The organism is Hymenobacter rubripertinctus (assembly GCF_003583925.1).
Taxonomy (GTDB): Bacteria; Bacteroidota; Bacteroidia; order Cytophagales; family Hymenobacteraceae; genus Hymenobacter; species Hymenobacter rubripertinctus.
In genome coordinates, this window is sequence record NZ_QYCN01000041.1 from 1 (window position 1) to 41,461 (window position 41,461).

At 63.9% G+C, this 41,461-nt stretch carries 32 protein-coding genes; 24 read left to right on the forward strand and 8 right to left on the reverse strand.

Features of this window, described 5'->3' with window-relative positions; translation table 11 throughout:
• Window positions 1–6 precede the first annotated feature (6 nt).
• From D0T11_RS18825 to D0T11_RS18835, 3 genes are all read right to left on the reverse strand, one after another.
• Window positions 7–438 (reverse strand): transposase family protein, encoded by a 432-nt coding sequence (locus tag D0T11_RS18825; protein WP_119657358.1) that lies wholly within the window; start codon window positions 436–438, stop codon window positions 7–9.
• A 5-nt stretch (window positions 439–443) separates the two neighbouring features.
• Window positions 444–947: a helix-turn-helix domain-containing protein gene (locus D0T11_RS18830; RefSeq protein ID WP_119657359.1), complete on the reverse strand. Its 504-nt coding sequence runs from the start codon at window positions 945–947 to the stop codon at window positions 444–446.
• A gap of 332 nt (window positions 948–1,279) precedes the next feature.
• A complete protein-coding gene (locus D0T11_RS18835; RefSeq protein WP_119657360.1) occupies window positions 1,280–1,471 on the reverse strand; it encodes an SMI1/KNR4 family protein in 192 nt (63 codons plus the stop codon).
• An 829-nt stretch (window positions 1,472–2,300) separates the two neighbouring features.
• Here D0T11_RS18835 and D0T11_RS18840 point away from each other — a divergent pair.
• From D0T11_RS18840 to D0T11_RS18930, 20 genes are all read left to right on the forward strand, one after another.
• Complete coding sequence (locus D0T11_RS18840; RefSeq protein ID WP_119657361.1) at window positions 2,301–2,525, forward strand: helix-turn-helix transcriptional regulator; 225 nt, start codon at window positions 2,301–2,303, stop codon at window positions 2,523–2,525.
• Entirely contained in the window at window positions 2,522–2,857 is a 336-nt protein-coding gene (locus tag D0T11_RS18845) for a HipA N-terminal domain-containing protein (RefSeq protein WP_119657362.1), read from the forward strand. The genes D0T11_RS18840 and D0T11_RS18845 overlap by 4 nt, the downstream gene beginning before the upstream one ends.
• Window positions 2,854–3,810, forward strand: coding sequence for a HipA domain-containing protein (locus D0T11_RS18850; RefSeq protein WP_119657363.1), 957 nt, complete (start codon window positions 2,854–2,856; stop codon window positions 3,808–3,810). Before D0T11_RS18845 ends, D0T11_RS18850 begins: the two co-directional genes overlap by 4 nt.
• Window positions 3,811–4,258: 448 nt before the next feature.
• Window positions 4,259–5,596 (forward strand): L,D-transpeptidase family protein, encoded by a 1,338-nt coding sequence (locus D0T11_RS18855; protein WP_119657364.1) that lies wholly within the window; start codon window positions 4,259–4,261, stop codon window positions 5,594–5,596.
• 259 nt (window positions 5,597–5,855) lie between these two features.
• Complete coding sequence (locus D0T11_RS18860) at window positions 5,856–7,367, forward strand: BON domain-containing protein (RefSeq protein ID WP_182888492.1); 1,512 nt, start codon at window positions 5,856–5,858, stop codon at window positions 7,365–7,367.
• A 52-nt stretch (window positions 7,368–7,419) separates the two neighbouring features.
• Complete coding sequence (locus D0T11_RS22680) at window positions 7,420–7,557, forward strand: hypothetical protein (RefSeq protein WP_182888493.1); 138 nt, start codon at window positions 7,420–7,422, stop codon at window positions 7,555–7,557.
• 99 nt (window positions 7,558–7,656) lie between these two features.
• Window positions 7,657–8,475, forward strand: a complete 819-nt coding sequence (locus D0T11_RS18865; RefSeq protein WP_119657366.1) for a universal stress protein — start codon at window positions 7,657–7,659, stop codon at window positions 8,473–8,475.
• Window positions 8,476–8,764: 289 nt separating this feature from the next.
• Window positions 8,765–9,679, forward strand: a complete 915-nt coding sequence (locus tag D0T11_RS18870) for a universal stress protein (protein WP_119657367.1) — start codon at window positions 8,765–8,767, stop codon at window positions 9,677–9,679.
• A gap of 151 nt (window positions 9,680–9,830) precedes the next feature.
• Window positions 9,831–10,958 carry an Acg family FMN-binding oxidoreductase gene (locus D0T11_RS18875; protein ID WP_119657368.1) on the forward strand — a complete coding sequence of 376 codons (1,128 nt, stop codon included), beginning with the start codon at window positions 9,831–9,833 and terminating at the stop codon, window positions 10,956–10,958.
• Window positions 10,959–11,032: 74 nt separating this feature from the next.
• Window positions 11,033–11,347 carry a phosphoribosylpyrophosphate synthetase gene (locus D0T11_RS18880; protein WP_245991028.1) on the forward strand — a complete coding sequence of 105 codons (315 nt, stop codon included), beginning with the start codon at window positions 11,033–11,035 and terminating at the stop codon, window positions 11,345–11,347.
• A 16-nt stretch (window positions 11,348–11,363) separates the two neighbouring features.
• Window positions 11,364–13,859 (forward strand): cation-translocating P-type ATPase, encoded by a 2,496-nt coding sequence (locus D0T11_RS18885; protein WP_119657369.1) that lies wholly within the window; start codon window positions 11,364–11,366, stop codon window positions 13,857–13,859.
• A gap of 359 nt (window positions 13,860–14,218) precedes the next feature.
• Window positions 14,219–14,578 (forward strand): CoA-binding protein, encoded by a 360-nt coding sequence (locus D0T11_RS18890; RefSeq protein ID WP_119657370.1) that lies wholly within the window; start codon window positions 14,219–14,221, stop codon window positions 14,576–14,578.
• Window positions 14,579–14,652: 74 nt separating this feature from the next.
• Window positions 14,653–15,330 carry a response regulator transcription factor gene (locus tag D0T11_RS18895; RefSeq protein ID WP_119657371.1) on the forward strand — a complete coding sequence of 226 codons (678 nt, stop codon included), beginning with the start codon at window positions 14,653–14,655 and terminating at the stop codon, window positions 15,328–15,330.
• Window positions 15,327–16,580, forward strand: coding sequence for a sensor histidine kinase (locus tag D0T11_RS18900; protein WP_119657372.1), 1,254 nt, complete (start codon window positions 15,327–15,329; stop codon window positions 16,578–16,580). The genes D0T11_RS18895 and D0T11_RS18900 overlap by 4 nt, the downstream gene beginning before the upstream one ends.
• A 312-nt stretch (window positions 16,581–16,892) precedes the next feature.
• On the forward strand, window positions 16,893–18,254 hold the full coding sequence (locus D0T11_RS18905) for a TolC family protein (RefSeq protein ID WP_182888494.1): 1,362 nt from the start codon (window positions 16,893–16,895) through the stop codon (window positions 18,252–18,254).
• A 183-nt stretch (window positions 18,255–18,437) separates the two neighbouring features.
• On the forward strand, window positions 18,438–19,592 hold the full coding sequence (locus tag D0T11_RS18910; protein ID WP_182888495.1) for an efflux RND transporter periplasmic adaptor subunit: 1,155 nt from the start codon (window positions 18,438–18,440) through the stop codon (window positions 19,590–19,592).
• Between the two features lie 198 nt (window positions 19,593–19,790).
• On the forward strand, window positions 19,791–22,883 hold the full coding sequence (locus D0T11_RS18915; protein ID WP_119657375.1) for an efflux RND transporter permease subunit: 3,093 nt from the start codon (window positions 19,791–19,793) through the stop codon (window positions 22,881–22,883).
• Between the two features lie 228 nt (window positions 22,884–23,111).
• On the forward strand, window positions 23,112–23,702 hold the full coding sequence (locus D0T11_RS18920) for an RNA polymerase sigma factor (RefSeq protein WP_119657376.1): 591 nt from the start codon (window positions 23,112–23,114) through the stop codon (window positions 23,700–23,702).
• Entirely contained in the window at window positions 23,683–24,552 is an 870-nt protein-coding gene (locus tag D0T11_RS18925) for a hypothetical protein (RefSeq protein ID WP_119657377.1), read from the forward strand. The genes D0T11_RS18920 and D0T11_RS18925 overlap by 20 nt, the downstream gene beginning before the upstream one ends.
• Before the next feature lie 97 nt (window positions 24,553–24,649).
• Window positions 24,650–25,819 (forward strand): outer membrane beta-barrel protein, encoded by a 1,170-nt coding sequence (locus D0T11_RS18930; protein WP_119657378.1) that lies wholly within the window; start codon window positions 24,650–24,652, stop codon window positions 25,817–25,819.
• A gap of 135 nt (window positions 25,820–25,954) precedes the next feature.
• On the opposite strand, the gene D0T11_RS18935 is transcribed toward D0T11_RS18930, so the two are convergent.
• Window positions 25,955–26,704, reverse strand: a complete 750-nt coding sequence (locus tag D0T11_RS18935) for a TrmH family RNA methyltransferase (RefSeq protein WP_119657379.1) — start codon at window positions 26,702–26,704, stop codon at window positions 25,955–25,957.
• On the opposite strand from D0T11_RS18935, the gene tamL reads away from it, so the two are divergent.
• Window positions 26,695–29,337 (forward strand): translocation and assembly module lipoprotein TamL, encoded by a 2,643-nt coding sequence (tamL, locus tag D0T11_RS18940; protein ID WP_147374730.1) that lies wholly within the window; start codon window positions 26,695–26,697, stop codon window positions 29,335–29,337. The two genes, D0T11_RS18935 and tamL, sit on opposite strands and share 10 nt — an antisense overlap.
• A 458-nt stretch (window positions 29,338–29,795) precedes the next feature.
• Window positions 29,796–33,134, forward strand: coding sequence for a T9SS type A sorting domain-containing protein (locus D0T11_RS18945; RefSeq protein ID WP_119657381.1), 3,339 nt, complete (start codon window positions 29,796–29,798; stop codon window positions 33,132–33,134).
• Between the two features lie 385 nt (window positions 33,135–33,519).
• Here D0T11_RS18945 and D0T11_RS18950 read toward each other — a convergent pair whose 3' ends face one another.
• Window positions 33,520–35,697 carry an alpha-ketoacid dehydrogenase subunit alpha/beta gene (locus D0T11_RS18950; protein WP_119657382.1) on the reverse strand — a complete coding sequence of 726 codons (2,178 nt, stop codon included), beginning with the start codon at window positions 35,695–35,697 and terminating at the stop codon, window positions 33,520–33,522.
• Between the two features lie 201 nt (window positions 35,698–35,898).
• On the opposite strand from D0T11_RS18950, the gene D0T11_RS18955 reads away from it, so the two are divergent.
• Complete coding sequence (locus D0T11_RS18955) at window positions 35,899–36,435, forward strand: GNAT family N-acetyltransferase (protein WP_119657383.1); 537 nt, start codon at window positions 35,899–35,901, stop codon at window positions 36,433–36,435.
• A gap of 50 nt (window positions 36,436–36,485) precedes the next feature.
• Here the strand turns inward: D0T11_RS18955 and D0T11_RS18960 are convergent, their stop codons facing one another.
• Together D0T11_RS18960 and D0T11_RS18965 are read right to left on the reverse strand one after the other, a co-directional pair.
• Window positions 36,486–37,070, reverse strand: a complete 585-nt coding sequence (locus D0T11_RS18960; protein ID WP_119657384.1) for a hypothetical protein — start codon at window positions 37,068–37,070, stop codon at window positions 36,486–36,488.
• Between the two features lie 102 nt (window positions 37,071–37,172).
• Window positions 37,173–38,297: an MBL fold metallo-hydrolase gene (locus D0T11_RS18965; protein ID WP_119657385.1), complete on the reverse strand. Its 1,125-nt coding sequence runs from the start codon at window positions 38,295–38,297 to the stop codon at window positions 37,173–37,175.
• 215 nt (window positions 38,298–38,512) lie between these two features.
• Here D0T11_RS18965 and katG point away from each other — a divergent pair, with 215 nt between their 5' ends.
• On the forward strand, window positions 38,513–40,810 hold the full coding sequence (gene katG, locus D0T11_RS18970) for a catalase/peroxidase HPI (protein WP_119657386.1): 2,298 nt from the start codon (window positions 38,513–38,515) through the stop codon (window positions 40,808–40,810).
• A gap of 228 nt (window positions 40,811–41,038) precedes the next feature.
• Here the strand turns inward: katG and D0T11_RS18975 are convergent, their stop codons facing one another.
• Window positions 41,039–41,338 (reverse strand): outer membrane beta-barrel protein, encoded by a 300-nt coding sequence (locus tag D0T11_RS18975; RefSeq protein ID WP_119657387.1) that lies wholly within the window; start codon window positions 41,336–41,338, stop codon window positions 41,039–41,041.
• Window positions 41,339–41,461 lie beyond the last annotated feature (123 nt).

The window sequence follows — 41,461 nt, forward strand, 5'->3', positions numbered from 1 at the left end:
TAGACTTTATTCGACTTGGTTGGGGAGTTTATCGGGCGCGTAAGCACGCAAGGCGCTACGTACGCGCAGGTTGTGGAGCCCGCAGGCCACGGCCATGACGGTGTCACGCCGCCATTCGCCGCGTAGGCGTAGCGTGTCCTGCACCATGCGCAGGCGCTTGATGCCACTGTGGGCATGCTCAATGACCACGCGCAACGGGCTCAGCAACTGGTTGTAGAGCTGCTGGGCAAAGGATAATTCCTGTTTCGGGAGCTTTTTGTGGGGCATCTCCACCACTACCCCCGCCGGCGCGTGGCCCAGTAGGCCCAGGTCCTGCCGCAAGACGCTTCCCAGCGGCAAACAGAGCCTATATTCGTCCGCTAAGCGCTTGTCGTGGCAGCGCCCGCCTTCTGTGGGCGAGAGGTAGTGCACGTACTGCGTCGCATCGCACAAGGTCATGTTTTTTAGGCGGTGGGCTTTTTTTTTCCGCTGTATTCTTCCGCCTGGGCTTCGCCGTCTTGGTTACGCGGTACGCCCCGCTCGACCCCATCGTAGGCGAAAACCGGCTCTGGATGGGGGGCCAGACGCTGGGCCAACTCGCCTCCGTCGCGCACGGGCAGCAGCCCGCGGCGGGCCAGCACCTGGTTCAACACAGCGAGCAACACTGTGCTCAACTGACTCACGCGGGCCTGGGAGATGCCGAAGCTGGCGGCCTGGTGCTGTTGTAAACTGTTGTTTTTGAGGTAGGTCAACAGAAAAAACAACTTGACTTCGCTGCCTGCCAGCACGGCATTGGGCCGCTCGCGATGCGCCACAAACGCGCGGCGCTTGCCTTCGAGCGTGTGCCAGCGATGGTAGCGTTCCCAGGCCGGAGCGAAGTCGGTGAGCAAGTCATCAAATTCAGGCACCTGCAAACTGGTCAGGGCCAGAAACGGGCGGGGTTTTTCGCGCAGGGCAACATAATCCATCGCCAAAGTTACAACTGTCGCGCACGAGTTAACTTAGCAACCTTTTCCGAATCAAGTCTACTCTGTAAAACTTTTCGCTATCGGCTGATACTTGCCCCCACAGAGCACGAATACAGGATTATTCGAGGCAGCAAAGTTGTCCAACCGGATGGCGTAGGCAGAGAGGTGAGTTATGTAATCGGCAAACACATAAAACTGCTGGTGCTCAGGCCACGTGTGGAGTAATTCGCTGTACCTGGGGACCCCGTCCTAGGGACCCCGTGGTAGTCGTGAAACTTCGCCGGCACCGACTGTACCTCCGCCAGATTGTAAAAGCAAAAAAAGGGCTCGTCTTACTCTCCTCCAGTTCCATTAACGAGAGCAAAGTAGCGGACCAAATCGGCGGGCAGACGGACCTGATGTGCCTCGGCAAAACGAGCCAAATCTGCTTCGGAAGCAGTTTGCAGGGCAATGGTCCCGTCCCGTCCCGTCCCGGCCTGTTGCCATTGCTGCTTGGCCCATAACAGGTCGTCTTGCTGGTCCATTGATGAGAGGATCCTATTTATGTAGCGTTGCTACCGGGGCGTTTGTAACCCTTTCAAGCTTAGCAGCTTGTGCCTGGCAGGTCTTGGCGAATTCTTTTGCCTCTTGCATCGTAGCGGGATACTTCATGTATTGACCTCCCCACGAATGCTCGTAAATGTGCTGGTAATAAAAGCCCTGGTTCGCTAAGTATTTAGCCCCCTCCCATTTGGCTGTTTCACGCTTTTTAGGCGGTCGGAACCGATGTGCCATTATTACAATGGTGCCTCCACAGGTCGGGCACTTTGTTGGGCCTATTACTTCATAAAAAGCATTAAAAGCTTGACAGCAAGTGAAGCAAACATGCTTAGCTCCCATACAAATAGCGCTTAAATGGTCCGAAGGTAGAAAGGCTGTTTAGCAAAATGGTAGGGAAGCCAATCAAGCATCAATTAGCTTTGAGAGCATCCATTCGCCTTCTCTTGTTGCTCTGGTAGCAGCTACTCCCATCGGGAGGTCGGCTACCTCCATTACAGTTCCATCCAACGCCACTACCTCTGCTATAGCAGTTTCCAAGTCAGTGTACACATTTAGTCGGCTGGCTCCCCCTCTCCATTTCATTCCGCGCATCAAGCGGCGTAGGGGGCCGGGGGGGCGAGGTGAACGCGAGTACGGGAAGAGTACACTGACTCGGGAACCGCTGTTATGACCGCCAATACGCTCAGGGTAGGTATCCACGAAATTCCACCTATACCCGTTCAGGTACACTTCGCTATCCTATCGCTATCTTTATACCCGAAGGGGTGCTTATTTTCTTGCTTTCTAGGTAACTTACCCGAACGGGTATTCACTATGCCATCTGCTCTCGCCTTGTTTGTCAAACAGCGCCGCAAGCTGCTGCGCTTGTCTCAACCCGAGCTGGCCGCTAAAGCCGGCGTTGGCCTGCGTTTTGTGCGCGAGCTAGAGCAGGGCAAACCCACGCTTCGACTCGACAAAGTCAACCAGGTGCTGCGCCTCTTCGGCCACGAAATGGCGCCGGCGCCGCTGGACCGGGTGCTGCTCACCCACACCGCATGAGAAACGCCGAAGTATATGTGCATCATCAACTGGCCGGGCATCTCACCCAGGATGAGCATGGCTACACCTTTGCCTATCTGTCCGACTATCTACTGCAAGGCGAGGCAGAATCCGTCAGCCTGACGCTACCGTTGCGAGCGGCCCCCTACATCGAACGGGTGCTATTTCCGTTTTTTGATGGGCTCATTCCAGAGGGCTGGCTACTGGAAGTGGCCGAACGCAACTGGAAGCTCAATACGCGTGACCGGATGGGCCTGCTGCTGGCCTGCTGCCAGGATTGCATCGGCCATGTGAGCATCTATCCGATGCTCTCCAACGACGACAACGCATGAGCCGCTGCCTGTTCTGCTACCAGCCCCTACCCGGGGACGAGGGCGTCCCCGCTTACCATCCGGCCTGTAGCCGCAAGCTGTTCGGCAAGGTCCGCCCGCCGGCCTTTCCCTACTCCCAGGCCCAACTGCTGGAGTTGGCCGAGGCCGTCGTGCGCCAGCACATCACCGTGACCGGGGTCCAGCCCAAGCTCTCCTTGTCGGTGGCCCCGGCCGACGCGCAGCGGCCGGGCGGACGCTTCACCATCGTGGGGGCGCTGGCGGGCGAGTACATTCTCAAACCCCCGACAGCCCGCTACCCCCATCTGCCCGAGGTGGAAGACCTGACCATGCACCTAGCGGCACTGGCCGGCCTGGCCACTGTTCCCCACGGCCTGCTTCGACTCGAAGGGGAGGCCCTGGCCTACGTCACGCGCCGCGTTGACCGGGTGAAAGGCCGCAAGCGGGCCATGGAAGACATGTGTCAGCTCACCGGGCGGCTGACGGAAAACAAGTACGATGGCTCGCATGAACAGGTCGCCAAAGCCCTGCTACAGCACTCGGCCAATCCGGGCTTGGACGTGGTTAATTTCTATGAAGTGGTGCTCTTCAGCTTCCTGACCGGCAACGCCGACATGCACCTGAAGAACTTCTCGCTGCTGCATACGCCCGGTCTGGGTTACGGACTGGCGCCGGCCTATGATCTGGTGGCTACGGCCTTGATAAACCCGGCCGATACGGAGGAACTGGCTCTGACGCTCAACGGCAGAAAGAGACGCCTGCGCCAAAGCGACTTTCGCCAAGCTGCCGGGCGGGGCGGGGTTGACGAGAAGGTAGTGACGAGTATGTTTGCGCGCTTTGCAAAGGCGAAGCCAATCTGGCACGAATTCATCGATCAGAGCTTTTTGCCAGCGGCGTTGCAACAGCAGTTTCATCTGTTGCTCGACCAACGCTTTGCCCAATGGCAACTGGCATAAACGGTGAGGTCAAGTCCGAGCCACAACAGAATTCATGATTCAGAAAATCGACCGGATTTTCTTACCAAGGGGGACATCACCACAGCCGTGCGACCAGCCTGTGCGAATAGCCCGAGCCGACGGCCTCTACTGCGGACCTGGACGACAGTAAGGCCACTGTAGGTCCACCTCCTGATCAATTCCCGCCCGAGCTTATCATCTCCGGAGCTTGATTTTTATCATGGGGCGGGCACGGTGAGCGGCTAACCTTTGTCCCGTTGCGCTTTCGGGCTGGTCAGGCATCGTAAGCGGGCCTGCTTGTCCTCCCTCTTTGCTATTCAGCCGCCCATTGTTCCAGCTCCCGGCCGTTTGCCTTCTCCTCTATTCCGGTAGTCTGCTGCTGGTAGTGCCGCGGTGCGGTTCCGCGCCGCCGTACGAACCGCCAGTGGTGACTGACTTAGCGCCACCGATGCCAGTAGATCCTCTTATCCGGCAGCTGCTGGATTCGACCCGAACCGATAACACCCAACAGGCACCAAGCGGACCAACCGACGGGGAACTGCGCACTTTTTATGGCCCTGAGTGCGCTCCGGCCTGGACCGACTCGGTCGGGCAGGTGAGTGCTGATGCCCTGGCTACGCTGACACTGCTGGCCCGTGCCGCCGAACATGGCCTGCGCCCGGCCGACTACGGCGTGGCCGTCCTCCAGGCGCTGCACGATTCGCTGGGCCAGCCGGCTCCGCCCCTCCAACGGGGCTGGCAGCAAGCCCGGCTGGATGTGGCCCTGAGCCGGGCGGCGCTCCGCTTCGGCAGCGATTTGGGGCGCGGCCGGCTGCATCCGTATACCCCAACGACGAAGGAAACAGCGGCGGGTACGGCTGGGCAGCCATCGGCCCGGCTGCGGGCGGCCCTGGCCCGCCACGCGGTGCCCGCGGCGCTGCTGGCCAATGCCCCGGCTAACCGCGAATATCAGCAGCTGCAACGGGCCCTGGTACAGTGGCTGGCCGGCCGGGTGGGGCCGGATTCGGTGGGGCGGCGGCGGCAGTACGAGCAGGCGGCCGTGAACCTGGAGCGCTGGCGCTGGGAGCCGCTGGCTGATTCCAGCTACGTGCTGATAAACGTACCGGCCTACGAGTTGCTGGTGGTGGAACAGGACTCGGTCGTGCGCCGCCACCGGGTGGTAGTGGGTGCCCCGCGCACCCGCACGCCCACGCTCAGCAGCCGCCTCACGCACTTCACGCTGGCCCCCGACTGGCACGTGCCCCGCTCCATTGCCACGAAGGAAATGCTGCCTCGCATCAAGCAGGATGTGGGCTACCTCGCCCGCCACAATTATGCTCTCTACGACGGCCGGGGGCAGCTGGTGAACCCGGCTAGCGTGGCCTGGGCCACAGTTACGGCCCAGAACTTTGCCTATACCATCCGGCAATCGGCGGGCTGCGATAATTCTCTGGGCAACATCGTATTCCGCTTTGCCAATCCCTATTCGGTGTACGTGCATGACACGCCCCTGCGCCAGTATTTTGCCCGTCCGGCCCGCGCCCTCAGCCACGGCTGCGTGCGGCTGGAAAACCCGATGCAGCTGGCTACTTACCTGCTGCGCCGGGAGGGTAGCGCCGTGCAGCTGCCCTCCAACGAGGAGTGCGCCCGCCAGCCCCGCCCGCACGATGTGCGCCTGCGCCAGCCCATTGCGCTTTACATTCGCTACGCTACCTGCACCGTCGAAAACGGCCGCCTGCGCTTTCTGCCCGACATCTACGGCCGTGACGCGTTCATCCGCCGCGGATTGTTTGGCCTGGCGCAGTAATGCCAGTGGGGCGTTCGGGGCCGCGCGGCAGTAGGGGGCCTCGATGGCAGGTGGAGACTACCGCGCCATGCGGGCCGACGACCAGCTGCTGGCTGGACTGGGCGGGGTTGCTGGGCCGGGAGCTGGGCGAGTAGCCGTCCGTAATGCAGCCCTTGACGGATGTCATTGGATGCGGCAATTCTTGTCATGGGACGGGCGACGGCCCAGGCGGACCTTTATAGCAATCCACTTTCTGATTGCCATAAAAGCCCGCCTGCTCATGTCTATTCCTAACCTACTGCCTGCCCCCGTCGCCGCCGAAATTATGGCTGACGCTGACATTACCACGGCCATCGAACGGCTCTTCACCACCCAAAAAGGGATGAACGAGCATCTGCTGGACGTGACCACGCACGAGGGTCTGGTCACGCTAGCTGGCTTCACCGACAACCTGCTGGCCCGGCAGCGGGCCGAGGAAATTGCCCTGGCCGTGCGCGGGGTGCGCGACGTGACCAACGCGGTAATCGTACAAGTTCCTGACCTATCCGACGCGGACTTGCAGCGCGATGTATGCGCCGCCCTGGCCGACGACCCGGCCACCGCCGACTACAACGTGCAGGCCACCGCCGCCGATGGGGTAGTCACGCTCTCGGGCATGGTACAGTCGTGGGCTGAGAAGCAGCTGGTGCTGCGCGTGCTGCAAGGTGTGCGGGGCGTAACCACTTTCATAACGGAGCACCTGACTATCCAAAAGGGCACAATTGTAAATTCCGACGAGGAAATTACCACCCAAATCCAGGAGCTGCTCGACTGGGATATTCGGGTGAACAGCGCCCTGGTGGAAGTACGCACCAATGAGCACGTGGTGCACCTGGCGGGTACGGTGGGTACGGCCACAGAAAAAGACCACATCATAGCTATAGCCTACCAGACGGGGGCCACCCGCGTGGATGCCCGCGACTTGTTTGTGGCCTACTGGGCACTGAGCAGCGAGCTGCGGCGCGGCAAGTTCGCGCCCCGCGCCGATGAGGCCATCGCCGCGGCCGTGCACGGGGCCCTGCACCGCAACCCGCGCGTGCGCTGCTCCGAAATGCTGGTGCAGGTTCACGAGGGCATCGTAACGCTGGCCGGCACGGTGAGCAACCTCCGCGCCCACGGGGAAGCCGAGCGCGCCGTCCGCCACGTGGTGGGCGTATACGATGTGCATAACCTGCTGAAAATAAGAATCAAGCGCCTGGTGCCCGATGCCGACATCCGCCAGACCATCCTGGGCGCGCTGGTCCGCGACCCCTACGTGGGGCACTTTTTTTTTACCGTGACCGTGCGCCACGGCCAGGCTACCGTGCATGGGCAGGTGGGCAACTCGATGGAGCGCGAGCGGGCGGGCGAGGTGGCCGCCGGGGTCAGCGGCGTGCTGGCGGTGGTCAACCTGGTGCAGCAGCTGGACGGGACCCAGGCTGACGAGTTTCCGGCCAGCCAGCCGGGAGCCGCGGAGCCCCGTCCCGTGGGTCCCGACCCCGACCACGCCCTGGCCGGCCGCATCCGGCAGCGCTATTTCTGGTCGGCCAGCCTGCACGACCAGGCTATTGAAGTGCAAGTGCGCCACAGCCGGGCCACCCTCACCGGCACCGTGGATACCTGGCCCGAGCGCCAGCAGGCCGCCCTCGACGCCTACGGGGCCGGGGCCCGCGACGTGAACAACCACCTGCGCGTGCTGGCCCCGGCAGCAACGGCCACCCCCGCGCCACCACCCCCCCAAAACCCCAAACCCCTCGTCCATGCACTCCACTAGCAACACTCCCCGCAACGGCCGGCCCCGGGACCGGACAGGGCCATTCCTCCCCATGGACCCGTCCAGCCAGCAGATAGAGCGCGACGCCGACGCGGCCATGACCATTCATGGGTCGCACGAGTACCGCGGCCATACGCTTACTACCCCAGTTCCGACGGCCCGCCGTGAAGCCGTGCTCCCACCGCAGTAACCCAATGGCTTAGCGGGGCCCACGCGCTGGTCCGCGCCGCGCCGCCCGCTGGTTCGGCGGCCGTTTACCGTCGTTTCTTCCCCTTTTATCTCCCGATTTATGGTTTCTCCCCTCGTCGTGCTGACCGATTCTCATGCCGTTAGCAACCTCGCGCTGGCTTACGCCGCCGGACTGGCAGTGCCCCTGAAGGCGGAACTCGTGCTGCTCCATGCCCGCTACGATGCGCTGCTGGCCCCGGTCAGCGACGCTGCCTACGTGCCCGTCAGCAACCAGACCACCGACCAGGCCCTGCAACAGTTGGCCGCTGAGCAGCCCGTACCTACCCAAGTGGACGTGTCGGAGCGGGAGTTGCCCGAAGCCGTGCGTGCCGCCATCCGCCGCCACGGCCCCCTGCTGCTGGTGCTGGGCCGGCCCGCCGGGTCCGATGCACCAAAGGAGCTTATGGCTAGCACGGCCGAAACGCTGCTCAGCACCGTGCCCTACCCGCTGCTGCTGGTGCCGGCCGCCGGTTGCGAGGCCTTGCCGCCCCGCCGCCTGCTGCTGGCCGTGGACGGCGAGCCATTCGTGCTGCATCCTTACCAAGATGTGCTTCGGCAACTGCTGGACATAACGGGTGGCACGCTGGCCGTTGTGCGGGTAGCCGACAGCAACCACGCCCGCCTGGGAGCAGAAACAGTCCTGCGCACCGTGGCCACCAACCACCTCACGGCTGCGCTAAACCCCGACCATATCGCCGAGGTGGCCGACCCCACGGTAGTCGGTGGGGTGCTGGCCGAAGCTGACCGGCTGCGGGCCGACCTATTGGTGGTAGTGGCCCGCCGCCACAGTCTGTTGGGCCGCCTGTTTCACCGCAGCGTTACGGCTCAGCTCATTGAGCAAAGTCCCATTCCGCTGCTGGTACTGCCCGCCGAAGGCTAGCCCACTGGTGTCTATTCACTTGCGATGAAGCCCTGTTTGGTTATCCTCACTGCCTTTTTTGCCGGCTGCCCGCAGACGCTGGTCTAGACCACGCCCCCGGCCACGACTGGGTAACTAAGCTGTTCGGTGGGAGTGTAATTGATGAAGTGCTGCGGCATACCACGGTGCCGGTGCTACTGCTGGCAGCCCAGGAGAACGGACTGGAATAGGCGGCCGGGCAGTCCATCAGGAGCCGCCCTAAGGTCGCGCCGCCAACCAGCGAAACCCACTTACCCAAACCCGCTTCCACATGGCTCTTTCTCTCATCGTTTTCGCGAGTTTCTACCCGCCCGCCCGCCGCACCATTCAGTACGCCGACATACTGGCGCAGGCCGTGGCCGGCCGTCTGGTGCTGCTGCACGTCAACCGCGCCTCGCTGTCGGACCCTTATTCGGAAGCTCAGGAGGGCTACCACCAGCAGGAGCTGACGCGCCAGACCGACACGGCGGCCATTCTCTACCAGCAGGCCGAAGGCTTGCAAACCACCGCCAAAATAGAAGTAGTAACCGACCTGCTGCCCGAGGTGGCCCAGGATTTGGCCCACCGCTACCGGCCGGCCCTGTTCGTGCTCAGCCAGGCCGATGACGACGACCGCCCCGCCGCCCTGCTCACTGCGTGCGTGGAAATTCTGCGGGCCGGCAGCTACCCGCTGCTGGTGGTATCTACCATGCCCCCAGCCCAGCACCCGCCCCGCCGCATCCTCATTGCCGCCGACCGCGAATCGTTTGCGCTGGCCCCAGAGGTCCAGGCCCTGCGGCCACTACTGGCTTTGCCCGGCGTGGAAGTCATCGTGGCCCACATTACGAGTGGCGGGGAGGATGATGAGGGCTGCGCCCTGGCGTTGCGGGCGGTGCAGGCCAGTGGGCTGGTGGAAGGGCTGCCCACGCCGGAGCTGCGGGGCTATCAGCACGAAAGCCCCGCGCAAGGGGTACTGGCCGCCATGCTCGATACGCGGGCCGATTTGGTGGTGGTGCTGGCCCGTCAGCGCAGCTATTTGGGCGACTTGTTCCACCGGAGCATTACGGCCCAGCTGCTGGAAAACTGCCCGGTGCCCGTGCTGGTGCTGCCCACCACCGTACCGGAGCCCGCCCCCGAAACGCCCGCCCTGGCCACGGCCGCCGACTACGCTAACACCGTCCTTACTGGCTTGCTGCCGGCTTTCTGAGGCGGATGGGGTCCTGCTCCATCCAGTCACTTATCAAGTGCCTGTTCAAAACTAAACAGGCATAAGTTCGGTCGTAACCAGCTGTCCGTTAGAACAAGTGCTATTAGCTATCAGCTGAAAGCTAATAGCTAAACACCTAGCCCGCTGCCTCATGAAACGTCGTCATTTTCTGCCCCTGGCCGCCACAGCCACCCTGGGTACCGCCGCCGTGGGCTACTACGCCTGGGACCAGGCGCTGCTGCATGATGCCCGGCGCCGGGGCGACCAGGTGCGGCAGCCGTTGCCCGCTGGCCAGCTGCCGGCTGAGGCCCGCCAGATATTGCACCTGGCGGCGCTGGCTCCCAGCGGCCACAACACCCAGCCCTGGACCGTGCGCCTGCTCGGACCCTACCACTGGGTTATCGGCAACGACCCGCGCGGCTGGCTGCCCGTCGTAGACCCCACCCAGCGCGAAACGATGCTCTCGCTGGGCGCTTTCGCGCAAAACCTGGAGTACGCCGCCGCGCACTTCGCCTACCAGTGCCGCTGGACCTTGCTGGCCACCAGTCGGCAAGCGGCCGAGGTGCTGGAAGTGGAGCTGACGCGCGGACCTGGCCCGGCCTATCCCGACCTGACGGCCCTGCTGGGGCGGCGCACCCTACGAACGGGCTTCGCCAACGTGGTCATCCAGCCCGCCGACATCGAGCGGCTAACCGATGCGGACGGCACGCATTGCCACTTTTTTGCGCCTGATTCGGCCAACGGCCGCTACCTCACCGCCACGACTCTGGCAGCCAACCGGCAGCAGACGGCCCACGACCCGGCTCAGCAGGAACTGGCCCACTGGACGCGCTGGGGCCGCGCCGACGTGCAGCAGTACCGCGACGGCCTGACGGCCGCCGGCATGAGCATTAACGGGGTGGCTGGCTGGGCCGTGCGCCACTTCTACGACTCTGCCAGCGTGCTGAAGCCCGATTTCCGGCAGCGCGGGCTGGACCGGGCCGCCGACCAAATGGCTACCCACGGGGGCTGGCTGGTGATTACCAGTCCTGATGAGTCGGTGGCGGCCCTGCTGGCTGCGGGCCGGTGTCTGGAGCGCTGCTGGCTGCGCGCCCGCGACCTGAACGTGGCCGTGCATCCGATGTCGCAGCTGCTGGAAGAAACGCCCGGTACGCTGGGGGCCGCCCGCCGCCTGGGCCTGCCGGGGCCCGTGCAGTTCGTGCTGCGGCTGGGCTACGTAACGCACTACCCCGTGCCGGTGAGCCTGCGCCGCCCCGTTGAGTGGTTCGTGCAAACCTAGCGGCGCTTGTTCTTAAGGTTTTCAGCGGCTGAAAACCTGCCCGCGCACCCCGAATTCGAATAACTCCCGCTACCATGACCATGCACACGCTCCCCACACTTTCTCAAACGCTGGCCCAGCTTAAAAAAGCGGGTTACACCGAAGACTTCAACCTGCACGGCGACTACCTGGCCGGCCAGCGCTCGGCCATTCGGCTGGCTCCCAGCGAGTTTGTGGTGGACCAGCACTTCCGTTTCGAAGGCCCCAGCGACCCGGCCGATGAAGCCGTGCTTTACGCCATTTCCTCCGCCCGCTTCAACCTCAAAGGCACCCTGGTAAACGGCTACGGCACCTCCAGCGACGAGGCCACCGACCGTCTCCTCCGCGCCATCCAGCAGCAAACGCCTTAGCCGCTCCCCCTGCCCGATGCCCCTCGCCAGCAACTCCTCCGCACCAGGACTTACCGCCGCCGCCGTTGTGGCGGCCCGCGCCGCGCACGGCCGCAACGTGCTGACTGCCGCCACCCACTCGGGCCTGCTGGCCACCCTGCGCGAGGTAATAACGGAGCCCATGTTTGTGCTGCTGCTGGCGGCTTGCGCGGTGTACATCGGGCTGGGCGAAGCGGCCGAGGCCATAACCCTGGGTGTGGCGTTGCTGGCGGTGGCGGGCATCTCCGTCTATCAGCAAATCCGCAGCGACCGGGCGTTGGGAGCCCTGCGCGAGCTAACCCAGCCCCGCGCCCAGGTGCGCCGCGACGGCGTGGTGGCCCCGGTGCCGGTCGAGGACCTGGTGGTGGGCGACGCCGTGCTGGTAGCCGAGGGCAACCGCCTGCCCGCCGACGGCACCGTGACGGAGCTCAACGACTTCTCGGTAGATGAAGCTATCCTCACCGGCGAGGCCGTGCCGGTGGCCAAGGCCGTGGGCGACCCGGTGTTTGCGGGCACCAGCACCGCCGCTGGCAGCGCCTGGCTGACGGTAACGGCCGTGGGCGCGGGCACCAAGCTCGGCCGCATCGGCGAGAGCATGGCTGCCATCATCACTGAAAAAACTCCCCTGCAACTCCAGGTTAGCCGGTTTGTGCTGCGCATGGCCTGGGTGGGAGTGGGCGCGTTTGCGCTGGTATGGGGCGTGAATTATGTCCACTCCGGCAACTGGGTAACGGCCCTGCTCTTTGGCCTCACGCTGGCCATGTCCATTCTGCCCGAGGAAATTCCGGTGGCCTTCAGCAGCTTTATGGCCCTGGGCGCGGCCCGCCTGAGCCGGCTGGGCGTGCTCACCAAGCAGCCCCAGACGGTGGAAAGCCTGGGCTCGGCCACCGTCATCTGCGCCGACAAAACCGGCACCCTCACCCAGGAGGGCATGCGCGTGCGGCAACTCTACGACGGGGCCACCGCTAGCCTCGTGCCGGTGCCCGGCCCGCTTGGACCCACGGCGGCCCCGGTGTTGGCCTACGCCCGGTGGGCCAGCGAAACCGAGCCCTTCGATGCCATGGAAAAGGCCATTGTAGAGGCTTTTGCTACTGCTGACCCAGCTGCCGCCGCCGCGCCCGCGCCCATGCTGCACGAGTACCCGCTGGCCGGCACCCCGCCCATGATGACGCATGTGCGCCAAGTGAACGGTGCGGTGTGCGTGGCCGGCAAGGGGGCGGTAGAGCATATTCTGGCCGTGTGCCACCCGATGCCGGCCGTGGCCGAGGAAATCCGGCGGGTAACGCGGGAGCTGTCGGGGCAGGGCTACCGGGTGCTGGGCGTGGCGTGGGCCCAGCACGCCGGCCCAGGTTTTCCGGCTGAGCAGGATGATTTCGCCTGGGAATTTCTGGGACTGGTGGCCCTCGAAAACCCGCCCAAAGCCAACGCGGCGGCCGTTATTCAGGACTTTCTCGCCGCTGGTATTCAGGTGAAGATGATAACCGGCGACTTTCCCGAAACAGCCCAGGCCATTGCCCGCCAGGTGGGCCTGCCGGGGGCCGATACGCTGCTCACCGGCCAGCAGGTGATGGCCCTGCCTGCTGCTGCGCTCCGGCAGCAGGCGGAAAGCACGGCCGTATTTGCCCGCATGTTTCCGGAAGCCAAGCTGCGGGTGGTGGAAGCCCTGAAAGCGGCCGGCGAAGTGGTGGCCATGACCGGCGACGGGGTGAACGACGGTCCGGCTCTCAAGGCCGCCCACATTGGGGTGGCGATGGGCCGGCGCGGCACCGAGGTGGCCCGGCAGGCGGCCTCGCTGGTACTCGTGGATGATGATTTGGCGGGCATGGTAACGGCCATTGCGCACGGCCGGCGCATCTACCAGAACTTCAAGAAAGCGGTGTTTTACGTCGTTTCCATTCACATTCCGATTGTGCTCACTGTGGCCGTGCCGCTGCTGGCGGGCTGGCCGCTGGCTAACCTGTTTGCGCCCATCCACATCATTTTTCTGGAGCTGGTGATGGGGCCGACTTGCTCCATCGCCTTCGAAAACGAGCCCGCCGAGGCCGGGCAAATGCGCCAGCCCCCGCGCCCGCTCACCAGCACCTTCCTGGCCGGGGCCGAGCTGGGCCGCAGCCTGTTGCAAGGCCTCGGCATTACCGCGGCGGTGCTGGGGGCGTACTACTTCTTTATGCGGCAGGGTGCGGCTCCCGAGGTAGTGCGCACGCTCACTTTCGCTACGCTGGTGTTCAGCAACGTGCTGCTCACGCTGGTCAACCGCTCGTTCACGCAGTCCGTGTTCCGTACGTTGCGGGTGCCCAACCGCATTCTCTGGTTGATGCTGGGCCTCACGCTGGTGTTGCTGCTGGTTACCTTGCTCGTGCCGGCGACGCGGCAGCTGTTTGGCTTTGTGCCGGTACCGGCGGCCGCATTGGGTGGGTGCGCGCTGGCTGCGCTGGTGGGCGTGGGCTGGGTAGAAGTTTACAAGGCCGTGGTGGGTCGGCGAAAGAACCATTAGCCCGGTTGCTTTCAGGCTTTCCCAATTCTTCGGCCACCCCCGCCGTGCGGGAGGAAGCGCACTTTCTGGTCTATTCAATAGCTCCGCCAGTCCAACGCCTGCACAGCCCGCGGTCTGGGTGACCCCGGCTTGGCAGGCCGCCATCACCCGCTCGCGCAGGTCAAGAGAGTATGCTTCCATGCTGGAAAAATTAGACTAAAATATGTACACCAACTTGGGAATCGCTCTAATAAGCGGGAAGCGTTCCGGCGCCGCGCTACTTTGCGGCCGGTCCTGCGTATAGGGCAGCTGGTTTGCGAGCACCGGCCGCTAATTCGTCCGGCCAACTCCCGCCATTTCCCCTCCTCCACAATTTCCCCATGAAAAAGACCCTCGTCCTCGGTGCCACCGACAACCCCGCCCGCTACGCCTACCGGGCCATTCACCAACTTAAGCAGCACGGCCACGAAGTGGTGCCGGTGGGCATCCGCAAGGGCCAGGTGGCCGGCCTCGATATCCGCAACGACCGGCCCGCCGCCGAGGGCGTGGACACGGTGACGCTCTACGTGGGGCCCCAGAACCAGCCCGGCTGGTACGACTACATCCTCGACCTGAATCCCAAGCGCATCATCTTCAACCCGGGCACCGAAAACCCCGAACTGGAGAAGCTGGCCCAGCAGCGCGGCATCCAAACCGAAGAAGCCTGCACGCTGGTGATGCTGAGCGTGGGCCAGTATTGAGTTGAGAAGGGCAGTAATCAGAAAGACTTCAGAATTGCCGGCTACTTTTCGGCCGTTCCTTACGCTGTGTTTCTGTGAAGCTGCTGATTGTAGAAGACGAGCCGACCCTGCGCTCCTCGCTGGTAGAATATCTGGTCCAGGATGGCTACGTGGTAGAAGCGGCGGCCAACTATGCCCAGGCCCACGAAAAAATCAAGCTCTACCAGTACGACTGCGTATTGCTGGACCTGACGCTGCCCGACGGCAACGGGCTCGACGTGGTGCGCACGCTCAAAGCCGACCGCTCGCCGGCTGGCGTGCTCATCATCTCGGCCCGGGGCGCGCTCGACGACAGGGTGCTGGGCCTGGAGCTGGGCGCCGATGACTACCTGGCCAAGCCGTTTCATTTGTCGGAGCTGAGTGCCCGGCTGAAAGCGATTATCCGGCGGCGGCAGTTTCAGGGGCAGCGCCATTTGCTGTTTCAGGAGCTGACCGTGTTTCCTGACCAGGCGCAGGTGCTGGTGCACGGCGAGCCGGTGGCCCTCACGCGCAAGGAGTACGATTTGCTGCTCTACCTGCTCACCCACCCCGGCCGGGTGCTGACGAAAGAATCGATTGCCGAGCACGTGTGGGGCGATGCAGCCGATGCAGCCGACTCGTTCGATTTTCTCTATACCCACCTTAAAAACCTGCGCCGTAAGCTGCAGGACAAGGGGTGCGGCGACTACATCCGGTCCGTGTACGGGGTGGGCTACAAGCTGAGCGTCGAATGAAGCTGCTGGCCGCGACCAACCGCTATTACCTGCTGCTGGCGGCGCTGCTGTTCTCGCTGGGCAGCGGGCTGCTGTACTTTGGCGTGTTGTGGGCGCTGCAGGGGGAAGTGGAGGAGCGCCTGTTTCAGCAGCGCGACTACCTGCGCGCGCAGGTGCAGCGCACCGGCCGGCTGCCCGGCACCCCCTTCGAGGGCCGCATGCAGCTCAGCGCCACTCCCCAGCCCGAGGGCCTGCGCGACGTGCAGCTACTGGAGCCCCTGGAAAACGAGTTGGAACCCTACCGCCAGCTCACGTTCCGGCTGCAGCTGGACGGCCGGCCGCAGTGGGTGTCGCTGAGTAAGGCCCTGCTGGAAACCGGCCACGTGCAGCGCCTGATTCTGCTGCTGCTGGCGGGCGTGCTCGGCACGCTGCTGCTGAGCATGGTGCTGCTCAACCGCTGGCTGGCCCGTCGCCTCTGGACCCCGTTCAAGCACACACTGCACCAGCTACGGGGCTACGATGTGCGCCAGCACCAGGTGCTGCGGTTGCCGGACACGCACATCGAGGAGTTTGCCCAGCTCAACCACACGCTCACGCACCTGAGCGAGCGGGTAGCGGCCGATTACGCCATGCTCAAGGAGTTCACCGAAAACGCGGCCCACGAAACCCGCACGCCGCTGGCCATTATGCAGGCCAAGCTGGAACAGCTACTGCAACTGCCCGACCTGCCCGCACCGGCCGGCCCGCTCATCGCCGACCTGTACGCCGCAGTGCAGCGCCTGGCCCGCCTGCACCAGGGCCTCACGCTGCTCAGCAAAATCGAGAACCAGCAGTTTGCCGCCGCCGTGCCGGTGCCGCTGGCCGGGCTGCTGCGCGAGAAGCTGGCGCAGCTGGAAGATTTTATGGACCAGAAGCAGCTGCGGCTGGACGTGCAGCTCAGCGCCGAGCCGGTGCTGCCGCTGCACCCGGCCCTGGCCGATTCGCTGCTCACCAACCTGCTGCACAACGCCATCCGCCACAACCAGCCCGGCGGCCTGCTGCGGGTGCGGCTGAGCGCCACCGAGCTGGTCGTCAGCAACACCGGCGCGGCGCTGGCGGCCGGGCAGCAGCCGGCGCAGTTCTTCGAGCGGTTCCGCAAGCAGAATGCCGCCTCCGATTCGCCCGGCCTGGGCCTGTCCATCGTGCAGAGCATCGCGGCCTTCTACGGGTTTGAAGTCCGGTACGGATACGCCGCTGACCAGGCATTGCACACCCTGCGAGTAGTGTTTTAGGAGGTAATTGAGCTGAGCAGAAACGATGTAGGGGCGGGGCTTGTCCCCGCCCGCCGTCAGGATGACGCATTGAACGGCTGTCTGGGGTCCCACGAAGCCCGTTGCAACGGCGGGCGGGGGCAAGCCCCGCCCCTACACCGCCCTCCATGGCTTGGCCAACTACAGTATAAGTTCAGAATTGAATCGGAGCTTTGTGGGGCTGACACCCGCCAAGGCAGCTGCCGCATGTGCTGGCAATGACGCGGGTGGTTGGCTCCTTCCTTGTGCTGACGGACTGTGTTTACGCCGTCGTTGCACCCTAGCTGCTCTACTGTGCCGGATACTGCCGTCTGTCTGCTTACCTTTTCTCCCCGCGCTCGTCGGGCCGTTGCGGGGCTGCTGGCCCTGCCGCTGCTGCTGGCTGGCTGCGTGAGCACCAAATCCACCTACACCCGCGAGCAGGTGGCTCAGCGCCTCAAGGCCCGCAGCGGCTATGAGCTGGGCGCGGCCCGCACAGCCAACGCTCCGGCCCCCGCGCTGCCTGATTTACAGGACGGCCTGAGCGAGGAGGAAACCGTGAACCTGGCCCTCACCCGCAACCCCGCTTTTCAGGCCGACCTGAGTGCGCTGGCCCTGGCCCAAGCCGATTTGCAGGATGCCGGCCTGCTGGCCAACCCTGTCATTTCCGGTGTAGCGGCCTACGGTACTTCGCCCGTTTTCCTGGCCCTCAACTTCGCTACCGACCTGCTCTGGCAGCGGCCCGGCCGGGTGGGGGCCGCCCAGCTCGAAACCCAGCGCGTGGCCGAAAGCCTGGTGAGCCGGGGCCTGCTGGTGAGCCGCGACGCCCAGGTTTCCTACACCGATATTGTGCTGGCCGATGAGCGCCTGCGCATCGCCCGCGAAGCCATTGCCATGCGGGCCGAGGTAGCGCGCATCATGCGGGCCCGCTACCGGGTGGGCGAGATCAGCGAGCTGGAAACCGTGGCCCCCAGCGCCGACTCGCTACGGGCCGTGGACGACTTTTACCGCGCCCGCCGCGACGCCCAGGTAGCCCGCCTGCGCCTGCTGGCCACCCTGGGCCTGGACTCGGTGAATGCCGACTCGCTGCGCTTCACGGCCCCGCCCGCGGCGGCCGCTACGGTCGTGCCGCCGCTGCGCACACTGCTGGATTCGGCCTACGCCGCCCGGCCCGATTTGTGGGCCGCCCGCACCGGCATCGGGGGCATTGGTAAGCGGCTGAAGTGGGAACGGAGCCGGGTGTTTTCGTTCGTGCTCTCGCTCAATGCCCGCCTCAACGACCCCAAGCCCATAAGTCTGGCCCCCGGCGCGGCCATCGGCCTGCCCATCTTCAACCGCAACCAGGGCCGCATCTCCCGCGTGAAAGCCGAGCTGGAACAGGCCTCCTGGCAGTACCTGGCGTTGCGCCAGACCGTGAACCTCGACGTGCGCGAAGCCTACGCCCAGTACGAGCAGGCCACCCAAAGCGCAGTGCTGTGGGAAAACAGCTACCTCCCCAGCCTGACCGACGCGTTGCGCCGCTCTACCAACGCCTTTATCAACGGCGACTTCCCCTACGTGCAGGTGGCCGAAACCACCCGCCAGCTCCTCGACGCCCAGCAGCGCGCCGCCGACGCCCGCGCCGACCAGCGCCGCGCCCTGGCCCGCCTGCGCTACGCCGTGGGCGGCCGGTTTTAAGTGCATCAATAATTCATTTAAATCGCCTGTCATCCTGAGCAGCGCGAAGAACCTTATCCCAGTTGAACGATTGAGGTAATAACGAAACGGCACAGCGTGATAAGGTCCTTCGCGCTGCTCAGGATGACAAAAGACAATAACATGCACCACCATAATACGCTACTAACTCGCTTCTTTCCCCTAGTGGCCCTGCTTGGCCTGGCCGCCTGCGGCAAAGACGAAAAGTCCAAAGCCGTCAGCCCCTCCGAGGTGGCCAACCCGGTCAAGGAATCGGAGCTGACCACCGTCACCATCACCGCCGACGCGGAAAAGCGGCTGGGCATCAAAACCGTCACCATCAAAACCGACAACGTGCAGGCCACGCGGGAAGTGGGCGGCGAGATTCAGGCCGTGCCGGGCCAGGCCGTGACCATTGTGGCCCCGGTGCAGGGCACCCTGCGCGGCGGAGCCGACATCACGGCCGGCCAGCGCGTGCGCCAGGGCCAGACACTGTATAGCCTGGTGCCGCTGCCCGCCGAGCGCGACCTGCTCACCCTCAACCAGAGCACGGCCCAGGCCCGCACCCAGCTCCAAGTGGCCCAGGCCCGCCTGAGCCGCGCCGAGGCCCTGCTGGCCGACCGCGCGGGCAGCGTGCGGGCCCGCGACGACGCCCGCGCCGACGTGGCTCTGGCCCAGCAAAACCTGGCCGATGCCCGCGCCCGCCAGGGCGCCGCGAACGGCAATACCGGCGGTGGCCAGGCCCTGGCCATCAAGGCTCCGCTCAGCGGGGTGGTGCAGCGCGTTACGGTAACGTCCGGCTCGATGGTAACCGCCAACACGGTGCTCGTCGAGCTGGCCGCGCTCAACAAAGTGTGGGTGCGCGTGCCGCTGTTCGTGGGCGATTTGCGGCGCCTGGGCAAAGGCCAGGCGGTAACCGTGCGCCCCCTCGACGGCGGAAAGGCCCGCCAGGGCCGGCCGGTGGAGGCACCCCTGCTCGGGGCCACCGCCGGCACGGGCACGGCCGATGTGTTCTACGAAATCGATAACTCCGACGAAGCTTTCCGCCCCGGCGAACGGGTAGCCGTGGACGTGACGCTGGGCAACAACAACCTGGCAACCGCCGGCGCCGGCACCACGGATGCCCTCACCATTCCGGCCGCCGCGCTGCTCTACGACGCCACGGGCGGGCAGTGGGTGTACGTGCGCACCAAACCCCTGCAGTACACCCGCCAGCGCGTGGAAGTGCAGCGGGCCGTGGGCGAGCAAATCGTCATTTCCCGGGGCGTAAAAGCCGGCGCCGAAGTTGTAACCGACGGCGCAGCGGAGCTATTCGGCACCGAATTCGGCGGCAGCCATTAACGATAACGCGGTGAAACATAAAGCCCTGTCATCCTGAGCATGTTGCGCTTGGAGCAAGGACGAAGGACCTTATAGGATAGGAACGAAGTGCGTGTCAGCAATTCGCGCTGGCGTGATAAGGTCCTTCGTCCTTGCTCCAAGCGCAACATGCTCAGGATGACAGATGGTTTTAGAATTCGCCCTTCCAACAGTTGACTTATGAAGTGGATAATTGAATCGGCGTTGCGGCTGCGGCTGGTGGTCGTCATCCTGTTTGGGGTGATGCTCGTGGCGGGCCTGCAGGTGGTGCACGATACGCCTTTGGACGTGTTTCCGGAATTTGCGCCGCCGTACGTGGAGGTGCAGACTGAAGCGCCCGGCCTGAGCACGGCCGAGGTGGAAGCGCTCATCAGCGTACCGCTGGAAAACGCGCTTAATGGCACGCCCGACGTGAAGAAAATCCGCTCCAAATCGGTGCTCGGCTTGTCGTCGGTAGTGCTGTATTTTCCGCAGGGCCTTGACATCAACAACGCCCGGCAGGCGGTGCAGGAGCGGCTGGCGCGGGTAGCACCCACGCTGCCCGGCGTGGCCCGGCCCCCGGTCATGCTCTCGCCGCTGTCGTCCACGAGCCGGGTGCTGAAAATCGGTATTACCTCGGATAGCCTCACGCAGGTGGAAATGACCACGCTAGCCCGCTGGAGCATCCGGCCGCGGCTGATGGCCGTGCCCGGCGTGGCCAACGTGGCTATCTGGGGCCAGCGCGACCGGCAGCTGCAGGTGCTGGTGAATCCCGAGCAGCTGCGCACGCTGGGCCTCACGCTGGCCGAAGTGGAAAAGGCCGCGGCCGACGCCACCACGTTGGCCGGCGGCGGCTTCATCGACTCACCCAACCAGCGCCTGGCCGTGTCGCAGAGCGCCGCCATCCAAAGCGCCGCCGATTTGGCCCAAGTGCCCGTGACTTTCCGCAACGGCGTGAGCCTGAAGCTGGGCGAGGTGGCGCAGGTGGTGGAGGGCTTCCCGGCCCCCATCGGCGACGCCGTGATAAATGACGTACCGGGCCTGCTACTCATCGTGGAAAAGCAGCCCGGCGCCAACACCCTCGACGTAACCCGGCAGGTAGAAGCGGCCCTCGACGCCATGCGCCCCGGCCTGCAGGGGCTGGAAATCGACTCGACCATCTTCCGCCCCGCCACTTTTATTGAGATGTCGCTGGCCAACCTGAACCGCTCGCTGCTTATTGGCTGCGTGCTGGTGGTGCTGGTGCTGCTGTTCTTTATGTACGAGTGGCGCACGGCCCTCATTAGTGCCCTGGCGCTGCCCACGTCGCTGATTGCGGCGGCGCTGGCGCTGCGCTACTCCGGCAAAACCATTGATACCATGGTGCTGGCCGGCCTGATTATCGCGCTGGGCGAAGTGGTCGACGACGCCATTATCGACGTGGAAAACATCATGCGGCGGCTGCGGCTGAACAAGGCCGAGGGCTCGCCACTGTCGAACTTCAAGGTGGTGTACGAGGCCTCCATGGAGGTGCGCTCGGCCGTGATTTACGGCTCGCTTATCGTGGGGCTGGTGCTGGTGCCGGTGTTTCTGCTGCCGGGCTTGTCGGGGGCGTTTTTCCAGCCGCTGGCCTTTGCCTACGTGCTGGCCATTCTGGCCTCGCTGTTCGTGGCCCTCACCCTCACGCCTGCGCTGGCCCTCATGCTGCTGCCCAAGGCGGCCGAAAAAGCTTCCCAGGACGCGCCGGTGGTGGCCTGGCTCAAGCGCCACTACGCCCGGCTGCTGCCCGGCCTGCTGGCCCGGCCCAAGCGCGTGGCCTGGACGCTGGCCGCCGGGGCCGGCCTCTCGCTGCTCACGCTGCCGTTTCTGGGCCAGGAATTCCTGCCCAATTTCAAGGAATACGACTTTCTGATGCACTGGGTGGAGAAGCCCGGCACCTCGCTGCAGGCCATGTCGCGCATCACCATTCGGGCCAGCAAAGAGCTGCGCGCCATTCCCGGCGTGCGCAATTTCGGCGCCCACATCGGCCGGGCCGAGGTGGCCGATGAAGTGGTGGGCCCCAACTTCACCGAGCTCTGGATTTCCGTGGACCCCAAGGTGGATTACGAGGCCACGGTGGCCAAAATCCAGACCGTGGTGGATGGCTACCCCGGCCTCTACCGCGACCTACTCACCTACCTACGCGAGCGAATCAAGGAGGTGCTCACCGGCACCTCGGCCACCATCGTGGTGCGCATTTTCGGCCCCGACCTCGACCAGCTCTACACCAAGGCCAAGGAAGTGGGCAGCAAGCTGGAAGGCGTGGAAGGCGTGGTGGACCTGAAAGTGCAGCAGCAAACCCTGGTACCCCAGATTCAGGTGAAGATTAAGCCCGAGGCGGCGGCCCGATTCGGCCTCAGCCCCGGCACCGTGCTGCAGGCCATCAGCACGCTGGTGAAGGGCCGCAAGGTGGGCGAAATCTACCAGGAACAGAAGATTTTCGACGTGGCCGTGTGGGGCCAGCCGGCCGTGCGCGCCGACTTCGGGGCCGTGCGCGAGCTGCTCGTGGGTTTGCCCGGCGGCGGGGCCGTGCCGCTCAAAGAGGTAGCCGACGTGCGCATCGTGCCCACGCCCAACGAAATCACCCGCGAAGCCTCCTCGCGCCGCATCGACGTGACGCTCAACGTGCGCGGCCGCGACCTGGGCAGCGTGGCCCGCGACGTGCAGGCGCAGGTGGATGGCGTGGCCTTTGCGGCGGGCTACCACCCCGAAATTCTGGGCGAGTACGCCGAGCGGCAGGCCTCGCAGAACCGTATTCTGAGCTTGGTGCTGCTTTCGCTGGTGGGCGTTTTCCTGGTCCTCTACACCGATTTCGGGAGTTTGCGGCTGGCCACGCTGGGCATTCTGAGCTTGTTTTTTGCCGTGTCGGGCTGTTTGCTGGCGGCCTGGCTCACGGGCGGCGTGCTGTCGCTGGGCTCCATCGTGGGCTTTATCACGGTGCTGGGCATCGCGGCCCGCAACAGCATTATGCTCGTCAGCCACTACCGCCACCTCGAGTTGGAAGAAGGCCTGCCCTTCGGCCCCGACCTCATCATCCGCGGCTCACTGGAGCGCATCGCCCCCATCATCATGACGGCCCTGACCTCGGTGCTGGCCCTGCTACCCATTATGATAGCCGGCAACGAGCCGGGCGCGGAAATCGAATTTCCGATGTCGGTGGTGATTATGGGCGGCATTATCACCTCCACGGTGCTTAACCTGCTGGGCATGCCGGCCCTGTACTGGGCTTTCGGGCGCAAAGCGGAAAAGCTGGACGTGGCAGATACGGCGGCGTAAGTGCGGCCTGGCGCCGTATCCACCCGGGCCGGTGGCGTCAGAGAAATTTAAAGAGAAAGAGTCAGACGGAAAAGCCGTTGAACGCCGCCATCTGGTTCGTTCAGCGGCTTTTCCGTTTGGCTCTTTCTTTTGGACTTTATTTTCACCTCCGGGCAACCCTGGCGCGCTACCTTGCATCTGCCGCTCCAAACCACGTGCTTCTGACCTAAACTTTACGCCGCTGTTCCCGTGACGGAAACCGAGTTAATAACCGCCTGCCGCCAGGGCAGCAGCCGTGCCCAAAAGCAGCTCTACGAGCAGTTTTCGGGTTTGATGCTGTCGGTGTGCCTGCGCTACCTGCGAAGGCGGGAGGATGCCGAGGAGGCCCTGATTGTGGGGTTTACCAAGGTGTTCCGGGCCCTCGACCAGTACCGGCACGAAGGCTCGTTCGAGGGCTGGATCCGGCGCATTGTGGTGAACGAGGCCCTCGGGATGCTGCGCCGCAAGGAGCCGCTGCACCTGGCCATCGACGATTTAACCTACGATGTGCCGGCCGTGGCCGCCACGGCCGAAAGCCAGCTCAGCGCCGACGATATGCTGGCGCTGCTGGCGGGTTTGCCGGCCGGTTACCGCACCGTGTTCAACCTGTACGCCCTGGAGGGCTACTCCCACCCCGAAATCGGCGAGCTGCTCGGTATTTCGGAAGGCACCAGTAAGTCGCAGCTCAGTAAGGCCCGGGGCATGCTCCAGCGCCGCCTCGCGGTGGCCAACCAGCAGGCCCGCCCCGTAGCCTCCACCACCTCCTCACCGAAAGAACTGTATGCAACCGGACGATATTGATAAGCTGTTTCGCGAGCGGCTGGGCGGCCACGCCCCCMCCCCGCCCGCCTTCGTGTGGGCCGAAATCGAGGCCGAAATTCAGCCCGCCAAGCGCCGCCGCCCCGCCATGTGGCTGGCGGCCGCTTCGGTGGCGCTGCTCGTGCTGCTGGGCGCCGCCGGCTGGCTGCTGACCGGCGGTTCGGATACCAGCGCCGGCCGGGTCGAGTTGGCCGCTGCCAAGCCGGCCCGCGTGCCAGCTACCAGCACCCCTGCGGCGGCTGATGCTGCCCGCAATAATTCTACTGACCAGCAGCCACTTCTGGCGGCCGCTGAAATAAATGATGTGGCCCAGGCAACGGCGGAAGCAGCGGCCCCATCTGGCCCCTCAGAAGCAACCGCCACCGTTAAAGCCTCCGGGCCGGCCGCCTTAGTGGCCACTACGGTTCGCGCTGCGGCAAGCCGGTCCGGGGGTGTACAACCTGGCCCGACTGCCGCCCGCCGGCCCCCGGCCAACACGGCAGCGGTTGCTTCGAACCAGCCGGCAAACGCGCCGGCTTTGGTAACGGCCCTGGCCGCCACCGCGCCCGACCTGCCGCAGCCAACGCCGGCCCCGGCCTTCAAGCGACCCGCCGCCCTGCCCACTACCACGGTCGCCTTCACCGGCCCGATTGAAGTGGAAGTCCGGCCCGCTTACGAAGCCCCGGAGCCGGCTGAGCCCGCCCGCCGCCGTGGCGTGCTGGCCGTGCTCCGGCAGGTGCGCAACGCAGTGCAGGGCGAGCCGGTGAGCCTGACCGCCGCCGGCCTGCCCGAAACGGTAACCGTGCAGGCCCGCCTGGCCGGCCGCACGCTCACCAAAACCATTCAATTATAGTGCTTAGCGCTTAGTTGGCAGTGCTTGGAGGACTTCCTCCAGTATTCTAACAACCAAGCACTAGCAACTAGGCTCCAAGCTCTCACTCCACTTTCCCATGAAACGCTCCTTCCTGCTTCCGCTGCTGACGATGCTGCTGGCCCTGGTTTCGACTACCGGCTCGGCCGGCGCCCTGCGGCCCGCTTCCCTCAACGACGACACCATTGTGGTGCGCCTGCCCAACCAGGCCACCATGACGCTCTACGTGAAAAACAAGGCCCAGCTGCGCGAGCTGCGCAACTACAAGCTCGATTCGCTGATTGTACTGCTCGATACCTACATTGCCCAGGCCGAGAAGGCCAGCAAAAACTCCACTTCCGAGCAGGTGACCATGGAGTTCTACCCGGCCAAAGACCAGCCCGGCCAGCAGGTACCCGAGCAGATCCGCATCACGATGCACAACGAGCCCGGCAAACCTGCGGGCCGGACCGCCAGAACCGGCGACCATGTGGATGTGACGCTGGGCCGCGTGTTTGGCGTTTCGGTGGATGAAAACACGGACGGCAGCGGCAACGACCGGGTATCGGTGCGGGTGGGCTCGTCGGCCAAGTCCGACTCGGTACGCAACGCCGAGCGCAAGGCCCGGCAGGAGGAACGGGCCAACCGGGCCGTGCACAGCAACTTCGACATTGACCTGGGCCTGAATGCACTAACCAACCAGGCCACCGCACCCGGCGACTTCCGGCCCGATCTGCGGCCGGCGGCCTCGCGCTACATCAGCCTCAACTGGCACTACGACATCCGCCTGGGCCGTAAGGGCTCGCCGCTCTACCTGCGCACCGGCCCCGAGCTGGCCTTCAACAACTACATGCTCGACAACGTGTACCAGTTCCGCAGCGCCAACGGGGTTACATCAGTGACCCTGCCCGATGCGGGCCGGAACCTGACTAAAAGCAAGCTGGCAGTTTCCAGCATTAACCTGCCGCTGATGCCCATGCTCAGCTTTCGCGACAAAAAGGGGCATGATGCGTTCCGCATCGGGGCCGGCGGGTTCGTAGGCTACCGATTGGGCGCGCACACCAAAATCAAATATGAGGAAGGCGGCAGCACCAAGAAAGATAAGGACCGCGGCTCCTACAACCTGGAAGATTTCCAGTACGGCGTGCAGGGCACCATTGGCATCCGCAGCATCGACCTGTTTGCCAAGTACAACCTCAACAACACGTTCAAAGACAACCGCGGCCCCCAGGCCAATACCATCAGCTTCGGGATTTCGCTGCTGAACTGAGGTGAAATGGTGAGGTGAAATGGTGAGGTGAAATGGTGAGGTGAAATGGTGAGGTGGTGAAATAGGGAGTTGATGTTCTGCTGGCGCAGCTTGCACAAGCAGAACATCAACTCCCTATTTCACCACCTCACCATTTCACTGTTCGTTCCGGTAGAAGTTATCGAGCAGAATGGCGGCCGACACGGCTACGTTCAGGCTTTCGGCCTGGCCGCGGCCGGGGATGTGCAGGCGCTGGGTGAGGCAGGCCTCGACGGGCGGCGTGAGGCCGTGGCTTTCGGAGCCCATAATGAGCACGCCGGTGGGTTGGAGCGTGAGCCGGTGCACGTTGTCGCCGTGCAGATCGGCCCCGTAGACGGGCAACCCGGCGGGCAGCGTGGCCAGCCACTCGGGCAGATTGCGCTGCCAGACGGGCACGCGGGTAAACGAGCCCATGGTAGCGACGACCGTTTTGGGAGCCCAGGGGTCGGCGCAGGTGTCGGAGCAGACCACCCCGGCCAGCCCGTACCAGTCGGCCAGCCGGATGAGGGTGCCCACGTTGCCGGGGTCGCGCACGTCGTCGAGGGCCAGCAGCAGCTGATTGGCAACGGGATGCAGGGCTGTTTCGGCGGGCAGGCGGGCAATGGCCAGGGCCGTGTTGTTGGTGCTCAGCGAGCTGAGGCGGGTCAGCTCGCCCTCGGAAACCAGGTCGAGGGGCAGGCCGGCGGGCAGCTCGGCGGCAATTTTCTCGGCGAATTCGGGCGTCGCTATCAGCCGTTCCGTTAGAATCCCGGAACTTAGCAGTTCCCGCACGCTTTTGCCGCCCTCCACCAGGAAGGCCTCGTGCCGGCTTCGGTACTTCTTCAGGTGCAGCGCGTGCACGTATTTCGCTACTGCTTTTGAAACCATATTCGCAGATGAACGGCCAGCCCTTTCGGGTTCTTTTTTCGGATAAATTAACGGTGCGCCTGGCCGTGGGCGGCCTGCTGCTGGCCGGGAGCCTGGGCAGCTGCTCGCCCCTGCGCCTGCTCAGGCCGGGCCAGCGCCTGCTAAGCCAGGTGCGGATTGCGGGCGAACAAAAAGCCGATGCCGAGCGCCTCCAGACGCTGGTGCAGCAGAAGCCCAACAGCACGTTTCCGCTCCCAAAGGTAGCCATCTACCAGTTAGGGCGCTTCTTTTATAACGAGGAGCGCATCCGAGGCAAGCTGGAGGACGACCGCACCCGGTTCAGCCAGCTTATCAAACAGGCCGGCACCGACTCGGCCCGGGTGGGCCAGCTGCTCACCAAGCGCGAGCGGCACGTGCGCCGCCACCAGCTGGCCCTCGACAGGGGCAACGCCATCATGCGCCTGGGCGAGCCGCCGGTCATCTACGACTCCTCGCTCACGGCCACTTCGGTGGAGCAGCTGGGCATTTTTCTCAAGTCGAAGGGTTTTTTCCGCAGCTCCGTCGCGGCCACCGATACCGTACCCACGCGGCGGTTCGCCCCCCTGCGCCTTTTCGCATTGCAGTCGCCGTTCCGTACCGATTCGCAGCGGGTTACGGTCACCTACCACATTCACGAGGGACCGGCCTTTCACTACTCCCAGCTCGATTACGATATTGCCGATACCACCGTGGCCCGGCGGGTGCTGGCCAGCCAGCCCCAGAGCCTGCTGCGCGTGGGCGACCGGTACGACGAAGAAGTAGTTGGCAACGAGCGGGCGCGCATTGAAAACCTGCTCAAAAACCAGGGATTCTACGATTTTCGCCAGCAGTATGTCACCCTGGAGGCCGATACCAGCTTCGTGCCCGCCACCGTGCGCCTGCGTACGCTCATCGCCGATCCGCCCCGGGGCAACCAGCACCGCCTCTACACCATTCGCCACGTCAACTTCATCACCGATGCCGGCATCGTGCGCTTCGGCCGGGAGCGCGATACGCTGGTCCGCGACTCGGTGTACTACCTGTCCTACCGGCACCGCTTCGGTACCAAAACCCTGGACCGCAAGCTGGAGGTGCGCCCCGGCGACGCGTACAGTCTGCTCAATACCCAGCTCACCCAGCGGCAGCTGGCCAGCCTGGATATGTTCCGCTTCAGCACCGTCACGTACCGGCGCGTGCGCGGCCCTGAAGCCGCCCGGGACTCAGCCCGGGGCCTGCTCGATGCCACCATAAATGCCTCCCCGGCCAAGAAATTCCAGGAAACCGTGGAAGGCGGCGCTACCTACGTGGCCGAGCTGGTGGGGCCGTTTGCCAACCTGCGCCTGAAGGTGCGCAACGTGTTCGGCGGGGCCGAGCTGCTCGAGTTTGGGGTGCGCGCCGGTTTTGAAGGCCAGTACGATATTACGGGCAACAACAACGAGCGGGGCAGCACCACGCTCAACAGCCAGCTCACTACCCAGCTCGGGGCCAACGTGAACCTGGTATTGCCGCAGTTTCTGGTACCCTGGCGGCCCAACCGCTACCTCACCCGGTACAACCCGCGCACCCGCCTCAATGCCTCTTACACCTACGTGCAGCGCCCCGATTACACGCGCACCAACGTGGAGGGCACCTTCGACTACCTCTGGCAGCGCTCGGCCTTCCACCAGTACGTGTTCACGCCCCTCGACGTGAGCATTATCCGGACGGCCGACCTGAGTGCCCGCTTCGATTCCATCCTCCAGAACCTGCGCTTCCAGCAGGGCTCCCCGCTCTACCGCAGCTTCGATAACCTGTTCATCCCCAGCCTCAACGTCACGTCCCTCTTTAATTCCAACGATTTCAACGAAACCCGCGACGCGAAGTATCTGCGCCTGTTCGTGGAAGTGGGTGGGCTCACGCGGCGGCTCTACCAGCAGCAGCCCCTCGTCAGCTACACCAACGACCTGAAAAACAACAAGCTCAAAATCTATGATTTCGGCAAGATAACGGCCGACTACCGGCGCTACTACAAGCTCACGCCCCGCACCTACTTCGTGTACCGTCTGGCCGGCGGCCTGGCCACGGCCCTGACCAGCACCAACATTACCTCCGTGGCCAAAGATGGCTCGCGCAGCACCGAAACGGCCTACCTGGTGCCCTACGACAAGTACCTGTTCGCGGGGGGCAGCTCCAGCGTACGGGCCTGGAAGCCGCGCCGCCTCGGCCTGGGCTCCTACACCCAGTACAAGTACGACCCCAACGACCCGTCTCAGTTCTTGCGCATTAACGGCAGCCTGGTGCGCGACTACAACCTGGAGCAGCCCGGCGAGGTGCTGCTGGAGGGCAACGTGGAGTACCGCTTTCCGCTCTACAGCTTCATCAACGGAGCCTTGTTTACCGACGTGGGCAACGTGTGGGCCCTGCGCCCCAATGCCCAGCAGCCGGGAGCCCAGTTCAAGGTCAACGAGTTTTACCGGCAGCTGGCGGTGGGCTCCGGCTTCGGCTTCCGCTTCGACTTCACCTTCCTGATCCTGCGCCTCGACGTAGCCACCAAAGTGTACGACCCCACCGCACCGGGCAGCAAGTGGGCCATCCGCAAGTTCAGCTTCCGCGAAGACCAGACGGCCTTCAACCTGGGCATCGGCTACCCGTTCTAACCCCCGCAACCGAAGCCGGCCGGGCCGGTTTTACCGCTTCTCAGGCCCCCGTTTGCCAGCGCCCGCTGGTGAGCGGGGGCTTTGCATTTAGCCCGGATCAGAAAAAGCCAACTATCTGTATGCTACGCCATAATGCCGAACCCCATAAGACAATTACCACGCCTATGTACCGACACAAATAATCCAGTTCCCCGGTTTGACAACCTGGTAATACATTTCTTTTTTTGATTTGATTTATTCCCATAAAGCTCCTTTTAAAATATAATAAACAGGTTAATTTATAAGATTATGGAATCTTTATATACCTTTGCCTGCCCTTACTCAACCGGGAATCCCCCTTCTATCGTGCGGTTTTAGTTCTATTCCCGACCGATTCTGCTCTTCCTGCCGCTATTTCATTCCTGCCCCCGCCCTCCTGCGGGTGGCCGGAATCAGACTTCCTTTCCTTTCTTTTTTTCATGAAAAAATTATTACGCCTCGGGGCGCTGCTACTGCTGTGCGTCCCCGCGCATACTATCCGGGCCGAAGGCTCCCGCGAACTCACACCCAACACGAGCGGCACCACGGCCAACCTGACGCTGGCCACCAACACCCGGGCCGGCTACCTGACCCACGATTTCAACAACATCGTGGCCGGTCAGTACCAGTCGCAGGGCTTTTTGAAGCCCAGCAGCTGGAGCGGCGGCACGAACCGCCCCTTCAGCGCCGACTACCGGCTGCGGGTGCGCCTGAAGGCGGGTGAGACCCTCTTCTACGGGGTGCATCGCATCGCCAGCGCGGCGGGCAGCGGCAACCAGAATGACCTGATCCTGACGCTTAAATACAACTCCGGCGCGACCGAAACCCAGGCGCAGAGCACTACGCTGGCCCGCAATACGGGTTCCAGCCGCCAAACGGAGTTGCTAGCCGCCCCGGGGGTTATCACCAACGCGGCCCAGGTGCAGGCAGGGCCGCAGGTTACGGGTACGGCGTCGGCCAGCACCGGCTACAACCCGCTGATCTACACCAACAATACCGGCGCAGACCGGGACTTCTGGGTGGAATTCACGCAGGTGGGCGAGGGCGCGATGAGTCAGGGCCAGAAAGTATCCCAGTATGATTTCTGGGATTTCACAGTCCGCTCCAACGCGGGCGCTACGGGACAGGAGCTGCGGGGCCGCCTGCGCAGTAAGTTCTGGTCCTTCTCAACGGATAGTTTCACGAACCTGCTGTCGGCCACCTTCAGTCTGTATCCGCTGGTGGAAAGCGTGCGCCAGCCCGGCAGATATTACGTGAAGGAGGTGGAGCTGGCCGGCATGAACCCCTACGCCTTCTACTTTGTGAGCAACGCCAACGGCACCAGCCAGACTGGCTCCTTCGCCAATGCGCGCAAGAGCCAGACCAGCGAGCAAACCTACCCCGAGTACGACAACTTCGTTAACGACCCCGACCCGGCCCTCTGGCCCAGTGCGCCGCTCCCCGTGTTCAGCCGCACGGTGCAGCCGTTTTGCAACCCGCTTACCGGCCGCGGATCGGCGGCTTTCACTACGCTCAGCGAAGAAGCCGGCTCCACTTCGGTGCTCATCGATATCAACAACAACGGCGTGCAGGATGGCAACGACGTGGTGATTGAGCAGACGGTAGCGGCCAACGTACCGGCCACCGTTTTCTGGAATGGCCTCGACAACGCCAACACCCCCGTGGCCGCCGGCACCACGTTGCGCCTGACCTTCGTCAGTAATGGAGCCCCCGTTAACTTTCCCCTCTTCGACGTGGAAGGCAACACCGACGGCGTACGGGTGCAGAACGTGCGGCCCTCGCAGGGCAACAACCGCTTCTTCGACCGCCTCTACTGGGACGACCGGAACCTGCCCACTGCGGCGAACCGCTTCCCGGCCACCCGCCCCGCCCCCGATTTGAGCAACTACCGCCCCGACGGCGTTATTTCGGAAACGGGCGTTCACCGCTGGTCGGGGGCCAACACCAACCAGGGCGGCGACAACTACACGGTCAATACGTGGACTTACGGCTTTATTTCGGCCGCCGCCGAGCAGGTGTACACCTTTGATTTCAACTGCGACTTTGACAAGGACGGCATCCCCGACAAAGACGACATCGATGATGACAACGACGGCATTCTGGATGTGGTGGAAATGTACGGCCTCAACCCCCAGACCCAGACGGCCAACGGCGTGGCGACTACCAACGGCGATGGGGTGCTGATTTACCTGGATGCGGCCTACGTGCACCCGGTACTGGGGGCCTTCCGCGACCTGAATGCCGACGGCATCAACGATATCTTTGATACCGACGGCGACGGGATACCCAACAATTTCGACCTGGACGCCGACGGTGACGGGCTGCCTGATGCCTTCGAGGCGAACGGCAACCGGAACCCGTCCGCCAGCTTCTCGCAAGCTGTCAACGGCGGCTCGAAAACCAGTGCCTACAACCCCGCACGCGCACAGTTTATGGCCGCCGCCACCGCCACCGCTCCTTCCAGCGTGGGCGCCAATGGCCTGCCCGATGCCATTAAAGGCACTATTTCCTACAAAAACAACGGTACAGTAAGCACCGAAAACGGGGTCAGCCAGTACGTGCTGGGGGATCAGGATAACGACCGGCGAACGGCGAACTCCCAGACGGTTCGCAATTATAATTTCCTCGACCTCGACTCGGATAACGACGGGATTACGGACGAGATTGAAGCGCAGCCCACGGCCACCTACATCACCCGCAAAGGGCAGGCAAACTTCACCACGGATGCCAACAAGAACGGCATCCGCGACGCTTACGAAGGCGCCGGAGCCCTTACAGCCGTCGTAAACACGGATAATGCCGGGCAGGTGGACATGTTCGACGCCGACTCCGACGGCGACAATGCGGGCCATGCCAACCAGCCCATCTACCAGCACACGGCCGACTGGACCGAGGGCTTCGACACCAATAAAAACGGTACCGCCGGCGAGGAGCTGCTGGCCAAAGCCCGGGCCTTCGCCCTGGCCAACCCCGCCAAAGCCAGCTACTACGTGGTAACCACCAACGGCACGGGCTACGGCGGCACCACCCAGTCGGGCTTCCTGCAGGACAGCGACGCGGACGGCATCCCGAACTTTGCCGACCTGGACAGCCCCTACTACCACGACGACAACTTCAACGGCCTGGTCGATCTGCACGACCCGGCGTTCGGGGGCCAGCCGTCGCTGATGCCGATGAATGCCGATAACTCCGAGGCTATTTTCCGGACTAACGCCACGGCCGTCCCCCTGCCCGTGACGCTGCTCGGCTTCCAGGCTCAGGCCGCCAGCCGCGACGCCCTGCTCACCTGGGCCACGGCCCAGGAGCTGAACAACGCCAGCTTCGTGGTGGAACGCTCCGCCGATGGGGTAGCGTTTGCCGCCATAGCCACCCTGCCCGGGCGCGGCACCAGCACCCAGCGTACCGACTACCGCCACCTGGACCGCAACGCCGGTGCCCGGGCCGGAGTCCGCTACTACCGCCTGCGCCAGAACGATACCGACGGCAAGCTGGCCTACTCCAGCATCCGGACCGTGACCTTCGACGGCACGAGCACTCCAGGCCCGGCCGGGCTCTTCCCCAACCCCACCCCGGCCGCTACTACCCTCGACCTCACGCTGCTGCCCGTCGGCTCCTACCGCGTAGAAATCCTGAGCGCCGATGGCCGCACCGTAGCCGAACTATCGGCTACCGGCGGCGAGCTGAACCCGCTCGGCACCCAGGCCCTGGCCAAGGGCCTGTACCTGGTCCGCATCAGCGGCCCCGACGTGCGGCAAACCCTGAAACTGGTGAAGGAATAACGGCTCCTTCGCTTCTCCCCTCAAAAAGGCCTTCCGCGCGGAAGGCCTTTTTTGTGTGCTGCTCTGCCCGCCGTGGTCCCCGAAAACCGGGCAGGCAGCGGTACGGTGCTAGCCAACCGGCGCGGTCGTATGACGCAGCCAGCGGGGGGTATGGTACAGAACAGGCATGGTACAATTATAATTGTACCATGCCTGTTCTGTACCATACCCCCCCAACGAATCCGGCACTTTACCCTAGCAATCAAATAGCCCCTGACGTATGCACGCCAAGGGCTATTTGAATAGTGAATCTAAAAATTACCTCCTTTCCTTTTCGGAGAGGGGGCTAGGGGATGAGGCGCAACGCCAGAACGAAATGGCTGCGTAACATCAGGTACTCATTGCCTCAATACCCCAGCAGCTCGGCCAGGGCGGTGGCTACTTTATCGGGGTTGGGCAGCATTTGCTTTTCCAGCTCCACGTTGAGGGCAATGGCGGGCAGGTTGGCGGCTCCGAGGGTGAACACGGGCGCGTCGAGCTGGCGGAAGCAGTGGCGCTGGATGCGGCCGGCCAGGCTCTCGGCGAAGGAGTTCAGCAGCGGCTCCTCGGTGAGCACCAGAGCCTTGCCGTGGCGGCGCACGGCCGCCTGCACGGCGTCCCAGTCGAGGGGATTGAGGGTGCGCAGGTCCAGGATTTCGACCTGGCCGGGGAACTGCCGGCTGGCCGTGCGGGTCCAGTGCACGCCCATGCCGTAGGTGATAACGACGCAGGTTTCGCCGCCTGCCAGCTTCTGCTCATCGGCGGCCTGGAAGATGTTGGCCTGGCCCAGCGGGATGACGTAGCCGGCGGCCGGCTCAGTGGTTTTGGCCTCCTCGGTGCCGGACACCTTGCTCCAGTACAGCCCCTTGTGCTCCAGCAGCACCACGGGGTTGGGGTCGAGGAAGGCGGCCCGCAGCAGGCCCTTCATGTCAGCCGCGTTGCTGGGGTACACCACCTTGATGCCCCGGATGGTGAGCAGCGTGCTTTCGATGGAGCCCGAGTGGTAGGGCCCGCCCCCGCCGTAGGCCCCGATGGGCACCCGAATCAGGCTCTGCACCGGGAACTGCCCGTTGCTCAGGTAGCACGACTTGCTGAGCTCCTCCACCAACTGGTTGAGGCCAGGCCAGATGTAGTCGGCAAACTGGATTTCAACAATGGGCTTGGCCCCCACGGCGCTCATGCCGGCCGTGCTGCCAATAATGTAGGCCTCCTGGATGGGCGTGTTGAACACGCGAGTGTCGCCGTACTTTTTGGCCAGCAGCGCGGCCTCGCGGAACACGCCGCCCAGCTCGCCGCCCACGTCCTGGCCGTAGAACAGGGCCTCGGGGAACTCCTGCAGAATGTCGTCCACGGCGTGCAGGGCGGCGTCCACCATCAGGGCCTTTTCGGCCCCGGCAGGAGCCCGCTCACCGGTTTCCTGGGTTACGGCCGGCGGGGCAAACTCGTGGTCGGCAAAGGTGGCCGGGTCGGGGTTGGGGGCGGCCAGGGCGCGCGCGTAGTCGGTTTGCACGGTGGCGCGGGCTTCGTCGGCCAGCTCTTGCAGTTCGGTTTCAGTGAAGTCTAATCCCAGTAGCTGCTCGTGGAAGCGGGGCAGCGGGTCCTGGAGGGTGTGCTGGGCCAGGTCGTCGCCGCGGTACCACTCGCGGCGCACGCCGCTGGTGTGGTGGCCCAGCAGGGGGCATTTGGCGTGCACGAGCACCGGCCCACGGCGCTGGCGCACGTACTCGGCGGCCTCCTGCATGGTGGCGTAGCTGGCCAGGAAATCGGCCCCGTCGGTTTGCAACCGGTGCAACCCTTTGAAGCCGGCGGCAAACTCGTAGGCGTTCATCGTGCGCATCTCCCGGCCGGTAGCCGAGATACCCCAGTCGTTGTCCTGGACCAGGTAAATGATGGGCAGCTGGTGCAGCACGGCCATTTGCAGGGCCTCGCTCACCTCGCCCTCGGTCATGGCCCCGTCGCCAATCGAGCAGATGACCAGGGGGTTGCTGCTGTGCTCATTCGTCGGCACCGAGCTATACAAACCGGGTACCGGCTGGCCGCTCTCGTAGGAGTCGCGGGGGTCAGCCTGCCGCAGGCCCACGTGCTGGCTTTCCAGGTACTTGATGCCCTGGGCCACGCCGGTGGCCGGAATGGCCTGCATGCCGGTAGCCGAGCTCTGGTGGGGAATGGTAGCGAAACCGGCCCGCCGCAGCGAAGGATGCGAGTAGTACGTGCGGCCGCCCGAAAACGGGTCGTCGCGCTTGGCCATGAGCTGGAGCATGAGCTCGTAGGGCGTCAGGCCCATACCGAGCAGCATGGAGTCGTCGCGGTAGTAGGGCGCGGCGTAGTCGTGGGGGCCGAGGCAGGTGGCGGCGGCCAGCTGAATGGCCTCGTGGCCCCGGGCGGTGGCGTGCACGTATTTGGCCGTTACGGCCTTGTTTTCTTCGTAGAGGCGGGCCAGCTCGTCGCTGGTGCGCAGCAGGCGGTAGGCGCGGCGCAGCAATTCGGGCGAAGCGTGGGTGGCAGGCATATCGATTTCCGGGGCGGGAGCGGTTTCGAAGGTCATGGGCGGGGGTTGGGTGCTGGGGCGAAGTTACGAAAGGTGAAATGGCGAGCTGGTGAAATGGTGGGTTTGCCGTTTTGGCGGCCCAACTTGCGCCCTCCCTCCCGGTTGATCACCGGCGCCAGCCGCATCGGCCGCGCCGCCAGCACCGGCCGCGCCAGCCGGACAGCAACTCCCCATCTCCCCACCTCACTATTTCACCTCATGCTCCGCTTTGCCCCCGCCACTGCCGCCGACGTGCCCGCCCTCAACCGCCTTGTCAACCGCGCCTACCGGGGCGAAGCCTCGGCCCAGGGATGGACCACCGAAGCAGCCCTGCTCGCCGGCCAGCGCACCGACGAGGCCGACCTACGCGACCAACTCGAAAAGCCCGGCGCGCAGTTTCTGCTGGCCCGCCAAGCCGCCGACGGCATGTTGGTGGGCAGTGTGTTTCTGCAAGTCCAGGGTCCGGAGCTCTACCTGGGCATGCTCTCCGTGGAGCCCACGCTGCAAGCCGGCGGCATCGGCCGGCAATTGGTGCAGGCCGCCGAAAGCCACGCCCGCGCCCACGGCTGCACCGCCGTGCGCATGACCGTCATTTCCGTCCGCGCCGAGCTGCTGGCCTGGTACGAGCGCCTGGGCTACCAACTCACCCCCGAAACCGTCCCCTTCCCCACCGACACCCGTTTCGGCGTGCCGCTGCAATCCGCGCCGCTGGTATTGCAGGTGCTGCGGAAGGCCATGAGTAGGACTGGGAATTAGCTTCCCGAACCAAAAGCAGAAGTTGAATTCGAAAGTAGACTTACTTGTTGCTACTGCTTCTGCAATTCAATTTTTACCATGCCCCGGCTCAGGCCCCGCCACAGCATGGTTTGTTCGCCAGCCAGCATCTCCAACGTAAAATTATCGTTGATAAAACCGATATCCTCCAAATACGTCCTTCCTGCATCAGGTGGGTAAGAACCGGGGGCTAGGTTGAATTGAAGGAGAAAAAAAGCGTGCGGGCCTTGGCCATTCACCACTCTGTCAGGGGAAGCCAGCGGAGCAAATCGAACCGGGTATTCCTTCCCCTGAAAGGTTAAGTCGCCCTCAAAATCCGGGTATTGCGGGTTCGGCAGGCTGGAGGCTGGAACCTTGGCGGGCCGGATGGTCAGCACCGCAAAATTCTGAAATACGGTGTCGCGGCGGATACCGATTTCTGCCTGACCGGCATTAAGCCGTTGGGCCTGCACGTGTACCCGGCCCAACTTCCAGGTTCCTGTCAACTGCGGGACCAGTTGGGCCATTATCGCCTGGCTGACTTTGTCGTAATCGAGTTTGGGGGCCACTTTTTCACTGCTGCATTGCCCGAATAGCAGCCCCGCTGCTAACAGCAGGCTTGTACCAATAATTTTCATCTGAATAGCTGTTTTTTACGCACCAGAGGCATACTTATGAGTAAGCCAATTAAAGGCTGAAAGATAGTTTAGATAGCCGGTTATCTAAAAACAATCCGGCCGCTACTCCCACCAGCGGGCCTGGGGCAGCGGGCGGCCGTCGAGCGTGACGGGCTGGCCCAGCTCGGGCGTGGTGATGGGCTGGCCGAGGCGGGCGGCTTCGGCGGTGGCGCGCTTTACCGGCTCGTCCCAGGGGTGGTTGGCCTCGGTGAAAGCGCCCCAGTGCACCGGCAGCATCACGGCGGCGCGCACGTCGCGGGCGGCCTGCACGCTCTGCTCGGGCCGCATGTGGATGTCGGCCCAGTGCGGGTCGTACTGGCCGCATTCCAGCAGGGCCAGATCGAAGGGGCCGTGCTGGCGGCCGATGGCGGCGAAGTGCGGGCCGTAGCCCCCGTCGCCGCTGTAAAAGGCCCGGCGGGTGGCCGATTTCACCACCCAGCTGCTCCAGGAAGTGGCGTTGCGGTTGGTGAGCCCGCGGCCCGAAAAGTGTCGCGCCGGGGTGCTCACGATGGTCAGGCCCGCCACCTGCACCGAGTCGTTCCAGTCCAGCTCCCGGATGCGGGCCGTGTCCACGCCCCAGGCCCGCAGGTGGGCGGCAATGCCCAGCGGCACTATAAACAGGCGGGTTTTGGTGCGCAGCTGCCGGATGGTTTCGTAGTCGAGGTGGTCATAGTGGTCGTGGGAGATGAGCACGGCCGCAAGGGGCGGCAGCTGGGCGGCGAAAATGGGCACCCGGGGGTTGTAGCGCTTGGGCGTCACCCAACTCAGCGGCCCCATCTCCTGGCCCAGCATGGGGTCGAGCAGGATGTTCTGCCCCCCGATTTCGAGCAGGCTGGCCGAATGCCCGAACCAGGTTACGCGCAGCAGCTCGGGCGTTTTTTGGGTGATGCTCAGCGAATCGAGCAGGCGCATGGGCAGCGGACCGGGCGGATTTTTGCCGGGCGTTTTCTTGAACACGAACTCCCACAGCACCTGGGCCATGCTGCTGCCGGTCATCAGCGCCGTCGGCATCTGGTTCTGAAACTTGCCCTTACTATAGTGGCCGCTGCGGGCGTAGCGGGCCTTTTCGGCCCTGGTGGGCGTGCCGCCAAACTGCGGACTCAGACCGGCAAAGGCAGCCCCGGCCAGCAGCAGCAGCCCGATAAACCCGACGATTAGCCAGGCAGTACGTTTCGTTTTCTTGCGCATATGAAGTAGGAAATCCTATCCTGCAACAAGCCCCATTCGGGGCCGGATGTTGCGGGCGTTTGCTGTTCGGGCCTTGGTTTTCGGGTGCAATGCCGGCCTTGCCGGCCCCGGGCAAGCACAACATTACCCCGCGTTCTGCGGTTTAACAATGCCGCAGCCAGGGCGCCGCGCCACTGCCGGCCGCCCCGCAATCAACCTTCTAACCTTACCCGTATATGCTCGAAATAGCCAACGACAAAACCAACACCGACTCGTTCGAAATGACCGGCAAATGCCCCTTCGGCGGCGACCGGATAGCCGGCGCGACGGGCACGCCGCCCGCCCTCTCCGACTGGTACCCCGACCGCCTGAAGGTGGAAATGCTGCACAGCAACGGCCCGAGCGCCAATCCGCTGGGCGAAGATTTCAACTACGCCGAGGCCTTCAACGCCCTCGATCTGGAGGCGCTCAAGCAGGAAATAAAGGGCTTTCTGACCACTTCGGTGGATTGGTGGCCTTCCGATTACAACAACTACGGCCCGCAGATGATCCGGATGGCCTGGCACTCGGCCGGCACCTACCGCATTGCCGACGGCCGCGGCGGGGCCGGCGAGGCGCTCCAGCGCTTCGCCCCCATCAACAGCTGGTGGGACAACGGCAACACCGATAAGTCGCGCCGCCTGATAGCGCCCATCAAGCAGAAATACGGCAGCGCCCTCTCGTGGGCTGATTTGATTGTGCTGACCGGCAACTGCGCCCTGGAAATCATGGGCTTCCCGACCTACGGTTTCGCCGGCGGCCGCCACGATGCCTGGGAGGCCGACGTAAGCACCTATTGGGGTCCCGAGGTGATTCACGACCTCAAGAAAGCCGACTCGTTCGATAGCATGGTGATGCGCGACAAGCGCTGGCGCGGCAAAAACGGCGACGCCGATTACGACCTCGAAAACCCGCTGGCCGCCACCCACCAGTCGCTGATTTACGTGAACCCCGAGGGCCCCTACGGCGACGGCGACGCGCTGGGCTCGGCGCGCGACATCCGCGTATCGTTCTCGCGTATGGCCATGAACAACGAAGAAACCGTGGCCCTGATTGCCGGCGGCCACGCTTTCGGCAAAAGCCACGGCATGGTGAAGCCCGACCGGATCGGCGCGCCGCCCGAAATTGCGCCCATAGAGGCTATGGGCATGGGCTGGCACAACCCCCAGGGCAAGGGCCACTCGGAAGACACGATGACCAACGGCATTGAGGGCAGCTGGACGCCCAACCCCACCCAGTGGGACAACGACTACCTCATCAACCTGTTCAAGTTTGAATGGGAGCAGACCAAGAGCCCGGCCGGCGCTTTGCAGTGGACGCCCGTGGACAAGAACGCGCCCAAGACGCCCGATGCGCACATCGAAGGGAAGATGAACGACCTGATGATGATGACCACCGACATTGCCCTGAAGGTGGACCCCGAGTACCGGGCGGTCTGCGAGAAATTCCTGAACGATTTCGACGCCTTCACCCAGGCCTTTTCCAAGGCCTGGTACAAGCTCACCCACCGCGACATGGGCCCCCGGGAGCGGTACCTCGGCCCCGAAAAGCGCAACCAGAACGACCTGCTCTGGCAGGACCCCATCCCGCTGGCCGATTACGACCTGATTGACGCGGCCGACATCACGGCCCTCAAAGAGTCGATTATGGCTACCGATAGTTCGGTGTCCGACCTCGTGTACACCGCCTTCTCATCGGCCGTTACGCACCGTAGCAGCGACAAGCGCGGCGGGGCCAACGGCGCCCGCCTCGCACTGGCGCCGCAGAAAGACTGGGACATCAACCAGCGCACGGTGCCGGTAGTGGCAGCCCTGCGCAAGCTGATGGAGGAGTTTAACGGCCAGCAGCAAGGCAACAAGCAAGTGTCGCTGGCCGACCTGCTGGTGCTGGGCGGATGCGCCGCGCTCGAAAAAGCGGCGGCTGATGCGGGCTTTACCACGGCTGTACCCTTCACCCCGGGCCGCCGCGACACCACCCAGGAGCTGACCGACATCGAGATGTTTACCTGGCTGAAACCGGTGGCCGACGGCTTCCGCAACTACCTGGACCAGGATTTCGCGGCCGTTTCGCAGGGCGTGGCTCCCGAGGAAATGTTCCTCGACAAGGCCCAGCTGCTTTCGCTCACCTCGCCCGAGTGGGTGGCTCTGACCGGCGGCCTGAAGGCGATGAACGCCAACCACGACAACTCCAAGCACGGCGTGTTCACCGACCGCGTGGGCGTGCTCACCAACGACTTCTTCACGGTGCTCACCAGCATGGATTTCGAGTGGAAAAAGGCTGATACCCAGGGCATGATGTTCGCCCTCGAAGACCGCAAAACCGGCCAGCAGCGCTTTACGGCCACCCGCTCCGACCTCATCTTCGGCTCGAACAGCCAGTTGCGGGCCGTGGCAGAAGTGTACGCCGGCAGCGACGGCCAGAAGCGCTTCGTGAAAGCCTTTGTGAAAGCCTGGGACAAGGTGATGATGCTCGACCGCTACGACGTGAAAGTCTGAGGCGGCTGTCACGCATGCGTCAGGCTCGTCGCGCGAACCCGAGGAGAGCGAAGCTAAAAGCTATTTGAGTTACGCTCCCGAATGATCAGACCGGCATAGCTCTATGGTTCCTATACCAACGACCTACCTGAGCATGAGGCAGGATATGAGTCGGCCGACCCGATAAAGGAGCGAAAATCGGCAGCTGCACGTGTGCTCCCACAGGCAGCTGCCGATTTTCGCTCTTTTCTATTGCGCTCTTTCCAGTTCGCTTTTGCTGGCATTCTCGCGCGCTTTCTTCTTGGCAATGCTTGCGTCGCCGAGCTTATACGTAAACGAAAATCTCAGTATTCTAGAATCGCCTCTGCGCTTGAAGGAGAAGTCTTGATTGGTGTAATAAACAGCAGCCTGCCCCCTCTCCGTGTAAAGTATATCCGACAGGCTAACGCCTAATACGGCTTGCTCTTTAAGCACTTTCATGGTTACGCCGGCATTGGCAGCATAGTAGGGTACGGTCAGGTATTGTACTACTCCCCAAAAACTGGACAGTTTAGGAGGCGTTTGTTAAGCAAATGGGTGGGGGGCTGAAGGTAGGGTTTTGAGCGAATATTTGCGCAGGTGTTTGGCCCTTCAGGCCTTGGTGAGGCCGCTGATGGTTGTAGTAGCTGAAGT

Coding starts and splice junctions, on each gene's coding strand:
- D0T11_RS18825 (WP_119657358.1), bottom strand. CDS start 438: ATGACCTTGTGCGATGCGACGCAGTACGTGCACTACCTCTCGCCCACA.
- D0T11_RS18830 (WP_119657359.1), bottom strand. CDS start 947: ATGGATTATGTTGCCCTGCGCGAAAAACCCCGCCCGTTTCTGGCCCTG.
- D0T11_RS18835 (WP_119657360.1), bottom strand. CDS start 1,471: ATGGACCAGCAAGACGACCTGTTATGGGCCAAGCAGCAATGGCAACAG.
- D0T11_RS18840 (WP_119657361.1), top strand. CDS start 2,301: ATGCCATCTGCTCTCGCCTTGTTTGTCAAACAGCGCCGCAAGCTGCTG.
- D0T11_RS18845 (WP_119657362.1), top strand. CDS start 2,522: ATGAGAAACGCCGAAGTATATGTGCATCATCAACTGGCCGGGCATCTC.
- D0T11_RS18850 (WP_119657363.1), top strand. CDS start 2,854: ATGAGCCGCTGCCTGTTCTGCTACCAGCCCCTACCCGGGGACGAGGGC.
- D0T11_RS18855 (WP_119657364.1), top strand. CDS start 4,259: ATGCCAGTAGATCCTCTTATCCGGCAGCTGCTGGATTCGACCCGAACC.
- D0T11_RS18860 (WP_182888492.1), top strand. CDS start 5,856: ATGTCTATTCCTAACCTACTGCCTGCCCCCGTCGCCGCCGAAATTATG.
- D0T11_RS22680 (WP_182888493.1), top strand. CDS start 7,420: ATGGACCCGTCCAGCCAGCAGATAGAGCGCGACGCCGACGCGGCCATG.
- D0T11_RS18865 (WP_119657366.1), top strand. CDS start 7,657: ATGGTTTCTCCCCTCGTCGTGCTGACCGATTCTCATGCCGTTAGCAAC.
- D0T11_RS18870 (WP_119657367.1), top strand. CDS start 8,765: ATGGCTCTTTCTCTCATCGTTTTCGCGAGTTTCTACCCGCCCGCCCGC.
- D0T11_RS18875 (WP_119657368.1), top strand. CDS start 9,831: ATGAAACGTCGTCATTTTCTGCCCCTGGCCGCCACAGCCACCCTGGGT.
- D0T11_RS18880 (WP_245991028.1), top strand. CDS start 11,033: ATGACCATGCACACGCTCCCCACACTTTCTCAAACGCTGGCCCAGCTT.
- D0T11_RS18885 (WP_119657369.1), top strand. CDS start 11,364: ATGCCCCTCGCCAGCAACTCCTCCGCACCAGGACTTACCGCCGCCGCC.
- D0T11_RS18890 (WP_119657370.1), top strand. CDS start 14,219: ATGAAAAAGACCCTCGTCCTCGGTGCCACCGACAACCCCGCCCGCTAC.
- D0T11_RS18900 (WP_119657372.1), top strand. CDS start 15,327: ATGAAGCTGCTGGCCGCGACCAACCGCTATTACCTGCTGCTGGCGGCG.
- D0T11_RS18915 (WP_119657375.1), top strand. CDS start 19,791: ATGAAGTGGATAATTGAATCGGCGTTGCGGCTGCGGCTGGTGGTCGTC.
- D0T11_RS18930 (WP_119657378.1), top strand. CDS start 24,650: ATGAAACGCTCCTTCCTGCTTCCGCTGCTGACGATGCTGCTGGCCCTG.
- D0T11_RS18935 (WP_119657379.1), bottom strand. CDS start 26,704: ATGGTTTCAAAAGCAGTAGCGAAATACGTGCACGCGCTGCACCTGAAG.
- D0T11_RS18945 (WP_119657381.1), top strand. CDS start 29,796: ATGAAAAAATTATTACGCCTCGGGGCGCTGCTACTGCTGTGCGTCCCC.
- D0T11_RS18950 (WP_119657382.1), bottom strand. CDS start 35,697: ATGACCTTCGAAACCGCTCCCGCCCCGGAAATCGATATGCCTGCCACC.
- D0T11_RS18955 (WP_119657383.1), top strand. CDS start 35,899: ATGCTCCGCTTTGCCCCCGCCACTGCCGCCGACGTGCCCGCCCTCAAC.
- D0T11_RS18960 (WP_119657384.1), bottom strand. CDS start 37,070: ATGAAAATTATTGGTACAAGCCTGCTGTTAGCAGCGGGGCTGCTATTC.
- D0T11_RS18965 (WP_119657385.1), bottom strand. CDS start 38,297: ATGCGCAAGAAAACGAAACGTACTGCCTGGCTAATCGTCGGGTTTATC.
- katG (WP_119657386.1), top strand. CDS start 38,513: ATGCTCGAAATAGCCAACGACAAAACCAACACCGACTCGTTCGAAATG.